The organism is Actinomadura physcomitrii, from assembly GCF_008923205.2.
GTDB lineage: Bacteria > Actinomycetota > Actinomycetes > Streptosporangiales > Streptosporangiaceae > Spirillospora > Spirillospora physcomitrii.
Genome location: NZ_WBMS02000037.1, coordinates 57,672 through 104,153 on the forward strand (window position 1 = coordinate 57,672; position 46,482 = coordinate 104,153).

The window sequence follows — 46,482 nt, forward strand, 5'->3', positions numbered from 1 at the left end:
GGGGCTTGCGGCTGGTGAGGTGGGCGATCATCATGCGCGCGGTGCGTCCGCCGGGTTCGGTGGAGGTCTCGCAGGGCAGCGGGTTGGCGCCGCCGCAGGCGGGCGGGACGGCGAGGGCTTGCCAGTAGACGATGCTGGTCCCGTCGGGCGACCAGCGGGGGTCGGCCATGCCGTTCCAGTTTGGGTCGTTGATCGCGCCGGGTCCGCCGTTCCCTGCGGCGTTGATCCGCTGGCCCTGGTAGGCGCCGCGGTCGCCGTACCGGTCGATGAGATAGGGCTGGAAGAAGCGCCGCTCCCCGTTGTTGCGGGTGGACGACACGGCGCTGGTGGTGATCAGGTCCGTGACGGGCGGGACGGCGCGCATCGCGGCGAGGAACATCTGCCGGTTCGAGCCGCGGGTGTCCATGGCAACGGTCCAGCCGTCGTCGGGTGAGATGGCGATCGGGTCGGTGTACTCGGGGTTGCTGGTGAGGCGGCGGACCTTGCCGGTCCTCAGGTTCGCGGCGAAGACGTCGATGTTGGACGACTCGTCGGGGTAGCCGACATAGGAGACCTCGTCCCCGGTGCCCGAGAAGCCGCGCAGTTCACCGACCGAGACGGCCTGCGGGTTGATCCTCAGGCGGCCGGGGTGGCGCGGGTCGACGGTGACGGGCTGCTTGCCGGGGTCGGGGTCGAACAGGCGGGTCACCTTGACCAGGTCGTAGCGGGGCGCCAGCGGTGTTCCCGTCTTCGGCGCGGGGTCGAACTTCAGTCGCGCGAAGTAGCCGTACTGGTTGAACTTGCCATTGGTGACAGTGGCGGCGTTGAACCCCAGGTGCACGTTGTCGGGGTGCAGCCGCAGCTCGCGGATGCCGCCGCCCGCGCCGGATCCGTCGGCGGCGACGTTCCAGCGGATCGGATAGATGTGGACGCGGTTCGGAGTGCAGGCGGAACTGGTGAGCCGGTACGGGCCGCAGTCGATGATGTTGGTGCCGGCCAGCGCGCGCCTGCCGTCCTTGAACGCCTGCGGATAGTCCATCGCCGAACTGCGGCCGACCGCGTTGGCGTCGGGGACGCCGCAGGTGACGCATTTCCAGGCGTCGCCGTTCGGGAAGGTGCGCCCGTCGGTCTTGACGATGATGAGCTGCTCGCCTGTGTAGGCGGCGGCGGGGTCGGGCGCGGCGGGGGCGCCGGTGAAGCCGACCGTGGCGAGGACGTGGTGCCCGTCGGGCAGGAAGTCTCCCGACTGCAGGTCGGTCGCCTTGCCGATGCACCCGGTGCGGTGCGGGTTGATCGCCGGAGTGCACGAGCCCGCCGAGGCGGACGGTGCGACGGGCGGGAGCGGCAGCTCCTCGATCTTGATCGGTTCGGGCTTGGGCGCCGGTGGGACGGCCCGGCCGGGAGCCGCCGTCGCCGCCGCGCCGCCGATCGCCATGGCACCGGCGGCGAGAACGGCCAGGAGCATTCGCGACACGGTGCTGCGTCGAACGGTTCTCATTGAGTACGGCCTCCAAAGAGGATGGGTGGCAAGTAATACTTGCGAAAAACAAGAACTCCATTCTCAGTAGAGATGGGTGCTCCCAGAGCCACGGCCAGGCCGTGCCCCAGGGAGGCAGGAGGGGTCAGCCGGAGGTCATGCCTCCGTGGTGGAGCGGTTCGAGGGCGAGGACCGGTCGGCCGGCGCGGCCGGACCGTCGAGCAGAAGGTGCAGGGCGTGTTCCAGTGCCTTGCCGATGTCGAGCCGCGGGTTCAGCAGCCACTGCACCTGCAGCCCGTACAGCACGGCGTGAAAGATCATCGCCGCCGTGTCGGGGTCGTCGTCCCCGTCCGGCGGGTCGGACGGCCGGCGCTCGCTCATCATCTGCGCGGTGCGGGCGCGCGCCCGTTCGTAGCGGTCGACGAAATAGGCGTGGGCGGGGTGATCGGGCCGCGAGGCCGCGACGGTGAGCTCCGCCCACAGGCGCATCAGTTCGGGTGCCCGTTGATGCTCCTTGAGCAGCTCGCCGAGGTACTCTCCGACGGCCTCGGCGTCCGGAACCTCCGCCGAGCCGCGCTCCCATTCCTCGGCGTCGCGCTGGGCGAGCACGGCGGCGAGCAACTCGTCCTTCGTGCGGAAATGATGCAGCAGGCCGGTGTGGGTGATGCCCGCCCGCTCGGCGATGTCGCGCAGCGACGACTGGGCGAAACCGCGCTCGGCGAAGCTGTCGCGCGCGGCACGGACGATGTCGGCGCGCCGGGCGGCCGTCTTGGCGTACGGGCCGCGCGACTTCGCTGGACTCACACCGCACTCCCTCGCGCACCCGGGTCAATACCGACCAGATGTTAACTTTTCAGTGATGCAGTGTCCAGCCCCCGTGACCGCCCAGGCGTCCCGCACCCTCGGGACCTCGCCGATCCACGTGCAGGCAGGTGCCGGGCCGATGAGATCGGCGTGGGTCGGCCGGCCGAGGCCGGAGTTTCGGAGCCACGGCCGGCCGGGGCCGGAGGTCGGTTCGCGGGTCAGGGGCGGATCGCCGGGGGTCGCACCCATTGGCCGCCGGCGGTGTCGGTCCAGGTCCCGTGGCCCTTGTAGGCGTAGAAGCGGGAGCCGAACGAGCCGATGGCGGGCAGGGCCGGATTCTGGCCGAAGGCGATTTTCGGTTCCCCCATGAAGACCGGGCCGGTGAACTCTTTGAGTGCTTTGCCGACGGTGGCGGCGGTCAGGTCGTCCGCGCCCGCCTTGGTGAGGATCCGGCTGAGCACGAGCACCATCTGGAAGCCCGACACTCCGGCCGGTGATTCGTCCATTCGTGAGGCGACCTGCCGGAACCAGTCGTTGTAGGCGTCGACGTCGGCCTTGGCCTCGCCGGTGGCGGGTGCCTTCTCGTTGACGGTGGTCGACAGGTACGTCCATTCAGGAAAGTCGCCCAGCGCCTTTTTCACCGAGCCGCCCAGGCAGTCGTTGAAGGTGACGGTCTCGGCCCGCAGTTTCGTCTGCTTGAGCGCCTTGGCCAGAGCGATGCACTGGGGCTGGACGACCACCAGCGGCAGGAACAGGTCGGCTTTCTGTGCCCCGCTGGCGACGATGGACGGGACGAAGTCGGTGGTGGCCGGGTTGTAGGTGGCCTGGGTGACCTTGATACCGGCGGCTTCGAAGCCCTTCTTCATCGCGGCTGCGGCCTGGACGGCGACGGGCAGGCCGGCGGCGCTGAGCATCGCCACGGACTTGGCCTTGCGGTAGTCCTTGGCGTAGGTGACGAAGCCCGCCGCGCCGAACTGCCCGCCGGAGATGTAGTAGGTGTTGGGGGCGGTCGCGCCCGCCGGGGTGGGCTGGACGCCGAGCACGGGGAGTTTCCCGGCCAGGGTGGCGTGGAAGGATTGCGCCCCGGTGTCGGTGGCCGCCTGCATGACGGCGACGACGGACTTGTCGCCGAGGAACTGCTGGGCGCAGACCTGGCCCTGTTCCTCCTTGTCGGGGATAAAGCACGTCTTGAGCTTGATCGGGTGGCCGTCGATCCCGCCGAGCCGTTCGTTGACCAGCTTGACCGCGCCTTCCACGGCCACGGTGTACTGCGGGAACGCGTTGGCGCCGCCCTGGCTGTTGATGAAGCCGATGGTGATCGGGTCCTTGGTGGCGGCGCCGGGCTCGCCGCCGGTGTAGCGCGCCAGGGTGTCGACGGTCGTCTGGCTGACGGGGCCGGTGGGCGTCGCCGATCCTTCGGGCGCGGACGCGTCGCCGTCGTCGCCGCATCCGGCCAGTGCCGCGGCGAGCAGGACTCCCGCCGCAATGACGGACAATCCTCGCTTGTTCATGTGTCTCTCCTTGTGGAGTGCCGCTCTGCATCGGTCTGGCGAGGGGCGGATGGTTCCGGGGCGGCGCCGAGGTAGCTGCCGACCAGGAGTTCGGGGTCGCGGCGCATGGCGTCGGCGGGCCCGTGGTTCACGACGCGTCCGTGGACGAGGACGTAGGCGCGGTCGGCCATCTCCAGTGCGAGGTGCGGGTTCTGCTCGACCAGCAGCACCCCGGCGCCGATGTCGGCGGCGTACCGCCGGACGACCGGCAGCAGCCGCTGCACGATGGCGGGGGCCAGCCCGAGGCTGAGTTCGTCGATGAGCAGCAGGCGGGGGCGGCGGGCGAGGGCGAGGGCCAGCGCGAGCATCTGCTGCTCGCCGCCCGACAGCAGCCCGGCGCGGCGCTCCCACAGCGGGACGAGCGCGGGGAAGTGCTCGCGGGCGCGTTCGGTGTCGAGGCGCTGTCCGCGGCGTCCGAGCCGGAAGTGCTCGCCGGTGGTCAGCCCGGAGAACACGCCGTGCCCTTCCAGCGCGTGCGAGATGCCGGCGCGGGCCAGGCGGTGTGGGGCGGTTCCGCGGGTGTCCCGGTCGTCGAGACCGACCCGTCCGCCCATCGGCCGGATGAATCCGGAGATGGTGCGCAGCGTGGTGGTCTTCCCTGCTCCGTTGGGGCCGAGCAGGGCGACCGTTTCGCCGGTCTCGACGGTCAGGTCGAGGTCGCGGATCGCGGGGGCGCCGTCGTAGCCGGCGGTGACCCGTTCCAGCCGAAGCAGCGTCATGACCTGGCCTCCTGCTGGTCGTCGGGGGTCGCGGCGGCGCCGCCCAGGTAGGCGGCGACCACGCGCGGGTCGCGGCGTACGTCGTCCGGGGCGCCGGAGGCGATGACCTCTCCGAACTCCAGGACGACCACGCTGTCGCAGGCCGACAGCACCAGGTCCATGTCGTGGTCGACCAGCAGCACACCCGTCCCGGTGCCGGCCACCGAGCGGAGCCGTTCACCCAGTTCCCGGCTCTCCCCGGCGTCCAGCCCGGCGGCCGGTTCGTCCAGGCAGAGCACGTGCGGACGGGACGCCACGGCGCGGGCGACGCCGACGAGCTTGCGGGTTCCGTGGCTGAGTTCGTCGGGCATGGTGCCGGCGTGTTCGCGCAGCCCGAGCAGGTCGAGGGCCTCCTCGGCGGCGGCCGGATCGGGCGCGGACCGGCCCAGGAACTCGGTGATCGCCTGCCGCCATGACCGGTGGCCGGCGGCGACCAGCAGGTTCTCCCGGACGGTGAGGTCGCCGAACAGCTCGCCCGCCTGCCAGGTGCGGGCCAGGCCGCGGCGGGCGCGGACGTCGGGCCGCAGGCCGGTCAGATCGTCCCCGCCCAGCCGCACCCGCCCGGTGGCGGAGGCGAAGCCGGTGAGGGCGTCGATGCAGGTGGTCTTGCCCGCGCCGTTCGGGCCGATCAGGCCGACCAGGGTGCCCGGCTCGACGGTGAGGTCGACCCCGGACAGGGCCCGCACCCCGCCGTACCGGACGGTGAGCCCGGCGGCGGTCAGCGTCGCGCTCATCGGGCCGCCCCCGTCGCACCGGCCGGGCGGTCCGCGCGGTGCCCGCGAAGCCGCGCTTCCAGGCGCCCGGTGCGTGCGCGGAGGTCGGCGGCGATCCCGCCGGGCTGGTAGGCGATGGTGAGGACGAGCGCGATGCCGCCCAGCAGCAGTTGCCACTGCGCCGGGACGCCCACCCATGCGTCGAGGACGTGGCTGAGGAGCCCGCCGGTCACGCCCAGCCCGGCGATCACCGCTCCGCCGACGGTGGTGATCCCGCCGACGTAGGCGAAGGCGATGAACGCCAGCGCGAGCACGAGGTCGAAGCGTCCGGAGCTGACCGTGCCGAAGTCGTAGGCGTACATCGCGCCGCCGAGACCGGCGATCGCCGAGGAGATCGCGAACGCGGCGAGTTTGACGTTGCGGACGTTGACGCCCGCCGCCGCGGCGGCCCGCTCGTTGGACCGCACGGCCAGCATCCGCCGGCCGAGCGGGTCTCGCCGCAGGCGCGCCACCAGCAGCGCGACGGCGATGAGCACGGCGGCGCAGCCGAGCCCGAACAGGGGGCTCGGGACGCTGTCCCGGTTGACCGGGAACGGCGCGCTGGGCCCGAGGTCGATGCCGAGCAGCCGCGGCTCGGGGACCCGGAGGTCGGTGGTGCCCGCTCCCCAGACCGGGTTCTGGAACCCGAACGTCTGCAGGGCCACGGCCCCGGCGATGGTGACCATCGCCAGGTTGACCCCGCGTACGCGCAGCGCCGAGAAGGCCACCAGCACGCCCAGGACCGTGGCCGCCAGGATGCCGGCGAGCGGCCCGAGCGGAAAGCCGATGCCGGCCTGCCCCGCCAGCCGGGACACCACGAACCCGGACACGCCCGCCAGCGCGACCTGGATCAGCGACAGCTGGCCGACGAACCCGGTGATGACCACCAGCGACAGGCACAGCACCATGGCGATCAGCGAGTTGGTGAGCGCCTGCCGGGTGCCGAACGGCAGCGTCAGGAACAGCACGGCCAGGACGACCGCGGCGACCAGCGCCATCCGGCCGGGCCTGCGGGGAGCCACGGCGGCCGGCAGCCTCCGCTCGGCGACCGCGCCGCGCTGCGGCAGCGCGGCGCCCCGCCACAGCACGGCCCCGACGATGACCAGGAAGAACAGCAGGTCGGCGAGGCCCGGAACCGGCTGCCCGCCGGAGGTCGGGAACCAGGTCTGGGCTTGCAGGCCGACCAGCATCGACTGCACGACGCCCATCACCAGGCCGGCGGCCGCGGCGACGCCGAAGGAGGTGAAGCGGCCCAGCAGCGCCGCGCCCAGCGCCGGGACGACGGCCAGCGGGATGGTCATCGGGTCCAGTTGGGTCTGCGCGGCCGCCAGGATGCCGAGCGCGCCGGCCACCACGCAGGCGGCGACCGTGTTGGCCATCGAGAGCCGGTCGGCCGACAGCCCGTTGGCCATCGCCAGCGTCTCGTTCTCGGCGGCGGCGCGGGTGGCCAGCCCGAACCGGCTGTACCGGTAGAGCAGCGACAGCGCCACCGCGGCGAGCACCACCACCCCGGCGAGGAGGAACCGGTCGGTCGGCACGGCGGCGCCGAAGATCTCGACGACGGCGCCGGGTCCGGCGGGGAAGACCTCGGGCGCGGCCTGGCCGTCGCTCCCGTAGCGCAGCACGATCAGCGACTGGATGATCACCAGGACGCCCAGCGAGGCCAGCAGCCGCGCCAGCGGGGCGGCGGCGCGCAGCGGACGCAGCGCCACCGCGTCGATCAGCACACCGGCCAGCGCGCACACCAGCAGCGCGACGACCAGCGCGGGCAGGGTGCGCCAAGGCCCGCCCAAGGGGAGGCCGAACAGGGCTCCCTCCGCCTTGAGACCGTAGAAGGCGTAGGCGCCGAGCACCGCCACGGCTCCGGTGCCGAGGTTGATCGTGCCCGATCCCCGATGGGTCAGGACGAGCGCCAGGGCCAGGCCGGCGATCAGCGCGCCCTGACCGAGCCCGAGCAGGGCGAACAGCAGGTACTGGCTCATCGCCGAGAGCCTTCGGAGCTGGGTCCGGCGGCGGCCGCCGCGGGTCCGGCGAGGAATTGGATCATGCGTTTTCTCCCGGCGAGCGAGGAACGACGACGTGCGACAGGCGGCCCGCGGTGCGCCGTGATGGGGACCACACCTGGCGTGGACGCAACATACTGACCCGTCAGTCGGTTGTAAATACCGGACCCTCCGCCCGCACGGCCGCCGGTACCATCCCGGATGTGAATCAACCAACTCGCGAGTCGGCCGGTCGGCCGGACGACACCTCCGCCAAGCCCGCCCGCAAGCCCCGCAACCGCTCCTGGCGGCAGGTCGAGGAGAGCGCCGAGATCAAGGCGGGCATCGTCCGGGCGGCCACCGAGGTCTTCGCCGAGCGCGGTTACCAGCAGACGACGCTGTCCGAGATCGCCAGGCTTCGCGGCCTGTCCCGCTCCGGCGTGCTGCACCACTTCGCCTCCAAGGAGGCGCTTTTCCAGGCCGTCCTGGACGAGTTGCAGACGGAGGCGGGACGCAGGTTCGCGCCGGTCAACGAGGCCGGCCCGCTCCTGGACCACATCCGCGACCTGGCGGTGTTCCTCGGCACGTCCGAGGAGGTCCGGTTGTCGCTGCGGCTGGTCCACGTCCTGGAAGGCGAGGGCATCGCCGGAAACGAGGCGGCCCGCGCATTCGCCGAGCGCCGCGCCCAGGGCATCCGCGAGATGATCATTTCGCTTCTGGAGTCCGCCCGGCGGGGCGGCGAGATCGCCGCCGACACCGACCTGGACGCCGCGGCCGCGCTGATCTCCGGCACCATCAACGGCCTGCAGAAACTCTCGCTGATCGACGCATCGCTGGACGTCGGAGCCTCGTTCGAGCTGTTCGCGGACATGCTCGCCGCACGGCTCGCCGCACGGCGCGGCTGACCCCGCACCCGACCACCCGGCTCGGCCGCCGAGCCGGCTGGGGCGCCGGCGCGGCTATTGACTGACTGACGAGTCGGTCGGTACGTTCCTCGCACAGTGCCGCCGCGGACGAGACCGGTGGCCGCCCGAGCCGGGAGTCTCGGATGACCATGACGCAGTACGAACCAGTGACGGAGGACCGCTTCCGCCGCGTCCTGTCCCATTTCTGCACGGGCGTCGTCGTCGTGACCGGAGGGGGCGAGTCGGGACCGGCGGGATTCACCTGCCAGTCGTTCTCCGCCCTGTCGCTCGACCCGCCGCTGGTGCTGTTCACCGCGGGCCGCCGCTCGACGAGCTGGCCGCGGATCAGGCCGACCGGCCACTTCGCGGTCAACATCCTGGCCGCCGGGCAGAGCGCGCTCAGCACCGCCTTCGCCAGGAGCGACACCGACAAGTTCGCCGATGTCGCCTGGCGCCCCGGGACGGCCGGGCCGCTGCTGAACGGAGCCATCGCCCACATCGAATGCGCCGTCGAGGACGTCCACGAGGCGGGCGACCACCAGATCGTCATCGGCCGGGTGCTCGCGCTCAACGAAGGGCACGGCGGCGAACCGCTTCTCTACTTCCGCAGCGGCTACCGGTCGCTGCACCGGCAGGAGCCCGCATGAAGATCGTTCTTTTCGGCGCCACCGGCTCCATCGGCCAGGCCATCGCCGCTGAGCTGAGCGGGCGCGGCCACCGGGTCACCGGCGTGTCCCGGACGGCCGGCGGACCGGCCGGCGACCTGGCGAGCGCCCGCAGGGGCGACGCGGCGGACCCGGACTCGGTCGCGCGGCTGGCCGCGGGCCATGACGCGGTCGTCTCCGCGGTCGCGGCCGGCGACCCCGCCTCGCTCGCCGACGCCGCGTCCGGGCTGGTGCGCGGGCTGCGCCGGGCGGGCGTCCGGCGGCTGCTGGCCGTCGGCGGCGCGGGAACCCTGGAGACCGAACCGGGCGTCAGGCTCGTCGACACCCCCGGTTTCCCCGAGCCGTACAAGCCCGCCTCCTACGCCCAGGCGGCGGCACTCGCGGTGTTCCGCACGGTCGAGGACCTGGACTGGACGTACCTGTCCCCCGCGATCGTCATCAAGCCCGGCGAGCGCACCGGCCGCTACCGGCTGGGCGGCGACCGGGTCCTCACCGACTCCGCCGGCGCCAGCGCCATCTCCATCCCCGACTTCGCGCTCGCACTGGCCGACGAGCTCGAACGCCGAACCGCGATCCGCCGGCGCATCACCGTCGCCTACTGAGCGTCGCCCCGGAACCTCTCCGATACCTCACCGCGAGATCGCCGAACAGGAGCACAACGATGTATCTGTCCGTCTTCATGGGACCGTTCTCCAGGTCCGGTGCCGACGATCTGCCGCTGATCGACCTGTGCCTGCGGCAGGCCCAGGCGGCGGCCGCCGCCGGGTTCGCCATGGTCACCTTCGGCGAGCAGCATTTCAACAACTACGAGCCCTACTGCAACCCGTTCCTGATGGCGGCGCGGTTGTCGCCCGACCTCGGCGACGCCTACTTCGGCACCACGATCGTGCCGCTGCCGCTGCAGCAGACGCTCCGGCTGGCCGAGAACGCCAACATCATCGACCTGCTCACCCGGGGCCGGTTCATCATGGGGCTGTCGGCGGGCCGCGTCGGCTTCTCCCCCGACTTCCGCAACTTCGGCATCGACCCGGACAAGCGCCATGAGATCTTCGACGCCAAGTTCGACCTGCTGCTCCGCGCGCAGGAGCACCGGCCGGACGATCCGCCGCTGATCCCCGGCATCCCCGGAGACGCCGGGGAGCTGAACGGGCGGCTGATGCCGATCTCCTACCGCGCGGGCGGCCCGCTGCTGGCCATCGGCAGCAACACCGACGCCGTCATCGAGAAGGCGGGCACCCGCGGACGCCCCGTCTTCCTCGGCCCCTGCCTCCCGTCCGACGCGGCACGCAAGTTCGCCCTCCACCGGACCGCCATGACCGCCGCCGGCTTCGCCGACGAGCACGTCGCACTGCAGTCCACCCGATCGCTGGTCACCCGGCATGTCATCGTCGGCCGCAGCGAGGACGAGGCCTGGGACATGGCCGAGCGCATGGCCGGCGCCAACCCGATGATGGACCGGAGCGGTGACCCCCGCACGCTGCGCGAGATGGCGGCCATGGACCTGTCGGACCTGCCGGCCGGACCGGCGGCCATGGCCGACCCGCTCGTCCGCAACGCCGTGCACGTCCAGTCGTGGATCATCGCGGGCGACCCCGGCGGCGTCGCCGAGCAGATCCGCGAATACCCCGAACGCGGCATCCCGCACCTCAACGTCCGGTTCACCGTCGGCCCCTACGACCCCGACCTCTTCGACCGGTCATTCCAGTTGTTCGCCAAGGAGGTCATGCCCGGACTCGCCCCGCAGACCTTCGCAGCACCGGCCGGCGAGGAGATCCGCCCCGAGCACCGAGGAGAGGCCCGATGAGGATCGACGTCCACGCGCACTACTGGCCCGCCGCCTACATCGACCTGCTCGTCGAACTGGGCCGCGAGGACCTGAAGTTCGCCGGCCGCCAGCGCGACGACCTGGACGAGCGGGTCGCGCTACTGGACGAGACGGGGGTCGACCTGCAGATCCTGAGCGCGATCGGCCTCAACACCGAGGTCGAGGGCGCCGAGGCGTCCGCCCGCGCCGCCGCCTGCATCAACGACATCTACCACCAGGCCAAGCAGAAGCACCCGGGCCGCCTGCAGGCGTTCGGCAGCGTCCCGTTGCCCCACGTGGACGCCGCGATCGCCGAGACCGAACGGTGCCTGGGCGAACTCGGCTTCACCGGAATCGCGCTGCCCTGCTCGTTCTCCGGGAAGCCCATCGACCACCCCGACTTCGAACCGTTCTGGGCCAACCTCGCCCGCCACGACGCCGTCGTGTACGTCCACCCGGCCGGCACCGACTCCTCCCCCCATCCCGGGCTGGCCGACTGGGGCCTGCACACCGCGTTCGGCAGCCCCACGCAGATCGCCGTGGCACCCGTCCGGATCATGTACTCCGGTGTGAGCACCCGGCACCCCTCGCTGCGCTTCGTCTTCGCCATGTGCGCGGGCAACCTGCCGTTCCTGTGGCCGAGGCTGGAGCGCAACCTCCGCCGAGGACTGGAGCAGAGCGCGGTCAAGGCCGTCGGCAGCGGCTACTTCACATGGATGAACGACCTGCCCCTGGAACCCGGCGACCCCATGGCCGGCCTGCGCCGCTTCTGGTACGACGTGGCCATCCAGGACGTCCCGCTCGCACTGGCCGCCGCCAAGGAGACCTACGGCGCCGACCGGCTCCTGCTGGGCAGCGATGAGATCTTCGCGTCCCTCCCGGAGGCCATCGCCTACGTGCAGGACTCCCCCTACCTCACCGCCGAGGAGAAGACCGCCGTCCTCGACCGCAACGCCGCCCAGATGCTCGGCCTGACGGACACCACACCGACGACCTGAGCAACCGACCCGACTCCGTTCACGCGGCCGGGGCCGATCCGTGATCGGCCCCGGCCGGTCCGTCAGAGCGGGATGCCCAGGTGCGGGGTTCCGACGGGCATCGGAGGCGCCCACCGGGTGGTGATGACCGTCCCGTTCTGGCCGCTGACGAACACGTCGAGGCGGTCGGCGTCACGCCAGAGCGCGGCGACCTCCTTCCAGGGCTGCCAGCCGGTCGCCGGCCGTCTCGTCAGCGGGGCCGCTCGTCCGCTGGTGTTCGCTCGGCAGGTGTGCCACTGCCTGCTGCTCGAGACCGACGACGGCCTCGTCCTGGTCGACACGGGTTTCGGGCTCGGCGACACCGCTCGTCCGGAAAGGCTGAGCCGAACGTTCCGGTTCTACTCCCGGCCGGCGCTGGACCCCGACGAGACCGCGGCCCGCCACGTCGAACGGCTCGGCTACGCGGTCGGCGACGTGCGCCACATCGTGCTCACCCACCTGGACGTCGACCACGCGGGAGGACTCTTGGACTTCCCGAACGCCAAGGTCCACCTGTCGGCCGCCGAACTCGAGGCCGCCCGCCGTCCGCTCACCGCGCAGGAACGCTTCCGCTACCACGCCGCGCAATGGGCGCACGGCCCGGACTGGGTGCCGCACTCCACGGCAGGAGACACCTGGTTCGGGTTCTCGGCCGTCCGGGACCTGCCCGGGCTCCCGCCCTCGATCCTGCTCGTCCCGCTGGCCGGACACACCCGCGGGCACCTCGGCGTCGCCATCGACACCGGCCGCGAGGACGGATCACGACGCTGGCTCGTCCACGCCGGCGACGCCTACTTCAACCACCGCCATATGGAGCGCGAACCCTCCAGTCCGCCGTTCCTCACGGTGTTCCAATCGCTGCTGCAAGCGGACCGGACCACACGCGTGCACAACCTGAAGCGGCTCAACGAATTGGCCCTCAACAGCGAAGCCGACATCTTCTGCGCCCACGACGAGTTCGAACTCGACCGCGCCCAGGCCTAGCACCGATTCCGCGTTTCCGAGCGGCTCCTACCACCCGAGGACGCAGCGGCCCCCGCCGCACGCCGCGACGGGGGCCCGCGAGGGGCTACAAAACGCGGCGGAGAGCACGCCGCTAGCCCTTGGGAGTGGTGGACCCGAGATCAGCGGCCGTCCGACAGCCTTGTTGCCGTCTCAGATGATCGCGGTTGGCCTTGGCCGTGGCGGACGTCTCCGCGCTGGCCGGCGGGGCGGTATCCGCATCCGGGCACGGCTGGTCCAGCGCGTCACCCGCGCCGTACGCGCTGGACCCGGTCGGCCGCGTCCGGCGACGTCGGGCTCGACGGCGGCACTGCGAAGAGGCTGGGCCCGGCGCCGGGTGCGCGACTGGAGGCCTCGCGTCACTCCCGACACACCAAAATTAGGGTAGGCAAACCTAACTTTTCCCGGTGACTTCTGGTTACTATCGGACCCCATCGAAGACTCCGCGAGTCCGGCCGCCGCGCGGGGGCGGCATCGGCATGCGTACGGACGCGTGCCGATGGCGTGGAGTCTCGAGTTCCTGACCCGACCCGAAAGGCCGGTGAGGCGAAAGTGACGAACAAGCTAGCCCCAACGCCCCTGGATTCGCGGGCATCGGCCGTCGTCGAGCGCCTGCATGCGCGAAGCAGACGGCAGACCCGCAGAGCGCTGGCCCCGCTGCTCGTCCACTCGGTCAAAAGCCGGATACGCACGGGCACATGGGACCCGACGCAGAACGCCGACACCAAGGCCTGGCTCGCCGACAAGCTGGTCGCGCTCGATCCGCACAAGGCGGAGCTGTGCTACCTGTTGTGCCGCTCACTGGGTGCCCGCCGGGTCGTCGAGGCGGGAACGTCCTTCGGGGTGTCCACGATCTATCTCGCCTCGGCGATCCGCGACAACGTCGCCGGCGGCCCGGGCGACGGCCTGGTCATCGGCACGGAGCACGAGCCGGGCAAGGCGGCGGCAGCCCGGCGCAACCTGGACGACGCGGGAGTCGGAGAGTACGCCGAGATACGCGAAGGGGACCTGCGGGACACGCTCAAGGATCTCGACGCCCCGGTGGACTTCATGCTGGTCGACATCTGGATTCCCCTTGCGCTGCCGGCGCTGGAACTGGTCGTTCCGAAATTGCGCCCCGGCGCTATCGTCATGTGCGACAACGTCGTCAGCGGGCACAAGCAGTACGCTTCCTACCTTGAATATGTCCGCTCTCCCACTGGACCCTTCACGTCCGTGACGCTCCCTGGGCACGGCGGCGTAGAGCTGTCGATGAAGAAGTGACGAAAATCCGCACCGACGGCCGCGGTCGGGTCCGTATAGCGGGGCACCCACCCTCCTTGCGCAGGTAGAGCGTTGCGGTCTGCTGCGAGGGGCGCGTCACCCGGACCCGGGCTTGATGTCGGAGGTCTTCAGCGGACGCTCGCGGCGGGAGCCGCGGTCGGTCGTTGACGCCCCGGCATCGACCGCGCTCCATTTCTCCTCGGCGCCGTCCATGCGGAGGAAGGCCGCGATGTCGCGGGCGCCCGCGCGCCAGTCGATGACCATTCCCGCACGCCTCGTATGCCGTGGTCGGCCGGTTCCATGACGGCACGTCGGTGTTGCGGTCGACCAGGTAGGCGGGGGCATCGCTGATCGAGGCCGGCGACCGCCAGTCCGAGGCCATGGGGTCAACCCCCGAATGTCGACGGGGGGTGGCCGGATTTTTTTTTGAATCGCTCATCGACGACGCTCTGTCCGTCACCCCGGACAACACCAGGCAGAGGTCGCGATGGACGTTGACACGCTGATCGGCGGTGCGTTCGCCGTCGTGCTCGGAGGCGGCGCGGCCACGGCCCTTTTCGCCCGCTGGAAACGCGGCGCGCCTTTAGGGCTGGGTATCCGGAACGGATGCGCTCGCGAGATCGCCGGCGGCCTGGTCATCGGCGGAGCCGCAATGGGAGCAACGGTCGCCGCGATACTCGTCTGCACCGACTCGCACCTTCAGGACGTCCGGCTGGACGCATCGCGCCTGGGATACGCGACCACCGTGCTCGTCGCCGCCGCGGTCGGCGAAGAAGTGGTGTACCGCGCGCTGATGCTCAACAGCCTGGCCAGGCTCACCCGCCGCCCGCTGATCGGCCTCGCGCTCTCCGCCGCGATCTTCGGCGTGGTGCACCTGACCGGCAGCCCGAACGCCACCGCCATCTCCGTCCTCAGCAACTCCATGGGCGGGCTCATGTACGGCGTGGCCTATCTGCGGACCGGACGGATCTGGCTGCCCGTCGGCATCCATTTCGCTTGGAATTACCTCCAGGGCACCGTCATAGGCTTTCCCATCAGCGACGAGACCGCCTACAGCGGCGCGCTCGTCCACCCGGCGATCCAAGGCCCCACGTGGCTGACCGGAGGCGGTTACGGTCCGGAGGGCAGTGTCTTCTCGCTCCTTTTCCGGACCGCCGTCATCGCCGCGGTCCTGGCGTTTTACCAGCAGAGCAGCGATGAGTCCCGTGAAGAACCGCAGCCGATCGAACGCTTGCGTCCGTCCGAGGGTTGAAGAGCGGTCTCGGTCAGAGGTTGTGGCGGAGGAGGAGGTCGTCGGGGAAGGGGGCCAGGTAGGTCTGCTCGGCTATGTAGGCGAGATGTTCGCCTTGGGCGTGGTGGCGCAGCAGGGCGATGGGGACGCTCAATGGCGCCTGCCCGTTCCGGTAGGACTCGATCGCGGTGAGGATGTCGTGGCGGCGCGCGGGATCGAGGTCGTCGGTGAGGTAGCCGAAGATGTGCTGGAGGGCGTTGGTGTGGCGGCCGCGTCCTGCGCGGACGGCGAGGGTGGCGGTGAACGCGTGGCGGTAGTCGCGTTCCAGCTCGTCCGGCGGGCGCTCGCCCGCGCGGGCGACGATGCGTCCGGTCTCCCGGTATCCGTCGGGGGCGTGGGCGAGGAGCTGGTACTTGTGCCGGCTGTGGAAGGCGACCAGGTCGCGTGGGCGCCAGTCGCCGGCGAAGAGCTCCCGCAGCCGGGCCTGGGCGAAGACCTGCTCGATGAAATGCTCGCGCAGCACGGGATCGTTGAGCCGGCCGTCCTCCTCGGCGGGCAGGTCGGGGTAGGCGTCCAGGAGCAGCGCGGCGAACACCCCGCGGCCCTTGCGGTCGACCGGCTGCCCGTCGGTGCGCTCGTCCGGCTCCCCGGCGGCGTACCGGGGCAGGTTGGACAGGCCGCAGCTGGGAGAGCGGGACTTCAGGACGTATCCGTCGATGCCGTCCAGGTCGGGGAGCCGGCGCTCGGCCAGGGCGGTCATGGCCGCGGTGTGGTCGGACGCGCCGTCCTTGGTGACGATGTGCCCGTCGGTCCGCAGCCGCATCGCGGGCCGGGGCGCCGCGAGCCCGATCTCCATCTCCGGGCAGACCGGCACCCAGTCGACGTGCCGTGACAGCATGTCGGTGAGGAACCGGCTCCGGCTGTGGCCGCCGTTGTAGCGGACGGGCGCGCCGAGCAGGCAGCTGGACACCGCCAGCCGGGGCCGGGGGTGCCTGGTCGGTATGGTCACGCGAAATGAGATGCCCCCGATGCGCTGGGACAATCGCTCGACGGGGCCCCGCCGGGCCGGGCGGTCACCGGCACCGTTCATCCAGGTCACGCTGGGTAAGCACGCTCGTATGAAGCGGGGACGGGGCGGGGCCGAGTCGATGGTGCGGCTCGAGGATCGGACGGTGCGGGAAGGCGCGCGGCGCAGAGCGGACGGGTACGCGGTCGCCGGAGCCGGTTTCCTGGCGTCCATGGTGGCCGCGCAGGTGGCGTCCGGGGTCGGCGCGGAGCCGGTGCGCTGGATCAACCCGGTGGTGGGTGCGCTCGCGGCGGCGGCCGGTTGCTTCGCCGCGTCGCGGCGGGGCTCCGCGCGGGCGGCCGGCGCGGTGGCGACCGCGATGGCGCTGGGGCACACCGCGGAACGGATCGGAGTGCGGACCGGGCTGCCGTTCGGGCGGTACACCTACACACCGGTGCTGCGACCGCAGGTGGGCGGTGTCCCCGTGACGGTCGCGGTGGCGTGGTCCGGGATGGGGCTGGCGGCGCACGCGGTCGCGGCCGTTCTGGTTCCGGGCCGGCGGCCGGTGCGCCGGGCGGCGGTCGGAGCGCTGGCGCTGACCGCGTGGGACGCGTTCCTGGACCCGCAGATGCTCCGGCACGACCTGTGGAGATGGGCGCGCCGCGGCGCCTACCGGGGGGTGCCGGCGAGCAACTTCGCCGGCTGGCTGGGCGTGTCCGCGCTGCTCATGGCCGTGACCGAGGCGTGGGTCGGCGGGCCGGACGCCCCGGCGGGGCTCGTGGCGACGTACGGGCTCATGGCGGTGATGGAGACGCTGGCGTTCGCGGTGGTGTTCGAGCCGAGGGATCCCGTCGTGGCGGTGGCGGGCGGGGTGGCGATGGGCGCGTTCGCGGTGCCCGCCGCGGTGCTGACCGGGCGGCGACGGACGAGCTGAACGGGCGCTGGGAGCGGCGGCCATCGGGACGGTGCATGGCGGGCAAAATTCGCTTCAGGCGTGCGTGTGCAGGTCAGAGGGGGGGTACGGGCGGACAATCAAGGAGGGGACATGATCGGCGCACTGCACATGACGGGCATTGAGCGCGACTTCGTGTCCACGGTGCGCCGTGGCGGGCGCTGATGGCGCAGAGCGGTCCGGTCGTCGTCATCGGGGCGGGTCTGGCCGGGTTGTCGGCGGCGATCCACCTCGCCGCCGGAGGCCGCGAGGTCGTGGTGGTCGAGGTCCGGGACGAACCGGGCGGATGCTGCGGAACGGCGCACGCGGGACGCTACCGGTTCGACACGGGCCCTTCGGTGCTGACCATGCCGCAGGTACTGGCGGAGACGTTCGGCGCGGCGGGCGAGGACATGGAGAACCTCCTGCCGCTCCGGCGCCTCGATCCGTTCTACCGGCTGTCCTTCCACGACGGCTCGCGGCTGGACGTGGTGGCGGGCGCGGAGCGGATGGCCGAGAACGTCCGCGAGCTGTGCGGGCCGGACGAGGCGGCCCGCTACCTGCGGTTCCGGCGGCGGCTCGCAGCGATGTTCGAGGCCGAATGGCCGGCGTTCATCGACGCGGACATGACCCGGCTGCGGAGCATGGCCCGTCCCGTCGCGCTGCTCAGGCTCGCGGCGGCGGGCGGTTTCCGGCGGCTGGACCGGTTCGTGGCAAGCCAGTTGACCGACGAACGGCTCATCAGGGCGCACACGTTCCAGTCGCTGTACGTCGGGCTCCCTCCCGGCAAGGCGCTGGCGGTGTACGCGGTCGTCGCGTACATGGACACCATCGGCGGGGTGTACTTCCCGGCGGCGGGCGGCATGCACGCCGTCCCGCAGGCCCTCGCCGCCGTGGCCGAGAAGGCGGGCGCCGTGCTGAGGTACGGCGTGCGCGCCGAGCGGGTCGAGACGGACGCGTCCGGGGTGGCGGCAGTGCGGCTGGAGGGCGGCGAACGGCTCGCCGCCGGGTCGGTCGTGGTCGCGTGCGACCTGGCGCGGGCCCGCCGCGGGCTGCTGCCGGACGCGGCGGGCGACTGGCGGCTGCACCGCCCCCGGTATTCGCCGTCCTGCCTGGTGATGCACTTCGGGCTCGACGGCCGGCCGCCCGGCCGCGCGCACCACACGCTGCACTTCGGCCGGGAGTGGGCCGGAACCTTCTCCGCCCTGGCCGCCGGACGCCCGCAACCCGACCCGAGCCTCCTGGTCACCTGCCCCGAGCCGGACGCCGCCGCGGCGCCGCCCGGCCACGGCACGCTGAGCGTCCTGGAACCCGCACCGAACACCGCGAGCGGAGCCGACTGGGACCGTCTCGCGCCGCGGCTGGAGCAGCGCCTGCTCGCCCGCCTGTCCGACCTCGGGTACGGCGACCTGTCCGGCGCCCCGAGGCGGACGTTCGATCCGCGCGACTGGGCCCGCCTCGGCCATTCGGCGGGCACGCCCTTCGCGCTCGACCACCGGTTCTCCCAGACGGCCTGGTTCCGGCCCGCCGGCCGCAGCCGCCGCGTCCCCGGCCTGCACTTCGCAGGGATGTACACCGCGCCCGGTGTGGGCGTCCCACCGGCTCTGATCTCCGGACGGCTCGCCGCCGCCCGCATCCTGGAAGGCCGCCGATGACGCTGACCGCGAGCTATGAGCACTGCCGCCGGCTCAACGCCCGGCACGGCCGCTCATTCTACCTGGCCACGATACTGCTGCCGGCGTGGAAGCGCCGCCACGTGCACGCGCTGTACGGGTTCACCCGCCATGTGGACGACATCGTCGACGCGCGCGGCGGGACGGCCGCCGACGCCGGTGACCGGGCGCGCGCGCTCGACGAGGTGACCGGGCGGCTGAGCGCGAGCCTGGCGGGCGAGACGATCGAGGACCCGGTGCTGCCCGCCTTCGTGCACACCGTCCGGTCCTTCGGCATCGAGCGCGCCGATCTCGACGCCTTCCTGCGGTCCATGCGCGCCGACCTCACCGTCACCCGGTACGGCACCTACGACGACCTGCTCGTCTACATGGAGGGTTCGGGTGCCGCGATCGGGCTGATGATGCTTCCCGTCCTGGAGACGGTGCCCGGTGCCGGGCGGCGGGCCCGCGAGGCGGCCCGCGAGCTGGGACGGGCGTTCCAGCTGACGAACTTCCTGCGGGACGTCGCCGAGGACCTGGCCCGTGGCCGCGTCTACCTGCCGCAGGAGGACCTCGCCAAGTTCGGGGTCACCGAGGACGACCTCCATCGCGGCGTCCCGGCACGAGCCCTGCGCGACCTGGTCGCCTTCGAGTCGGGCCGCGCCCGCGACCACTACCGCCGCGCCCTCGCCGGCGTGGAGCTGCTCGCGCCGTCCTCCCGTCCCTGCATCCGCGCAGCGTACGAGCTGTACAGCGGCATCCTGGACGAGATCGCCGCGGCCGGGCACGACGTGCTGACCGCGCGGGCGCGGGTGCCGCGCCGCCGCCGGGCCGCGATCTTCGCTCGGCACATGCTGGCCGCCTCCGCCGCCGGCCGCGCCGAACGGCGGCGGCCGGTCGAGGCGGTCTGAGATGGCCGGGACGGCGCGTCCGGTGGTGCTGGACGCGATGAGCGGCGACCACGGACCGGCCGAGACGGTGCCGGGGGCTCTGGCGGCGCGCCGCGAGCACGGCGTTCCGGTCGTCCTCGTCGGCCGGGCGGACGACCTGCACCGCGAACTGCGGCGGCACGGCGGGACCGGGGAGGTGGAGGTCGAGCACGCCGGCGAGGTCGTGCCGATGGCCGAGCGCGGCGCGCGGGCCGCCGCCCGGCCGGAGTCGAGCCTCGCGGTCGGGTGCGCGCTCGCCCGCCGGCGAGGTGCCGCGTTCGTCTCGGCCGGGTCCACCGGAGCCGTGGTGACGTGCGCGGTCCGCGCGTTCGGACGGCGGGAGGGGGTGCTGCGCCCGGCGCTGGCGGTGGCGCTGCCCACGCCGTCCGGTTCCACCGTGCTGGTCGACGCGGGCGGGACCGCCGATCCGACCCCGAAGATGCTCAGGCAGTTCGCTCTGCTCGGCGCCGCGTACGCACGGAATGTCCTCGGCGTGCCCGATCCGTCGGTGGGCCTGCTGTCGATCGGTGCCGAGCCGGGGAAGGGCAACCGGCTCGCCCGGGAGGCCGCCGCGCTGCTGCCGGGCCTGCCCGCCCGCTTCCACGGCAACGTCGAAGGGCACGACGTGCTCGCCGGAACGGTCGACGTGGTCGTGACGGACGGCTTCACCGGCAACGTCGTGCTGAAGAACATCGAGGGCTGCGTCCGGACGGTCTTGGGAATGGTCGCCGAAGCCGGTATCGCCCCGCCCGACCGGCTCGCGGAGGTCGCACGCCTCTACACCGCGGACACGCACGGCGGTGCCGCCCTGCTGGGGCTCGCAGGCACGGTCGTCGTGGGCCACGGCTCGTCGCGATCGACCGCCATCGCGCGCGCCTGCGTGGTCGCGTCAGAGCTGGCCGCCGGGGGCGGGCCCGTGCCCGTGGACGGCCGCTCCTCCCCGAGAACGGCCGCTCCCGTGGGACCGGTCGCGTGAGGCGCTCACTCCGTACGGCGAGCCCGCAGCGGGTCGTGGCCGTCCCAGGTGCCCCGGCTCGCGTAAGGGATGAAACGGGCGAACAGCTCCTCGGCGTACCAGCGTTCCGTGCGCACGCGTCCGATGACGGTGCGGTGCGCGCCCGTGCGGTAGGCGAACCGCGCGATGGCGGGGTCGCCGTCCCACAGCGAGAAGGTCGCCTGCCGGGCGAGCGGCCACTCCCCCACCCCGATCGACGCCAGGCAGCCGTCCTCCCGGCGCAGCTCCCGGTCCACGTCCGGAACCGACCGGTAGAACGCCACCAGCCGGCTCGGGCGGATCGAAGCCCTGGTCAGCACGGCCACCGGCCCGGTCCTGGGCTTGCTGACAGGAATCCCGGCCGCGAAGGGATCGCGCCCGCCCCACCGGCCGCGAGACCCGAGCGGTACGAGCCGGACATGCCAGGACTCCTCGGCCTCCTCCCACCGTGCGGCCACCGGCGACCGTGCGAGGAACTCCTCCAGCGCGGGCTCCCCGTCCCACACCGCGAACAGGGCCCAGCGGCGCAGGTCCGCGCCCAGGCTCATGGACCGGCCTCGGCCCGTGCCCAGCAGCCGCCAGAACTGAAGCCCGGCAGTGCGGCGCAGCAGCGGCCGGTCGAACGCCATGTACCGCATGGCGTTTACACCCGCGTACCTGATGAGGTGGAACGAGGCGATGACCCTGGTATCGGCGGCTCCCGTGCTCGGCGCGTCCATCGGCGGCTACCTGCTCGGCTCGGTGCCGGTCGCGGTGCTCGTCGGACGCGCGCACGGCTTCGACCCGCGCGACGTCGGCGACCGCAACCCCGGCTTCTGGAACATGATGGAGCAGCTCGGCTGGAGGGCCGCCGCCCCCGTGTTCGCCGGCGACCTGCTCAAGGGCACGGCCGCGGGCCTGGTCGGGCTCGCCGCGGGCGGCGGCGCGACGGGCGCGCTCGGGACGGTCGCCGGGGCGAGCGTCCTCCCCGTGTACGCGGCGGTGGCCGCCGCGATGGCCGGGCACGCCTGGCCGGCGTTCGCGGGCCGGCGCGGCGGCCGCTCGATCCTCACCTTCGCGGGCGGTTTCGCGGTGATCTGCCCGCCCGCGTTCACACTCGGTGTCGCGCTGCTGGCCGGGGTGGGCCTGGCGTCGCGCTCGTTCGCCTTGGGCACGCGCGCCGCGGTCTTCTCCCTGCCCGCGCTGCAGCTCCTGTTCGCGCCCGCCGAGCACGTCGCGGGGACCGGTGCGCTCATGAGCCTCATCGGGCTGCGCTTCGGTCAGGCCGCCGTGGCCGGGCGCCGCGCGTGACCGCCGGACGGGCGTAGGTCCGTCCCCGCCAGGTGCGCGACGGCCGCAGCGCCGACCACGTCAGCCGCACCGCCGTCAGGACGTCGAGGAACGGCGAGACCGCCAGCCCCGGGCCCGGCCTGGCGTAGCTGCCGCGCAGCGCCGTGGCCAGCAGGAACCGCTGGGCGAGCAGGCCGAGGTCCAGCGCCGTCGGACGTCCCCTCGCCAGCCGCATCACCGGCAGGGCGAGGGTCAGCCAGACGACCGCGAGGTCCGCCGCCAGCGCGCCGGGCGCGGTCACGTCCCGCAGGGAGATCGACCGTCCCCACTCGTGCCACACGCCGGCGGCCGACTCGTGCATGTCGACCTCCAGCAGGGCGCCGGCGTCCCGGAAGGCGACCCGCCAGCCGTCCCGGGCGAGCAGCCGGCCGAGGGCGACGTCGTCGGTGAGGTGGCCGCGGACCCGGGCGAACCCGCCGGCCCGCAGCATCGGCGCCTTGCGGAAGGCCAGGCACTGGCCGTTGAGCAGGAGCCGGCCGGGCGACGCGGCGGCCGGGCCGATGGGACCGAACCGGTAGACCAGGCCGGCCAGGAACGAGGCGTGCAGCGCCTGCTCGGCGACGCCGCCGCAGACGAACCTCGGCCCGGCCGACACCAGGTCGAAGGCGTCGAGCAGCGACACCAGCTCCGCGCACAGGCCCGGCTTCGGGCGCGTGTCGGCGTCCAGCAGGACCACGATCGGGCCCGCGGCGGCGCGCACGCCCTGGTCCAGCGCCCACTGCTTGCCGACCCAGCCGTCCGGCAGCGGCTCCCCTGACACGACCTTCGCGCCGAGCCGCGCCGCGAGCCGGGCGGTGCCGTCGCGCGACTCGTCGTCCACGACGATCACCTCGGACACGTCGGGATCGGCGAGCAGGGGCCGGAGGCACGCCGCGAGCCGGGCCTCCTCGTCACGCGCCGGGATCACCACGGAGACCGGCTGCGGCGGCGGGCCGGCGTGACCGGGCACGAAGGGCGCGGGACGGTTCCGGCCGCGCGCCAGCCGGGCGGCCACCACCGCGGCGGCCCATGCCTGGAGCGGAGTCAGCGTCCTCATCCCACCCGCACGTCCTTCCGCACCGGAAGGTCCTGCTCGACGAGGGAGGCGACGATCCGGCCGCCCATCGCGACCAGCGGTAGCCCGCCGCCCGGATGCGCCGACCCTCCCACCAGGTACAGCCCGCGCCGCGGCCCCCGGTTGCCCGGCCTGCGGAACGGCGCGAACGCGCCCCGGTAGGCGGTCCCGTAGATCGCCCCGCCCCACGCGCCGTACCGGTCGCGCAGGTCGGCGGGGCTGAACGTCTCCGCGAACCGCAGCCGACCCGACAGGTCGTGCCCGCGCAGCGCCAGCCGTTCCAGCACCAGGTCGCGGTAGGCGTCCACGGACATCGGCCAGCGGCCCGGATCACCGGCCGGGACGTTGACCAGCAGCACAAGGTTCTCGGCCCCGGCCGGCGCCTGGGACGGGTCGTCCACCGCCGAGCAGCCGATGTAGACCGTCGGGTCCTCCGGCGGTATCCGCCGCTCGAAGATGTCGCCGAACTCGCGCCGGTAGTCGGCCGAGAAGACGACGGAGTGGTGCGGCAGCCCCTCGGTGCGTCCCTCCACACCGGCGAGCACCAGAAACGCCGACGAGGACGGGCCGAGCCGCTCGATCCGCCGCGACCTGCGCCGGTCCGGCAGCAGCCGGCCGTACAGCGCGGCGGCGTCGGCGTTCACCACCACCGCGTCCGCGCTCGCCCGCTCTCCCGACGCCAGCACCACGCCCGACACCGCCGACCGGTCGGCGACCACCTCCACCACCTCGCTGCCGGTGTGGACGTCGACGCCCGCCTCGACCAGCAGGCGGGTCAGGTCGTCGGCGAGCCGGGGCAGCCCGCCCGGGACGTACCAGCCCCCGTCGCCGTGCTCGATCGCCGGGACGCAGCCGAGCGCGGCCGGCGCCCGGTACGGGCTCGACCCCGCGTACGTCGCGTACCGGCCGACGTACTGCCGCAGCCGCGGGTCGCGGAAGAACCGGCGGGCCAGACCGTCCAGCGTCCGGCCCGGCGCGACCGCGAACAGGTCGCCGATCCGGGCCTGCTCGGGCCGGCGGCCCAGCGGCCCGGCGAAGAACGTCCGCCGCGACGCCTCCAGGCAGCGCGCCGCCCACCGGTGGAAGGCGCGCCACGCCTCCCCCTCGCCGGGGGCCAGCCGCTCGACCTGCGCCGCCATCCGGTCGGGGTCGCGGTAGGCGCGCAGCTGCGACCCGTCGGCGAAGCGGTGGCGGCACAGCTCGTCCAGCTCCACCATCTCGCGCGCGACGCCCAGCTCGCGGAAGATCCCCGGGAGGGTCAGCAGCGACGGCCCCAGGGAGAAGACGAACCCGTCTCGCTCGCGTTCGGCGAGCTTCCCGCCGAGCCGGTCCAGCCGCTCATGCACCGTGACCCGGTGGCCGCCCCGCGCCAGCAGCAGCGCGGCGACCATCCCGCCGACACCTCCGCCGACGACGATCACCTCGGCCATCGACGCCTCCCCGCCAGTCCGGCGACCGCGCCCTCCACCCGGTCGATCGGCTCGTGCGCCACCGTGAACGCCGATGTCTTCCCCACCCGTCATCCCCCCGTGGATCGCGGCGCTCTCCGGACACGGCCGTGCCCGTCCGCCGCGCGATCATCTCGATCATGCCCAGAAGGAGCGGATGCACCACCGGCGATCCCGGGATATAGTTGATTTACTAAACCAACTATCAGTAGGGTACGGCCATGCCACCACGCGAAGAGGGAGTCCAGCGCCTGACCGAGGCGCTGTTCGCGGTCCTGGAGAACATGCGGCGCGCGCGCAGGGCGATCCCCGACGCCGCCGCGCTCGCCGTCCTGCAGGTCGTCGGCGCCGCCCAGCGGGACGACCCCTCCGGGGGCGTCCGCCCCTCGCAGATCGCCGACCGGCTCGAGGTGCACCGCTCGGCCGTCACCCACCAGCTGCGGACGCTGACCAAGGCCGGGTACATCACCGCGAGCCCCGATCCGGCCGACCGGCGGGCGTCGATCCTCACCCTCACCGATGCCGGGCGCGAGACGGTCGACCGGCTCACCCGGCAGGGCAAGACCCGGTTCGCCTCCTTCGTCGCGGACTGGACCGACGAGGAGGTCACGGAACTGGCCCGCCTGCTGGAGAAGTTCCGCGCCTCCGCACAGGCCGTCAACGAGAAAGAGCCGCCTCCCAGCGCCCCCGGCTGGAAAGGCCGCTAAGGAGCACCCGTTGAAGCGTCTCGCCACCCTCCTCCCCCTGCTGCTCGATCTGGTGGTCCCGACCGCCGGCTACTTCCTGCTGCACGCCCTGGGCATGGACGACGTCCGGGCGCTCACCGTCGCGGGCTCGGCCGCCGCCGTCACCACGGCCGTCAACAGCGTCCGCAGGCGCCGCGCCGACCTGCTCGGCGCCCTGGTCTGCGCGGAACTGGTCCTGTCGGTCGGGCTCGCCCTGGCCACCGACAGCCCGCGGCTCGTCCTGGCCCGCGGCGCGCTCTACCTCGCCATCGGCGGAGGGGCGCTGCTGGCCTCGGGCGCGGCCGGGCGCCCGATCACCTACCCCGCGGCCGAGCCGATGGCCACCAAGGGCGACCCCGTGCGCGCCCGCGCGTACGCGGCGGTGTGGGACCGCTCGGCCGAGTTCCGGCGCATCCACATCCGCCTCAGCTCGTCCGTGGGGATCGGGATGCTGGCCTACGCCGTCCTGCGCCTGGTCATCATCTTCACCGCCGCCTCGGTCGCCGACGCGGTCTGGGCCCAGGAGGTGCCCGGGATCGTCCTGCTCGCCGGAGCGCTGGGCCTGATCCGCCTCCAGGTGCCCAAGCTGAGGCGGATCGTCGACGCCGAAGAGGCGGCCCTGCCCTCCGGCGGCCGAACCCCGCACGCGGCCGGAACCGGCGACCGGGCGCAGCTCAGCGGGAACAGGGACAGCAGATGACCGGGCCGCGGGCCGCCTCACCGGACGCCTTCGGACGCGGTCACGAGGAGGGTGCGGGCTTTCTCGCGGTGAAGCGGAATTGGTGGGCGTTCGACCGGTGCACGGTGACGTCCGCGAATCCGGCAGCGTGCAGGCGCGCTTCGAGAGTGTCGGGGTCGACGGGGACATAGGTGTCGCCGCGATGCCCTTGCCGGATCATTTCGGTGTCGAGCGAGTCGACGCCGATCAGTGCGGCACCGGGCCTCAGAAGACGGCTGAGCCGGGCGAACAACTCGTCCTGAGCCTGCGGCGACTCCATGTGGTGCAGCATCGAGAAACACGTCCCGGCGGTGAACCGGCCCTCTTCGAGTTCGACGGTCCGGGCGTCGCCCTGAATGATCTCCGCGTTGCTTCCGCGAAGGCGTTCGCGCAGTCCGGCGGCGAGGTCGGGATCCACCTCGACCGCCGTTACCCGGCCGGTCGTTTCCAGGAGCAGGTCGGTCGTGAGACCGGGCCCCGGACCGATCTCCAGCACGTCGTCACCGAGGTCGGCGACGCGCCGCAGCCAGGGAAGCAGATCGGTGCGCAACGTCTCGGCCCACGCGGGGCTCGCCAGGTAGGACAGGTGGGATTCGTTCATGCGACATTGGTACCGTTCGGGCATGGCAGCCGGCTCTGCAGAAACGGCCGTTCTCGCGCCTTCGGCGGCCAATGTCAGGCGGGTGGTGCCCGGGCGGTACGGCGGGATGGCCGCCGGGTCCTACGCCTTCGAAGGCGATCTGCGCGATCTTCCGCCGGATATGCCGTGGCACTCGCACGATCTTCACCAATTGGAATACGCCTTCGAAGGCGTCGTGCTGCTGGAGACCGCCGTGGCGCGCTACCGCCTCCCGCCGCGCCAGGCCGTGTGGATTCCCGCGGGGCTGGCGCACAAGAGCACCTTCGCGGCGGCCAAGACCGTGTCGGTGTTCTTCGAGCCGTCCCTCGTGCACGACCGGGCGGGCCGCGCCCGCGTCCTGCCGGTGGAGCCGGTGCTCCGCGAAATGATGATCTATGCGCTGCGCTGGCGCATCGACCGGACGTCCAGCGACCCGGTCGCCGACAGCTACTTCGAGACCCTGGCCCATCTGGTGTCGGACGGGCTGCGGTACGAACTGCCCTTCTACCTTCCCACCAGCACCGATCCGCTCGTCGCCGCCGTGATGCGCCATACCGACGACCATCTGGACACCGTCGACCTCCGCCAGGTCTGCGAAGCGGTCCGCGTCTCGGAACGGACCCTGCGCCGCCGGTTCCACGCGTCCACCGGGATGACCTGGCGGCAGTACGCCCTGCACAGCAGGATCCTGCACGCGATGACGCTGCTCGTCGATCAGGAGGCCACGATCACGAGCGTCGCCACCGCCGTCGGTTTCGACAGCGCCAGTGCCTTCAGCCGGGCCTTCCAGAGCTACACGGGACGCACGCCCACCGCGTTCCGGCAGAACAGAGACCCTGCGACGAGCACCTGAACCCGTGTGGTCGGCCCAGGACGAGGCGGGGGCTGCTGGAGCGGGACACGCACACGAACATGCAGTTGCCGGCCGCCTGCTTCACCGGCCGCTGAACCTGCGCCTGGTGAAGAGCACGGCCTTCCCGTCCGGGGTCCTCGAGCTGGTGTACGCGCCGGCCGCCGAGTAGGGCCGGTGGTCCAAGGCGCGATGAGCACTGTCGGTGGGGTCGCGTTTAATCGGAGCGTGGACGTTGAAGAGCGCATCGCGGAGCTGGCCGCCGAGGTCAGGCGGCTGAACGACCTGTACTACGGCGCCGGCGACAGCCCCCTGCCGGACGCGGACTACGACGCGCTGAAGGACGAGCTGGCGGCGCTCGTCGCCGAGCATCCCGAGCTGGAGCCGGCCGACAGCCCGCTCGGCAAGGTCAACGCGCCGGCCGAGCTGACCGGCCCGACCGTGCGCCATGCGCGGCCGATGCTGTCGCTGGGGAAGGCGACGAGCGAGGAGCAGATCCGCGCGTTCTGCGAGCGCTTCGGCGGCCAGGTGTTCCGCGTGTCGGAGAAGCTCGACGGGCTCTCGCTCAGCGTCGTCTACACCGATGGCCGGCTCGACTATGTCGCCACCCGCGGCACCGGGGCGGTCGGCGAGCTGGTGACCGAGAAGGTGCGCCACGTGATCCCGGGGCTGCCCGCCGCGATCCGGGCGCCCGGACGTGTCGAGGTCCGCGGCGAGGCGGTGATGCTGCGGTCGGTGTGGGCCGCCTACAACGAGGCGCACCCGGACAAGACGCTGACCAACCCGCGCTCGGGCGCCGCAGGGACGCTGGTGCTGAAGGACCCGGAGGCGGCCGCGCAGGCCAGGCGGGTGCTGCGGTTCTACGCGTTCGGCGCCGACCGCGACGGCGACGCCATCGAGATCCCGGACGGTTTCGAGCCGGTCGCGCAGTACGTGTGCGGCACCGCCGACGAGGTGGTGGCCGCGATCGAGGAGATCGGCGGCCGCCGCGACGGGCTGGACTACGACATCGACGGCGCGGTCGTGCGGCTGCACGAGCCCGCGGCGTTCGACGCGGCGGGCTTCAACAGCGCCGAGCCGCGCGGCGCGATCGCGTTCAAGTACCCGCCGGAGGAGAAGCTGACGACGCTGCTGTCGGTCGAGTGGCCGGTCGGCAAGATCGGCCGGGTCCCGCCGCGCGCGAAGGTCGCGCCGGTGTTCGTCGGCGGCGTGACGGTGGAGAACATCACCCTGCACAACCCGCGCCTGATCCGCGAGCGCGACCTGCGGATCGGCGACACGGTGGCGGTGGTGCGGCGCGGCGACGTGATCCCGTTCGCGGGCCGCTCGCTGCCGGAGCGGCGCGACGGGAGCGAGGTCGAGATCGTCCCGCCGGCGCACTGCCCGTCGTGCGGTTCGGAGCTGGAGGTCCGCGGCACCGGCGAGGAGCGCTGGTGCCTGAACCTGCAGTGCCCGGCGCAGGCGACGCGGCGGCTGATGCACTGGGCGTCGCGGCAGGCGGCCGACATGGAGGGCGTCGGCGACGTCTGGATCGAGAAGCTCGCCGAGGAGGGCGTGCTCAGGCGCCGCAGCGACCTGTACGACCTGACGGCCGGGCAGCTGCTCGGCTACGAGCGGATGGGCGAGGTCAGCGCCCGGAACATGGTCGAGTCGATCGCGTCGTCCAAGGGCATGGGGCTGCGCCGGGCGCTGATCGGGCTGGCGATCCCGATGGCGTCCGAGGGCACGGCCAAGCGGCTGTGCCTGGCCGGGTACGAGCGCATCGAGGACGTCGCGGCGGCCACCGTCGAGGACCTGGTGGCGATCCGCGACATCGGGCCGAAGGTCGCCGAGAGCATCGTGGCGTTCTTCGCCCGCCCGGACGTCCGGGAGGAGATCGCGGCGCTGCGCGAACGCGGCGTGAACCTCGACGTCCTGGACGAGGACCGGCCGGTCGACGCGGCGGCCGCGGGCGACTCGCCGCTCAAGGGGAGGTCCGTCGTGATCACCGGCGCGTTCACCGACCCGCGCTCGGGCGCCAAGATCAGCCGGCCGGACGTGACGCGCCTGGTCGAGCAGGCGGCGGCGACGACCGCCTCGTCGGTGTCGGCGAGCACCGACTACCTGCTGGCGGGCGCCAACGTGGGCGCCGCGAAGACCGGCAAGGCCGAGAAGCTCGGCGTCACGGTCGTCCGGCAGGACGAGCTGTGGCGCTGGCTCGCCGAGGCCGGGGTCGTCTGACGCAGCCGCGCCCGTCACGCCTAGGTGGGCAATGGGCCGGGCATGCCGCGGTCAAGAATCCCGTGGCCGCGCTGTCCGTGCCGGCGTTGCGGGTAGCCGCCCTTCAGGGGGTGGCGGCTATGCGCATCGGTGGGCCTGTCGTCCCGATGGCGGCGACGGCGATCGACCGCGTTCCGGACGAGGCGGCCTGTCCCGGCGGGTGCCGGTACGAGCCCAAGTGGGACGGGTTCCGCGCGCTGGCGGTCGTGAACGACAAGGGCGGCGTGCGGCTGTGGTCGCGGCGGCTGAAGAGCCTCAACGACGCGTTCCCCGAGGTCGTGCTCGCCGTCTTCGACGCGCTGCCGCCGGGGACCGTGGTCGACGGCGAGATCGTCCGCTGGGGACGTGACGGGCGCCTGGACTTCGCGGCGTTGCAGCGGCGGCATGTCGCCGGACGCCGCCGCCGCGAGCTCGCGCTGACCGAACCGTGCCATTACGTGGTGTTCGACGTGCTGGAGACCGGTGGGACCGACCACCGGCCCAGGCCGCTGTCCGAGCGCCGCAACATCCTCGAACACCTCCTGTCCGGCGTGCCGGACACCTCCCCGATCGTGCTGTGCCCGCAGCTGCGCGACGCGGGCGAGGCCCGGGTGTGGTTCGAGATCCTGCCCGCGCAGGGCATCGAGGGCCTCGTCGTCAAGGCCGCGTCGGGCCGCTACCAGGAGGGCAGGCGCGGCTGGTGGAAGGTCAAGCACCGCACCACCACCGAAGCCGTCGTCGGCGGCGTCACGGGCGGCGCCGCCGCCCCGGAGACGCTGATCCTCGGCCGTCACCGGCCCGACGGGCGGCTGCGCGTCGTCGGGCGCTCCGGTCCGCTGCCGCCGGCCGCGCGCCGCGAACTCGCCGGCCTGCTGACGCCCGCCGGGGACGACCACCCGTGGCCAGCGGTCCTGCCGCCCGGCTGGGCCGGCGGACTGCCCGGGACGGAGGCGCCGACCCCGTACGTCCGGGTCGTCCCGGACCTCGTCGTCGAGATCAGCGTGGACGCCGCGGCGGAGCACGGCCGGTGGCGCCACTCGGTGCGGTACGTCCGGACGCGCACCGACCTGCACCCGATGCAGATCCCCAAGGACCTCCACCTGGAGTGACCCGCGGCGCCACCGGGATCGGAGGCCGGTGGCCCTACGGCCGGGCGCGGGCCAGCAGGAGGGTGACGTCGTCTTCGGCGGCGCTCGTCACCATGGCGCCGATCACGCTGGTGCAGAGGCGGTCCAGCGGGACGCCGGTCCGGGCCAGGGCGGCGCCGAGGCGCCGCATGCCGTCGTCGAGGTCGGCGTCGCGGCGCTCGATGAGGCCGTCGGTGTACAGGGCCAGCAGGGCCCCGTCGCCGAGGTCGAACTCGGCGGACTCGTGCGCGCCGAGGCCGAGCCCGATCGGGGTGCCCGCCGGGAGGTCGGGGAAGAACACGCCGCCGCCGGGACGGACGATCGCGGGCGGGAGGTGCCCGGCCGACGCCATGGCGCAGCGCCGGGTGGCCGGGTCGTAGACGGCGTAAAGGCAGGTCGCGGCGATGGGCGACAGCGCGCCCTGCTCCTCCTCGTCCTGGCGGGCGTACAGCTCGTCGAGGCGGGCGAGCAGTTCGGCCGGGGGGAGGCCGAGGTAGGCCAGCGTCCGCATGGCGGTGCGCAGGCGCCCCATGCTCGCGGCGGCGTCGATCCCGTGTCCGGTCACGTCCCCCACCACCAGGGCGAGGCGGGAGTCGGGCAGCGGGATCGTGTCGTACCAGTCGCCGCCGACGCCCTGGTGGACGTCGGACGGCAGGTAGCGCGAGGCCAGGTCCATCACGTCCCCGCCGCACAGCCTGCGTGGCAGGAGCCGGCGTTGCAGGGCGAGGGACGCGTCGTGCTCGCGGGTGTACTGGCGCGCGTTGTCCAGGCTCAGCGCGGCGCGGGCCGCCAGCTCCTCGGCGAGCACGAGGTCGTCCCGGGTGAACTGGGCCTTGTTGTCGGTGCGGACGAACACGGCGATGCCGAGGAGGCTGCCGCGGGCCCGCAGCGGGACGATGATCAGCGTGTGCATGCCCATGGCGCTGATGACCCGGGCGCGGTGCGGGTCCTCGTCGAGCCAGCTGCCGGGCGCGGTGTTCATCTCCGGCTCGAAGTACGAGCGGCCCGTGGCGAGGACCTTGGTGAACGGGGATCCGGGCGGCACGTAGACCGGCTGCCCCAGCGGCCACAGCGCCTCGGGGACGCCCTCATGGATCGAGGTGAGGCCCGCGCGGCGGAACACCGGGATCCCGTTCTGGTTGGCCGCGAGCCGCTCGAGCGGCTCGGTCCCGGGCAGGACGGCCTCGGTGAGGTCGACGGTGGCGTAGTCGGCGAACGCCGGGACGGCGAGGTCGGTGAGCTCCTGCGCGGTCCGCTGGACGTCGAGGGTGGTGCCGATCTGGACGCTGGCCCGGCGGAGCAGGGCCAGCCGCTCGCGCGCCCTGCTGTTGGTGATGTCGATGGCCATCAGGCAGACCCCGAGCGGACGCGAGTCGAGGGCCTCCACGCGGAACAGGAAGGTCGAGAACGTGCGTTCCCGGCCCGTCCCGCCCCACCGGGATTCGCGGTCCAGGACCGGGTCTCCGCCGTCGAGCACCTCGCGGATGAGTTCCGGCGGGACGAGGGGGTCGTCCTCGCCGCGCGCCTCGGGCAGCGGCCGGCCGGCCTCGAAGCAGGGGAAGAAGCCCTCCAGCCGCTGCGCCTGCTCGTTCCGCCAGACCGAGCGCAGGTCGGTGTCCCAGACGACCATCACGACGGGGGCCGCGCTGAGCAGCGGTTCCAGCACGGACGTGCCGAGGGTGAGGGCGGAGGCGGGGATCGCCGCGATCACCCAGGCGGGCGCCCCGTCCGGGGTGGTGATCCGGATCCGCTCGAGGTGCGTGACGATCTGGTCACCGTCGTGGTGGCGCAGGTCGACCATGCCGATCCGGTAGTCGTCGTCGCCGTGCCCGCCGTGCCACGTCCAGATCCGGGTCGCGCGGTCGCGCTCCATGCGCAGGTCCGTGCCCGGCCGGCCGAGGATCTCCGCGGCCGGGTAGCCGAGGATCTCTTCAGCGGCCTTGGACCATCCGACCACGTCGCCGCGGGCGTCGAGCACGGCGACCGCGGGGACGGGCGAGTCGCTGCCGTGCTCCCAGATGTCGCTGCGGGCCATGTGCCCCATACAACCACGCGCCCTCTTCGGCCATGGCACCTGACCTGCGGTGATCCGCTTCGCAGGGTCCGCGGCCGCGGGCTCACGCGGGTGCGTGCGGGACGAGCCGCCGGACGACGGACACCGCCCGGGCGAGGTGGGGTTCGGTCCGGCCGGTCCGGTGGGCGATGGCCAGGTCGACGGTGACGGCGGGACGCGCGAGGGGGCGGAAGACGACGCCGTCGAGGTCCAGGGCCGTCACCGGCTCCGGGACGACCGCCGCGCCGAGCCCGCCCGCGACGAGGGTGACCAGGGTGGAGGTCTCGCCGACCTCGTGCCGGATCCGGGGTTCGACGGCGGCGTCGCGGAAGAGGCCGAGCACGACGTCGTACATGACGGAGCGGCGGTCCGCGGAGTGCACGATGAGGTCGGCGCCCGCGAGGTCGGCGACCTCCACCCGGCGGAGCGCGGCGAGCGGGTGGTCGGCGGGGACGGCGACGACGAGCCGGTCGCGGCGCAGCGGCAGGACGGTGAGGGACAGGTCGGCGATCGGGGGGCGCAGCAGCGCGAGGTCGATCTCTCCGGCGCGCAGCGCGGCGGCCTGGTCGGGCACGAGCATCTCGCCGCGGAAGGAGAAGTCGACGCCGGGCAGCTCGCGGGACAGGCCGCGGGAGATGGCGGGCAGCAGGCTGTAGGTGGCGGAGCCGACGCAGCCGATCGTGAGGTGGCCGACGGTTCCGGCCGCGATGCGGCGGGCCTCGTGCGCGGCCTCGTCGACCTCGGCGAGGATCGCGCGGGCGCGGGCGAGGTAGCCGCGGCCCGCGTCGGTGAGGTCGACCCGGCGGGTGCTGCGGTGCAGGAGCTCGACACCGAGGTCGCTCTCCAGGCGGCGGATCGCCTGTGACAGCGGCGGCTGGGCCATGCTGAGCCGGTCGGCGGCGCGGCCGAAGTGGAGTTCCTCGGCGACGGCGACGAAGTACCGCAGGTGGCGGAGATCCATATTGTCTGCATATCAATCAGAGCGAATATTGATACTTCACTGTATCAAGGGAGGCCACCTAGCCTCGAGGGCATGAGCACCTACCTGTACTCGGCCGTCCGGACGCCGTTCGGGCGGTTCAACGGCGCCCTGGCGGGCGTCCGGCCCGACGACCTGGCGGCGGGCGTGATCACCGCGCTGCTGGAGCGGGCGCCCGGGCTCGACCCCGCGCAGATCGGCGAGGTCGTGTGGGGCAACGCGAACGGCGCGGGCGAGGAGAACCGCAACGTCGGCCGGATGGCCGCGCTGCTCGCCGGGCTGCCGACGAGCGTGCCCGGCACGACCGTCAACCGGCTGTGCGGCTCCAGCCTGGACGCGGCGATGATCGGGTCCCGGACGATCGAGACCGGCGACGCCGATGTGGTGCTGGCCGGCGGGGTCGAGTCGATGACGCGGGCGCCGTGGGTGCTGCCGAAGCCGGCCAGGGGCTTCCCGGCCGGGAACGTCACCGCCGTGTCGACGACGCTCGGCTGGCGGCTGGTGAACGAGCGCATGCCGGAGGAGTGGACGGTCTCGCTGGGCGAGGCCAACGAGCTGCTCCAGGAGAAGTACGGCGTCGAGCGCGAACGGCAGGACGCGTTCGCCCTGCGCTCGCACCGGCTCGCGGCGGCGGCCTGGGACGACGGCTTCTACGACGACCTGGTCGTGCCGGTCGAGGGGCTGAAGCGCGACGAGGGCATCCGCGCCGACACCTCGCCGGAGAAGCTGGCGGCGCTGAAGCCGAGTTTCCGCCCGGACGGCACCATCACCGCCGGCAACGCCTCGCCGCTGAGCGACGGCGCCTCGGCGCTGCTGCTCGGCTCCGCCGCGGCCGCCGGCCGGATCGGCCTGGAGCCGATCGCGCGCATCGCCGGGCGGGGCGCGTTCGCGCTCGACCCGCAGGACTTCGGCTACGCCCCCGTCGAGGCGGCGAACCGCGCCCTCGCGCGCGCCGGGATCGGCTGGGACGCGGTGGGCGCCGTCGAGCTGAACGAGGCGTTCGCCGTCCAGTCGCTGGTCTGCGTCGACGCCTGGGGCGTCGACCCGGAGATCGTCAACACCCGCGGCGGCGCGATCGCGATCGGTCACCCGCTCGGCGCCAGCGGCGCGCGCGTCCTCGGCACGCTCGCGAAGGTGCTCCGCGAGCGCGGTGAGCGCTGGGGCGTCGCCGCCATCTGCATCGGCGTGGGGCAGGGCCTCGCCGTCGTCCTGGAAAATGCGGGGGCGGGCGCGTGAGCCGCACGGAGATCGCCGAGAGCGTCGACGAGGCCGTCCGCGGCATCGCGGACGGCAGCACCGTCCTGGTCGGCGGCTTCGGCTTCGCCGGCATGCCGTTCGACCTGATCGACGGGCTGATCCGGCAGGGCGCGAAGGACCTCACCATCGTGTCCAACAACGCCGGCAACGGCGACGTCGGGCTGGCCGCGCTGCTCAAGGCCGGACGCGTCCGCAAGGTGATCTGCTCGTTCCCCCGGCAGAGCGACTCCTACGTCTTCGACGAGCTGTACCGGGCCGGGCGGATCGAGCTGGAGGTCGTGCCGCAGGGCAACCTCGCCGAGCGGATGCGCGCGGCGGGCGCGGGCATCGGCGCCTTCTACTGCCCGACCGCCGCCGGCACCCCGCTGGCCGAGGGCAAGGAGACCCGGACCATCGACGGGCGCGTCCACCTCCTGGAGTACCCGATCAAGGGCGACGTGGCGCTGATCAGCGCCCACCGCGCCGACACGATGGGCAACCTCGTCTACCGCAGGACCGCCCGCAACTTCGGGCCGGTCATGGCGACGGCCGCGGCCACCACGATCGTGCAGGTGGGCGGCGTCGTCGCGGCCGGGGAGCTCGACCCGGAGGCGGTCGTCACGCCCGGCATCTTCGTCGACCGCGTGGTGCGGGTCGAGGAACGCCACTACACCGTCCAAGGAGCGCGCTGACATGGCCCTCACCCCGGACGAGCTGGCCGCGGTCGTCGCCCGCGACATCCCGGCGGGCTCGTACGTCAACCTCGGCATCGGCCGCCCCACCAAGGTCGCCGACCACCTCCCGGACGGCTCGGGCGTCGTCCTGCACACCGAGAACGGCATGCTCAACATGGGCCCCGCCGCGACCGGCGACGAGATCGACCCGGACCTCACCAACGCCGGCAAGGTCCCGGTGACCGAGCTTCCCGGCGCGTCGTACTTCCACCACGCGGACTCGTTCGCGATGATGCGCGGCGGCCATCTCGACGTGTGCGTGCTCGGCGCGTTCCAGGTGTCGGCCACCGGCGACCTCGCGAACTGGAGCACCGGCGAGCCCGGCGCCATCCCGGCCGTCGGCGGCGCGATGGACCTGGCCATCGGCGCCAAGCAGGTCTTCGTGATGATGACGCTGTTCGACAAGCAGGGCGAGTCGAAGCTGGTGCCCGCGTGCACCTACCCGCTGACCGGCGTCGGCTGCGTCAGCCGGATCTACACCGACGTCGCCGTCATCGACGTCGGCCCGGACGGCGCGTCGGTCCGCGAGACCTTCGGGATCACGATCGACGAGCTCCGCGACCGCGTTCCCGTCCCCCTCAAGGCCGGCTGAGACCGGAGCGGCGGTCCGGCAAGGGGCGCGGAGCCCGTCGTCAGGGGCTCCGGCCCGTCGGCTGGACGGCACGGGTTCCCTTTCGTCATGATTCGCGAATGTGGCGTGAGCTGATCGACGAACACACCCGCGAGGCCCGCTTCGCCCCGCCCGCCGCGGAGCGGGAGCTGCAGCGCGTCGAGGAGAGCCTGGGGCACCTGCTCCCCGACGATCTGGCCGAGCTGCTCGGCGAGACCGACGGCGTGGTCGACGCCAACGGCTACAACCTCATCTTCTCCGCCGAGCAGCTCCTGCAGGGCAACCTGGAGATGCGCACCTACCCCGCCCTGAAGCGGCTCTACATGGCGTTCGACCAGCTGCTGTTCTTCTCCGACGCCCCCGGCGACGGCAACCTGTTCGCCTACGCCCTCGTCCCGGAGGGACGGCCCGACATCTTCGTCTGGGACCACCGGACCGACAACCGGCGCTGCGTCGCACCGTCCCTGGAGCACTTCGTCAAGGCCTGGCTCACCGGCCGCGTCCAGCTCTGACCCCGCCCCCGGCATGGGGACTGCCGCCCGATAAGGGTGTTTCACCCGATTCTCAAGTTCCTCCGGAAGCCGGTGAGAGCCGCCGGAAGCGGGGTAGGACGCCCCGCTGACGGCATGACACAGAAGTCTCAAGGTCAGGCCGGCACGGGTCCAGGACCCGCCGGCCCCGGCAGTTAGGACGTCTTCCATGCTCTCCTGCCTGCGCATGCTCACGGCCGCCTCGCTGGCCGCCGCGACGACCGGGCCGATCACCGCGACCGCCGCGTCCGCCGCCGCGCGGCCGGGCCGGCCCGCCGCCGACTTCAGCTGCTCGAAGCTGGTCCTGTCCACCAGCGGGCTCGCCCGCGGGGTGCGCGGCTGCCGGCCGGAGAAGGCCGGCTCCCGCGCCCCCGGCGACATCCACGGCACCTTCACCATCCGCGGCTACGTCCCGGAGAAGGCGAAGCCCGTGACGGTCACCTGCCGGCCGGACCCCGACCTGCCCCACGACCCGTCCGGCGCGTACGTCCGCGAGCTCTTCGGCTTCCACTGCAGATGACCGGCCGCACCGCGCCACCCGCCCGCCGGGTCAGGCGTCGGGCGACGCCAGGGGCAGGCGCAGCACGAACCGCGCGCCGCGCGGGGAGTCCTCGACGTGGAGGGCGCCGTTGTGGGTCTCGGCGACGGCGCGGCAGATCGCCAGGCCGAGGCCGCTGCCGCCGGGATCGCGGCGGCGGCCCTCGGACAGCCGGGTGAACGGCTGGAAGACGCGCTCCCGGTCGGCCCGCGCGATCCCGCCGCCGTCGTCCTCGACGGTGACCATCGCGTCGTCGTCCGCGCGCCGCACCGTGACCCGCACGTCAGTGCGGGTGTGTCGCTGGGCGTTGACCAGCAGGTTGGCCAGCACGCCGGCGAGCTGGACCCGGTTGCCGGTGACGGCGAGCTCCTCATCGGCGCTGACCCGCACGGGCGGCCCGCCGCCGCGCCTGGCGGCCTCCTCGCGGGCCAGGGCGGCCAGCCCGACCCGCTCCACCGCCCGGGGCCCGGTGCTGACGCGGGTGAGCATCAGCATCTCGTCGATGATCGCCTGGAGCCGCTCGGCGGAGGCGAGCGCGTCCTCGACGCCGCGGCGCGCGTCGGCCTCGGGGAACAGCAGCACCTCCTCCAGCTGCGTCCGCAGGCCCGTGAGCGGGCGGCGCAGCTCGTGGGAGACCATCGAGCCGAACCGGCGCTGGCGCTCCATCGCGTCCTGGAGCCGGGCGAGGGTCTGGTTCGCGGTGCGCGCGAGCCGGGCGATCTCGTCGTCGCCGGACGGCTGCGGCACGCGCAGGCTGAGGTCGCTGATGGTGATCTCGGCGATCCGCGTCCGCATCGCCTCGACGGGCCGCAGCGTGCGACCGACCAGCGCCCACGTCGCCCATCCCGTGAGCAGGGCGGCGGCGAGGACGCCCGCGGCGACGAGAGCCTCCAGCCGGTGCGTGCCGAGCAGCGGGGACCGCGGCAACGCCGCGTAGACGATGTGGGTCTGGCCGTTCCACAGCCGGGCGGCCTTCTCCGGGGAGACGCGGCTTGCGGTGATCACCAGGCACCGCCCGTTCCCGCACTGGACGCGGCTCTGGATCTGGTCGCCGGAGGGCGGCTTCAGCGTGCTCAGCGCGGGCAGCCCGCTCGCCGCCCGGCTCGCCGACACCACGCTCCCGGAGGCGTCGACGAGCTGCAGGTAGGGGACGCGCACACCGGTGAGCGGCGGCGGCGGGGTGGGCGAGCGGATCGTGCCGATCCACAGGGTGGCGGCCCGCCGGGTGTCGCGGAAGGCGTCCCGCTCGATCCGGTCGCGGACGGCGGTGTCCACGCCGATCCCGATGACCGCGTAGACCAGCAGCGAGACGCCCGTCATGGCCAGGGCGGTGCGCGCCCGGATCGAGGCCGGCGCGAAACGCGGACGCACCCTGCCGTCACCCCCCGGTCGCCGTCGGCCCTTCCCTTCCCCCTCTATTAGGCGGCACCGTGGCGCGGCGCTCGGTCGGCGCGCTGCAAAAGGGGCGTAACGCCTCCCCTACGAACCCGGAAACCGCGCGGTTCGGGGCGGGCACCGGCTCAGCGCGGCGGGCGGCCCTTCAGGGCTTCGCCGGCGGTGCCGGACGCGCCGGTCCCGATCCGCCGGACGCGGCGCTCCACATCCCTGCGGGCGCCGTCGGTGCCGGGCGCCTTGCCCGTTTCGAGGGTCCCGGCGTCCGCGGTCGAGCCCGTCCCGACGTGCTGGACGCGGCGCCGCACGTCCGCCTGGGCGTCCTTGATCCGGGGGGCCGTGTCCGGCGCCACGTCGCCGGCGTCCGCGCGCCCGCCGGTCCCCATGTGCTTGAGGCGGCGCGCCACGTCCTTGCGGGCGCCGCCGGTCTCGGTGCGGTCGCCGAGCGTCCCGCGCTCGCCGCTCGCGCCGGTGCCGACACGCCTGACGCGGCGCGCCATGTCCGCCTCGGCGTCGTTCCCGCCGGATCCCCTGCCCATCGCGCGCTCCCCCGTAGCCGGCGTGTGTCCAGGCTGTATCCGGCGCGCGCACTTCGGGCTCACGTCCCCGGCACGCGCGCCGGCACATTCCAGCTGGTACCCCGCTGACCTGGGGACAAGCCTCCGGCGAGGCGCCCCCGGCTCAGCTCCGGGCGAGCCCGGCCTCGATCGCCTCGATGATCCGGGGGCGCAGCTCCGCGGCGCCGATGACGGCGTCGACGGACCCGACCTCGACCGCGCGGCGGATGTCGTGCACGCGGTCGAACTCCGCCGCGACCTCGCCGAGCTTCTCGGCGCGGACCGCCGAGCGCAGCTCGTCGAGCTCCGCGGTCACCGTGGCGCGGCCGGGGCCGGTGGCGGCCGCCACGCGGGCCTCCAGCTCCCGGACGCGGGGGTCGGCGGCCGTGCGCGCGTCGACGTCGCGGGCGAACACCGCCGCGGCGGCGGGCGCGCCGCCGAGCACCGAGGCGAACGAGCCCTCCAGCGCGAACACGGTCATGTTCGGGTTCAGCGCTTTGGAGAACACCACGAACGCGCCGCCGTGGTACCGCGAGATCACGCAGAACACGATGGGCCCGCGGAAGTTGACGATCGCGCGGCCGATCTCCGCGCCGTACTCCAGCTGCAGCTTGCGCATCGACTCCGGCGAGCCGTCGAAGCCGGACAGGTTCGCCAGCACCACCAGCGGCCGGTTGCCACTGGCCGCGTTGATCGCCCGCGCGGCCTTCTTCGACGACCGCGGGAACAGCGTGCCCGCGGTGTAGGCGTCCGGGCCGTCGGTGGGCGGGAAGCCGTGCCGCGGCACCGGCCGCGACTCGATGCCGAGCAGGCACACCGGGACGCCGCCGAGGTGGACGTCCTGCACGACCGCGGTGTCCGCGTCGGCCATGCCCGCCCAGCGCTCCAGCACCGGGTGGTCCTGGTCGGACAGCGCCCGCATGACGGTGCGGATGTCGAACGGCTTCTTGCGGTCCGGGTTGGCCTCGGCGGAGAAGATCTCGCCGACGGTGGTGAAGTCGCTGCCCTCCACGACGTGCGGGAAGCCGGAGACGTCGCGGCCCGCCGGATCGGCCGTCGGGACGCGGCGCGGGGACCGCTCGCCGGGCGCGACGTAGGTGTGCGCGTAGTGCGCCATGAGGATGTCGCGCGCGGCGGTCAGGTTCGGCGCCCAGTACTGCGCCTGCCCGTTCGGGCCCATCACCCGGTCGTAGCCGCCGATGCCGAAGTTGTCCTCGGCCGACACGCCGCCGGAGAAGTCGAGCGCCTGCTTGCCGGTCAGCACCATCGCCGAGTCCGGCGTCATCACGAGGACGCCCCTGGTGTGCATCAGCATCGTCGCCTCGGCGTTCCAGTACGGCTGGGCGCCGACGTTGATGCCCGCGACCACGATGTTGATCTCGCCGCCGTCCTGGGTGAACTCGACGATCCGCTTGAGCGCGGCGGCCACCCAGTCCATGTTCTCGGTGCCGGACTCCATGGAGATCCGGGCGCCCGCGGACAGCGCGTACCACTCCAGCGGCACCCGCATCCGCTCGGCGAGGTCCAGCGCGGCGATCACGCGGCGGCACTCCGGCTCCGACAGCGCGCCGAGCGCCTTCGTCGGGTCGCCGAGCAGCACGACGCGGGTGACGCCCTCCGGGTGCCGGTCGGTCGGCGTGGTGACGACGCCCGCGACCATCGCCGCGGTGTTGCGGCCCTTCGGCCGGTCGACCGGCACCAGGGCGTTGTCCTCGTCGAGGTCGTGCTCGACGAAGTCGCCCAGCATGGCGGTCAGCTCGTAGGGGTAGACGGTGTTGCGGGCGCTCGCGCGCAGCACCTTCTGCCGGTAGCCGTCGACCGGCTCGATCGGGTCGCCGGACGGCTCGCCGACGGTCAGCTCGACGCCGCCCGCGGCGTCGAAGGCCAGCCGCACCGCGATCTTGGTCAGCTCGCCGGTGCTCCGGTCCCGCTGCCGGCCGATGAGCAGGATCTCCTCCAGCCCGGCGCCCGCGGTCGTCGGCAGCACCCGCCCGACGATCATCTCCAGCTCGGCGCGGGTGAGGTCGATCGGCGGCCACACGTACAGCACGATCCGGTTGGTGTCGAACCGGTTCTTGGACGGCCGCCGCGACCGGGCGCGCCGGATCGAGTCGACGCAGGTCGCGATGGAGTACTCCGCCATCGGCAGCGTCGCGAGCCGGCCCTCGTTGTCGCGCAGCTCGGTCAGGTCGCGGACCTGCGCGAACGCGACGAGGCGGTCGTCGGACGGGTTGTCGCGCGCCACGCACTGGAACAGGTAGACCTCCTCGTCCGCCGACGGGAGCCGGGTGAGGTCGAACCTGTTCAGCCGCTCCAGCTGCATCCGCTGCGCGATGTAGGGGTGCAGGCCGCGGATGAGCCGCTCCTCCGCCATCCCGGTGGCGGACGGGCGGAACGTGAAGTGGTGGTGCATCACCGCGCCGGCGCTGCCCGCGACGGTGGCGGTGAGCCGGCGGACCCGCGGCGGCAGCGGATGCGCGGCGATGACCTCCTGCAGCGCGGCGGCCATGGCGTCGAAGTCCTCGGGCTGGTTCTCCCAGGCGAGGTAGATGTCGGCGTCGATGGCGTCCGCGCCGCCGGCGAGCGCCGCGAGCCCGCGCAGCGCGCCGCCCAGCTCCTCGAACCGGACCGCGGCCGACGCCACCGACGAGTCCGCGCGCTCGGCGACCACGAACGCGCAGCCCGCGCCGTCGCCGGCCTCCGGGGTGACGGGAGGTCGGTCGGGGTTGTGTTGGTCGGGGGTAAGCACGGTGCGGACGCCGGTGAGGCCCTTGTTGCCGTAGTAGCGGCGGGTCAGCACCTCCAGCATGACCGAGTTGTCGAGGTCGTGGCGGACGAGCCGCTGCCCGAGCAGCCGCACGAGCGGTTCGGTGCTGCGCACCATCTCGGCGATGCGCTCGGCGCGGTCCGGGGCGTCCGGGTGCGCGTCCAGGTGGCGCAGGTGCCGGCGGACGGAGGCGTAGACGCGGGCGCGGTTGCGGCGCAGCAGCGGCTGCGCGAACCACGCGAACACCACGCCGCACGCGAGGTCGTAGACGACCGGGAAGCGCATCTGCGTCGCGGCGACGAGGCGTTCCAGCGCGAGGCCGACGGGCTCGCGCAGCGCCTCCTCCGGCGGCGGCTCCTGCAGCCACTCGCGCAGCAGCGCCGTGACGACGGCGGCGTCGGTGGACGCGCGCTGCTGGGCGAGGAAGATCCGGAACACCGCGGCCTCGAGCTCCGGCGAGCGCTCCAGGTCGGTGACGCCGTAGTGGCCGAGCGCCTTGGCGAGCCGGGCGCGGTACTCCGCCGGCAGGCCGGCCCGCTCGACGTCGAGGCTCTGCAGGTAGGTGTGGAAGTACTCGCGGGCGCTGTGCACGTGGCCGCCGCCCGTCCCGTCGCCGCCCTCGGCGCCCGGGGCCGGGGTGTCGCGGGTCAGCTCGGCGAGGTCGGCGAACACGTCGATGAGCGCGAGCTCCTCCTCCGCGGCCCGGTGGCCGTCCGCGGCGGCGGCCCCGCGCGCGGCGAGGTAGCCGTCGAGCGCCCGGCGCTCGTCGTGCGGGTCGGCGTCGAAGCCGAGCAGCAGGCTGCGCAGCTCCTCCAGGCCGCGCGCGGCGCGCTCGCGCGCCGGGACCGCGGCGGGCTCGGCGGGCAGGTCGAGCTCGACGGCCCCGGCGGCGACGTCCTCGGCCTCGGTGCCGTCGGACAGCGGCTCCAGCCGCAGCAGCGGCGCGCCGGTCTCCACCTGGCCGCCGACGGAGACCACGCACTCCTTCAGCCGCGCCTTGAACGGCGCGCGCAGCACCGTCTCCATCTTCATGCTCTCCAGCACCAGCACCGGCGCGCCCGCCTCGACCTCGGCGCCGACCTCCAGCGGCGTCGCGACGACCAGCGCGGGCGCGGGCGAGCGGACGACGCCGCCCTCGTCCCGGCTGACCCGGTGCGTGACGCCGTCGACCTCGACCAGGTGGACCGGCCCGTGCGTGCCGGTGACCAGGCGGTACCGGGCGCCGTTGACGGAGATCTGGCCGGTGTGCCGGTCGAAGCGGTCGAGCTCGACGGTGGCGGTGCGGACGCCGTCGCCGCCCGCCTCGATGCCGACGCGGAACCGCTGCGCGCCGATCCGCGCGACGCACACCCGGTAGCCGGCGCCGCGCAGCTTCAGGTCGAGGGGCCGGCCGCTCTCGTGCCGGACCTGGGGGCGCCCGCCGGACGCCGTGGACAGCAGCCGGCGCTGCCCGGCGGCCTCCTCCGCCTCGTACGCCTCGATGGCCGCGGCGGCCAGCGCGACGCCGGAGTGCCGGTGCGTGACGAGGCCGCCCTCGCCGCGGACGCGGTCGATCCAGCCGGTGTCGGCGCTGCCGTCGAGCACCTCGGGCCGGTCGAGCAGGTCGAGCACGAAGCTCTTGTTCGTGGCGCCGCCCTCGATGATGACGGTGGTCTGCGCCATCGCCCGGCGCAGCCGGCCGAGCGCCTCGTCGCGGTCCCGGCCGTAGGCGATGATCTTGGCGATCATCGAGTCGAAGTCGGCGGGGATGGTGTCGCCCGCGGCGACGCCGGTGTCCACCCGGACGCCGGGCCCGGCGGGCAGGTCCAGCCGGGCGATGCGGCCCGGGGACGGCGCGAAGTCGCGGTCGGGGTCCTCGGCGTTCAGCCGGGCCTCGACGGCGTGCCCGCGCTCCACCGGCGGCGCGCCCTCCAGCCGTCCGCCGGACGCCACGTGCAGCTGCGCCTTGACCAGGTCGAACCCGGTGGTGGACTCGGTGATCGGGTGCTCGACCTGCAGCCGGGTGTTGACCTCCAGGAACGCGAGCAGATCCTCGCCCGGGTGGTAGAGGAACTCGACGGTCGCGGCGCCGCGGTAGCCGACCGCGACCGCGAGCCGCTCGGCGGACGCCTTCAGCTCGGCGGCCCGCGCGGGCGGCAGCACCGGCGACGCCGACTCCTCGATGACCTTCTGGTTGCGGCGCTGCACCGAGCAGTCGCGCACGCCGAGCGCCCACGCGGTCTCGCCGTCGGCGATCACCTGCACCTCGACGTGCCGGGCGCCGGTGACCAGGCGCTCCAGGAAGACGACGCCGCTGCCGAACGCGCGCGCGGCCTCCTGGCTGGTGCGCTCGTAGGCGCCGTCGAGCTCGGCCTCGCTGGTGATCACGCGGATGCCGCGCCCGCCGCCGCCGGCGGTCGCCTTGAGCATCAGCGGGTAGCCGATCTCGGCCGCGGCGGCGCGGGCGGCGTCCAGGGTCTCGACGGCGCCGCGGCTCCACGGCGCGACCGGGACGCCGACCTCCTCGGCGATCAGCTTCGCGCCGATCTTGTCGCCGAGCCGGCGCATCGCCTCCGGGCTCGGCCCGACGAACGTGACGCCGGCCTTCTCGCACACCTCGGCGAACGCCGGGTCCTCGGCGACGAAGCCCCAGCCGACCCAGGCGGCGTCGGCGCCGGTCTCGACCAGCGCGCGTTCGAGCGCCTTCAGGTCGAGGTACGGGCGCGCGGACGCGGGGCCGAGGTCGTAGGACAGGTCCGCCTCGCGCACGAAGGTGGCGGTCCGGTCGACGTCGGTGTACAGGGCGACGGTCTCGATGCGGTTCCCGGTCTCCGCGGCGATGTCCCGCACGGCGTGGATGAGCCGCATGGCGGCCTCACCGCGATTGACGATGGCGACACGTCTGAACACCCGTCCGAGCCCTCCTGTAGACCACGCTGTCCGCCGGGAACGACGGCTCTCGGCTGTGCCCACCCTTCCGGTTACCCGCGAGTAGCTCCATGTCGCTGACATCGCACACTGCGCGGCCCGAGTTGTGGGAAACGTGCAAAACCCGGCGGACCTCGAGCGCCGGCTCCGCGAGGAGCCCGGCGACCTCGCCTCGTGTGTGGTGGTGGCACTTGGCGTACAGCCAGGACGCCACCGCGCTCTCGCTCACCCCGAAGTCCAGCAGCGCGGCCTCCCTGCGCCGCCGGGCCTCCTCGACCGCCTCCGGGTCGGCGTGCTCCTCGGCGAGCAGGCGGCGCAGGTCCGCCAGGACGGGCCCGTCCGGCGGGCCGCTCCCCCATGATCGTTCCCCTGTCATCGCGAGGCACGATAGCGACCCGGTGTGACAGAGCGGTACCGATCCGGCGCCGTCGTCAGCGGTCCGGCCTCGCCGCGGGTCCGTCCCGGGGGTCGCGCAGGCCGAGGGCGGGCGCGATCACGTGGTCGATGTAGCCGTGCAGGAAGGCGATGTCGACGTCCTCGTCGAGGACGGCCCCGCCGTGCAGCGTGCCCAGCAGCATGTACTTGACGTACGGGAGGGCCTTGCAGCCGGCGGGGACCTCGCCGCGGGCGACGGCGCGGGACAGGACGGTGTCGAGCGCGGCGAGCCCGGGTTCGACGACGGCCTGCCGGACGGCGTCCATCAGCCGGGGGTCGCGGTGGATGGCGTGGGCGACGGCCCGGTTCATGCCGCGGTCGAGGGCGGCCAGCTGGTGGTACCGCCCGATGTAGGCCTTCAGGTCGTCGCGCAGGTTCCCGGTGTCGGCGGCGTCGATCTCCGGCGGGCCGAGCGAACGCAGGGCCGCGATGACGAGTTCGGGCTTGCCGCCCCACTGGCGGTAGATGGTGGCCTTGCTCATGCGGGCGCGCGCGGCGACGTCCTCCACGCTGAGGGCGTCGTAGCCGACCTCGCGGAGCCGGTCGAGGACGAGCGCGTACAGCTCGGCCGCGCGGTCGGGGGAGATGCGGCTGCGCCTGCGGGCCGCGGGTCTTGTCTCCGAACCCACATTCTCTCCCGGGAAATCGTCAGATCCGTGAGTGACCGCGGCGCCGCCGTGTCCTTACAGTGGGCGCACCTTAAAGAAACGCTGCCGTTTCGCTAAGGATGGCGTGACCGCTCCCCTCCCGACGCCGTGACGAGGCGTGCGTCGCGCCGCCCGGCGCCCTGGCCGCAGTGAGCGTACGGCACGGCGGCCCGCGGGCGAAGCCGCCCGCGCCGGGGCGCGCGCAGACCACCCCGATGGAGGAGCCATGTCCGAGATCAGCCGCCGTTCCCTGCTCACCGGCGCCGCGGCCGCCGCGGGGCTGGCCGTC

Annotated in this window: 42 protein-coding genes (1 of these 42 cut by a window edge); 23 read left to right on the top strand and 19 right to left on the bottom strand. The window is 73.4% G+C overall.

Features of this window, described 5'->3' with window-relative positions:
* The 6 genes from F8568_RS34610 to F8568_RS34635 all read right to left on the bottom strand — a co-directional run.
* Window positions 1–1,444, bottom strand: partial view of a TolB family protein gene (locus F8568_RS34610; protein ID WP_202125689.1) — the 5' portion only. 455 nt of this gene lie to the left of the window's left edge; 1,444 of the gene's 1,899 nt are visible here — the first part of the coding sequence; the start codon lies at window positions 1,442–1,444; its stop codon lies off the left edge, out of view.
* A 168-nt stretch (window positions 1,445–1,612) separates the two neighbouring features.
* A complete protein-coding gene (locus F8568_RS34615; protein WP_151597880.1) occupies window positions 1,613–2,260 on the bottom strand; it encodes a TetR/AcrR family transcriptional regulator in 648 nt (215 codons plus the stop codon).
* A gap of 218 nt (window positions 2,261–2,478) precedes the next feature.
* Window positions 2,479–3,771: an ABC transporter substrate-binding protein gene (locus F8568_RS34620; protein WP_151597881.1), complete on the bottom strand. Its 1,293-nt coding sequence runs from the start codon at window positions 3,769–3,771 to the stop codon at window positions 2,479–2,481.
* Window positions 3,768–4,529, bottom strand: a complete 762-nt coding sequence (locus F8568_RS34625; protein WP_151597882.1) for an ABC transporter ATP-binding protein — start codon at window positions 4,527–4,529, stop codon at window positions 3,768–3,770. The genes F8568_RS34620 and F8568_RS34625 overlap by 4 nt, the downstream gene beginning before the upstream one ends.
* The gene (locus tag F8568_RS34630; protein WP_151597883.1) at window positions 4,526–5,302 is read right to left on the bottom strand and encodes an ABC transporter ATP-binding protein; all 777 of its coding nucleotides are present in this window, start codon (window positions 5,300–5,302) and stop codon (window positions 4,526–4,528) included. Before F8568_RS34630 ends, F8568_RS34625 begins: the two co-directional genes overlap by 4 nt.
* Window positions 5,299–7,302 (bottom strand): ABC transporter permease, encoded by a 2,004-nt coding sequence (locus F8568_RS34635; protein ID WP_151597884.1) that lies wholly within the window; start codon window positions 7,300–7,302, stop codon window positions 5,299–5,301. Before F8568_RS34635 ends, F8568_RS34630 begins: the two co-directional genes overlap by 4 nt.
* A gap of 224 nt (window positions 7,303–7,526) precedes the next feature.
* Here F8568_RS34635 and F8568_RS34640 point away from each other — a divergent pair, with 224 nt between their 5' ends.
* The 7 genes from F8568_RS34640 to F8568_RS34670 all read left to right on the top strand — a co-directional run bounded on the left by F8568_RS34640 (window position 7,527) and on the right by F8568_RS34670 (window position 13,957).
* The gene (locus F8568_RS34640) at window positions 7,527–8,207 is read left to right on the top strand and encodes a TetR/AcrR family transcriptional regulator (protein WP_160573875.1); all 681 of its coding nucleotides are present in this window, start codon (window positions 7,527–7,529) and stop codon (window positions 8,205–8,207) included.
* Between the two features lie 143 nt (window positions 8,208–8,350).
* Complete coding sequence (locus F8568_RS34645; RefSeq protein WP_151597886.1) at window positions 8,351–8,854, top strand: flavin reductase family protein; 504 nt, start codon at window positions 8,351–8,353, stop codon at window positions 8,852–8,854.
* A complete protein-coding gene (locus F8568_RS34650; RefSeq protein ID WP_151597887.1) occupies window positions 8,851–9,474 on the top strand; it encodes an NAD(P)-dependent oxidoreductase in 624 nt (207 codons plus the stop codon). Before F8568_RS34645 ends, F8568_RS34650 begins: the two co-directional genes overlap by 4 nt.
* Window positions 9,475–9,533: 59 nt before the next feature.
* Complete coding sequence (locus tag F8568_RS34655; RefSeq protein WP_151597888.1) at window positions 9,534–10,676, top strand: LLM class flavin-dependent oxidoreductase; 1,143 nt, start codon at window positions 9,534–9,536, stop codon at window positions 10,674–10,676.
* On the top strand, window positions 10,673–11,674 hold the full coding sequence (locus F8568_RS34660; protein WP_151597889.1) for an amidohydrolase family protein: 1,002 nt from the start codon (window positions 10,673–10,675) through the stop codon (window positions 11,672–11,674). The genes F8568_RS34655 and F8568_RS34660 overlap by 4 nt, the downstream gene beginning before the upstream one ends.
* 123 nt (window positions 11,675–11,797) lie before the next feature.
* Window positions 11,798–12,676: an MBL fold metallo-hydrolase gene (locus F8568_RS34665; RefSeq protein ID WP_151597917.1), complete on the top strand. Its 879-nt coding sequence runs from the start codon at window positions 11,798–11,800 to the stop codon at window positions 12,674–12,676.
* A gap of 570 nt (window positions 12,677–13,246) precedes the next feature.
* Window positions 13,247–13,957, top strand: coding sequence for an O-methyltransferase (locus F8568_RS34670; RefSeq protein WP_151597890.1), 711 nt, complete (start codon window positions 13,247–13,249; stop codon window positions 13,955–13,957).
* 96 nt (window positions 13,958–14,053) lie between these two features.
* On the opposite strand, the gene F8568_RS34675 is transcribed toward F8568_RS34670, so the two are convergent.
* Window positions 14,054–14,221, bottom strand: a complete 168-nt coding sequence (locus F8568_RS34675; protein ID WP_160573876.1) for a hypothetical protein — start codon at window positions 14,219–14,221, stop codon at window positions 14,054–14,056.
* Window positions 14,222–14,444: 223 nt separating this feature from the next.
* On the opposite strand from F8568_RS34675, the gene F8568_RS34680 reads away from it, so the two are divergent.
* Entirely contained in the window at window positions 14,445–15,209 is a 765-nt protein-coding gene (locus tag F8568_RS34680; protein WP_151597891.1) for a CPBP family intramembrane glutamic endopeptidase, read from the top strand.
* Window positions 15,210–15,222: 13 nt separating this feature from the next.
* On the opposite strand, the gene F8568_RS34685 is transcribed toward F8568_RS34680, so the two are convergent.
* Window positions 15,223–16,191 carry a YbgA family protein gene (locus F8568_RS34685; RefSeq protein WP_328601157.1) on the bottom strand — a complete coding sequence of 323 codons (969 nt, stop codon included), beginning with the start codon at window positions 16,189–16,191 and terminating at the stop codon, window positions 15,223–15,225.
* A gap of 115 nt (window positions 16,192–16,306) precedes the next feature.
* Here F8568_RS34685 and F8568_RS34690 point away from each other — a divergent pair, with 115 nt between their 5' ends.
* The 4 genes from F8568_RS34690 (at window position 16,307) to F8568_RS34705 (ending at window position 20,682) form a co-directional block, all read left to right on the top strand.
* The gene (locus F8568_RS34690) at window positions 16,307–17,128 is read left to right on the top strand and encodes a carotenoid biosynthesis protein (RefSeq protein ID WP_236009792.1); all 822 of its coding nucleotides are present in this window, start codon (window positions 16,307–16,309) and stop codon (window positions 17,126–17,128) included.
* Window positions 17,129–17,310: 182 nt separating this feature from the next.
* Window positions 17,311–18,780 (top strand): phytoene desaturase family protein, encoded by a 1,470-nt coding sequence (locus F8568_RS34695; protein ID WP_151597893.1) that lies wholly within the window; start codon window positions 17,311–17,313, stop codon window positions 18,778–18,780.
* Entirely contained in the window at window positions 18,777–19,688 is a 912-nt protein-coding gene (locus F8568_RS34700; protein WP_151597894.1) for a phytoene/squalene synthase family protein, read from the top strand. Before F8568_RS34695 ends, F8568_RS34700 begins: the two co-directional genes overlap by 4 nt.
* A 1-nt stretch (window position 19,689) precedes the next feature.
* On the top strand, window positions 19,690–20,682 hold the full coding sequence (locus F8568_RS34705) for a phosphate acyltransferase (protein WP_151597895.1): 993 nt from the start codon (window positions 19,690–19,692) through the stop codon (window positions 20,680–20,682).
* 5 nt (window positions 20,683–20,687) lie between these two features.
* Here F8568_RS34705 and F8568_RS34710 read toward each other — a convergent pair whose 3' ends face one another.
* Window positions 20,688–21,338 (bottom strand): spheroidene monooxygenase, encoded by a 651-nt coding sequence (locus tag F8568_RS34710; RefSeq protein ID WP_202125690.1) that lies wholly within the window; start codon window positions 21,336–21,338, stop codon window positions 20,688–20,690.
* On the opposite strand from F8568_RS34710, the gene F8568_RS34715 reads away from it, so the two are divergent.
* Entirely contained in the window at window positions 21,337–21,990 is a 654-nt protein-coding gene (locus tag F8568_RS34715) for a glycerol-3-phosphate acyltransferase (RefSeq protein ID WP_236009793.1), read from the top strand. The two genes, F8568_RS34710 and F8568_RS34715, sit on opposite strands and share 2 nt — an antisense overlap.
* Here the strand turns inward: F8568_RS34715 and F8568_RS34720 are convergent.
* Together F8568_RS34720 and F8568_RS34725 are read right to left on the bottom strand one after the other, a co-directional pair.
* The gene (locus tag F8568_RS34720; RefSeq protein WP_151597897.1) at window positions 21,941–23,065 is read right to left on the bottom strand and encodes a glycosyltransferase; all 1,125 of its coding nucleotides are present in this window, start codon (window positions 23,063–23,065) and stop codon (window positions 21,941–21,943) included. The two genes, F8568_RS34715 and F8568_RS34720, sit on opposite strands and share 50 nt — an antisense overlap.
* The gene (locus F8568_RS34725; RefSeq protein WP_151597898.1) at window positions 23,062–24,513 is read right to left on the bottom strand and encodes a phytoene desaturase family protein; all 1,452 of its coding nucleotides are present in this window, start codon (window positions 24,511–24,513) and stop codon (window positions 23,062–23,064) included. Before F8568_RS34725 ends, F8568_RS34720 begins: the two co-directional genes overlap by 4 nt.
* A 239-nt stretch (window positions 24,514–24,752) precedes the next feature.
* Between F8568_RS34725 and F8568_RS34730 the strand changes: the two genes are divergently transcribed.
* Both F8568_RS34730 and F8568_RS34735 read left to right on the top strand, forming a co-directional pair.
* Complete coding sequence (locus tag F8568_RS34730; RefSeq protein WP_151597899.1) at window positions 24,753–25,238, top strand: MarR family winged helix-turn-helix transcriptional regulator; 486 nt, start codon at window positions 24,753–24,755, stop codon at window positions 25,236–25,238.
* A gap of 10 nt (window positions 25,239–25,248) precedes the next feature.
* Window positions 25,249–25,956 carry a VC0807 family protein gene (locus F8568_RS34735; protein WP_151597900.1) on the top strand — a complete coding sequence of 236 codons (708 nt, stop codon included), beginning with the start codon at window positions 25,249–25,251 and terminating at the stop codon, window positions 25,954–25,956.
* Window positions 25,957–25,996: 40 nt separating this feature from the next.
* Here F8568_RS34735 and F8568_RS34740 read toward each other — a convergent pair whose 3' ends face one another.
* Window positions 25,997–26,647 carry a class I SAM-dependent methyltransferase gene (locus F8568_RS34740; RefSeq protein ID WP_202125691.1) on the bottom strand — a complete coding sequence of 217 codons (651 nt, stop codon included), beginning with the start codon at window positions 26,645–26,647 and terminating at the stop codon, window positions 25,997–25,999.
* 118 nt (window positions 26,648–26,765) lie between these two features.
* Here F8568_RS34740 and F8568_RS34745 point away from each other — a divergent pair, with 118 nt between their 5' ends.
* From F8568_RS34745 to F8568_RS34755, 3 genes are all read left to right on the top strand, one after another.
* Window positions 26,766–27,446: a helix-turn-helix transcriptional regulator gene (locus tag F8568_RS34745; RefSeq protein WP_202125692.1), complete on the top strand. Its 681-nt coding sequence runs from the start codon at window positions 26,766–26,768 to the stop codon at window positions 27,444–27,446.
* Window positions 27,447–27,671: 225 nt separating this feature from the next.
* Window positions 27,672–29,663, top strand: a complete 1,992-nt coding sequence (gene ligA, locus F8568_RS34750; RefSeq protein ID WP_151597903.1) for an NAD-dependent DNA ligase LigA — start codon at window positions 27,672–27,674, stop codon at window positions 29,661–29,663.
* A 119-nt stretch (window positions 29,664–29,782) separates the two neighbouring features.
* Window positions 29,783–30,790 carry an ATP-dependent DNA ligase gene (locus F8568_RS34755; RefSeq protein ID WP_236009794.1) on the top strand — a complete coding sequence of 336 codons (1,008 nt, stop codon included), beginning with the start codon at window positions 29,783–29,785 and terminating at the stop codon, window positions 30,788–30,790.
* A 34-nt stretch (window positions 30,791–30,824) separates the two neighbouring features.
* Here the strand turns inward: F8568_RS34755 and F8568_RS34760 are convergent, their stop codons facing one another.
* Window positions 30,825–32,843, bottom strand: coding sequence for a SpoIIE family protein phosphatase (locus F8568_RS34760; protein WP_202125694.1), 2,019 nt, complete (start codon window positions 32,841–32,843; stop codon window positions 30,825–30,827).
* An 82-nt stretch (window positions 32,844–32,925) separates the two neighbouring features.
* Window positions 32,926–33,822, bottom strand: coding sequence for a LysR substrate-binding domain-containing protein (locus tag F8568_RS34765; RefSeq protein WP_151597904.1), 897 nt, complete (start codon window positions 33,820–33,822; stop codon window positions 32,926–32,928).
* Between the two features lie 72 nt (window positions 33,823–33,894).
* Here F8568_RS34765 and F8568_RS34770 point away from each other — a divergent pair, with 72 nt between their 5' ends.
* The 5 genes from F8568_RS34770 (at window position 33,895) to F8568_RS34790 (ending at window position 37,470) form a co-directional block, all read left to right on the top strand.
* On the top strand, window positions 33,895–35,076 hold the full coding sequence (locus F8568_RS34770) for a thiolase family protein (protein ID WP_151597905.1): 1,182 nt from the start codon (window positions 33,895–33,897) through the stop codon (window positions 35,074–35,076).
* On the top strand, window positions 35,073–35,768 hold the full coding sequence (locus F8568_RS34775; protein ID WP_151597906.1) for a 3-oxoacid CoA-transferase subunit A: 696 nt from the start codon (window positions 35,073–35,075) through the stop codon (window positions 35,766–35,768). Before F8568_RS34770 ends, F8568_RS34775 begins: the two co-directional genes overlap by 4 nt.
* Before the next feature lies 1 nt (window position 35,769).
* Window positions 35,770–36,402, top strand: a complete 633-nt coding sequence (locus F8568_RS34780; RefSeq protein ID WP_151597907.1) for a 3-oxoacid CoA-transferase subunit B — start codon at window positions 35,770–35,772, stop codon at window positions 36,400–36,402.
* Window positions 36,403–36,500: 98 nt separating this feature from the next.
* Complete coding sequence (locus F8568_RS34785) at window positions 36,501–36,932, top strand: SMI1/KNR4 family protein (RefSeq protein ID WP_151597908.1); 432 nt, start codon at window positions 36,501–36,503, stop codon at window positions 36,930–36,932.
* Window positions 36,933–37,119: 187 nt separating this feature from the next.
* Window positions 37,120–37,470, top strand: coding sequence for a hypothetical protein (locus tag F8568_RS34790; protein WP_151597909.1), 351 nt, complete (start codon window positions 37,120–37,122; stop codon window positions 37,468–37,470).
* Window positions 37,471–37,500: 30 nt separating this feature from the next.
* Here the strand turns inward: F8568_RS34790 and F8568_RS49945 are convergent, their stop codons facing one another.
* The 5 genes from F8568_RS49945 to F8568_RS34810 form a co-directional block, all read right to left on the bottom strand.
* Window positions 37,501–38,859 (bottom strand): HAMP domain-containing sensor histidine kinase, encoded by a 1,359-nt coding sequence (locus F8568_RS49945; RefSeq protein WP_151597910.1) that lies wholly within the window; start codon window positions 38,857–38,859, stop codon window positions 37,501–37,503.
* A 149-nt stretch (window positions 38,860–39,008) separates the two neighbouring features.
* Window positions 39,009–39,419, bottom strand: a complete 411-nt coding sequence (locus F8568_RS34800) for a hypothetical protein (RefSeq protein ID WP_151597911.1) — start codon at window positions 39,417–39,419, stop codon at window positions 39,009–39,011.
* A gap of 142 nt (window positions 39,420–39,561) precedes the next feature.
* A complete protein-coding gene (locus tag F8568_RS34805; RefSeq protein ID WP_151597912.1) occupies window positions 39,562–45,093 on the bottom strand; it encodes an ATP-binding protein in 5,532 nt (1,843 codons plus the stop codon).
* Window positions 45,059–45,487: a hypothetical protein gene (locus F8568_RS48910; RefSeq protein WP_151597913.1), complete on the bottom strand. Its 429-nt coding sequence runs from the start codon at window positions 45,485–45,487 to the stop codon at window positions 45,059–45,061. The genes F8568_RS34805 and F8568_RS48910 overlap by 35 nt, the downstream gene beginning before the upstream one ends.
* Window positions 45,488–45,542: 55 nt before the next feature.
* Window positions 45,543–46,175, bottom strand: a complete 633-nt coding sequence (locus F8568_RS34810) for a TetR/AcrR family transcriptional regulator (RefSeq protein ID WP_151597914.1) — start codon at window positions 46,173–46,175, stop codon at window positions 45,543–45,545.
* Between the last annotated feature and the right edge of the window lie 307 nt (window positions 46,176–46,482).

Excerpts from the sequence above, each read along its gene's own strand:
- F8568_RS34620 (WP_151597881.1), bottom strand. The coding sequence starts at position 3,771 with ATGAACAAGCGAGGATTGTCCGTCATTGCGGCGGGAGTCCTGCTCGCC.
- F8568_RS34625 (WP_151597882.1), bottom strand. The coding sequence starts at position 4,529 with ATGACGCTGCTTCGGCTGGAACGGGTCACCGCCGGCTACGACGGCGCC.
- F8568_RS34630 (WP_151597883.1), bottom strand. The coding sequence starts at position 5,302 with ATGAGCGCGACGCTGACCGCCGCCGGGCTCACCGTCCGGTACGGCGGG.
- F8568_RS34635 (WP_151597884.1), bottom strand. The coding sequence starts at position 7,302 with ATGAGCCAGTACCTGCTGTTCGCCCTGCTCGGGCTCGGTCAGGGCGCG.
- F8568_RS34645 (WP_151597886.1), top strand. The coding sequence starts at position 8,351 with ATGACCATGACGCAGTACGAACCAGTGACGGAGGACCGCTTCCGCCGC.
- F8568_RS34650 (WP_151597887.1), top strand. The coding sequence starts at position 8,851 with ATGAAGATCGTTCTTTTCGGCGCCACCGGCTCCATCGGCCAGGCCATC.
- F8568_RS34655 (WP_151597888.1), top strand. The coding sequence starts at position 9,534 with ATGTATCTGTCCGTCTTCATGGGACCGTTCTCCAGGTCCGGTGCCGAC.
- F8568_RS34660 (WP_151597889.1), top strand. The coding sequence starts at position 10,673 with ATGAGGATCGACGTCCACGCGCACTACTGGCCCGCCGCCTACATCGAC.
- F8568_RS34665 (WP_151597917.1), top strand. The coding sequence starts at position 11,798 with ATGACCGTCCCGTTCTGGCCGCTGACGAACACGTCGAGGCGGTCGGCG.
- F8568_RS34675 (WP_160573876.1), bottom strand. The coding sequence starts at position 14,221 with ATGGTCATCGACTGGCGCGCGGGCGCCCGCGACATCGCGGCCTTCCTC.
- F8568_RS34680 (WP_151597891.1), top strand. The coding sequence starts at position 14,445 with ATGGACGTTGACACGCTGATCGGCGGTGCGTTCGCCGTCGTGCTCGGA.
- F8568_RS34690 (WP_236009792.1), top strand. The coding sequence starts at position 16,307 with ATGAAGCGGGGACGGGGCGGGGCCGAGTCGATGGTGCGGCTCGAGGAT.
- F8568_RS34695 (WP_151597893.1), top strand. The coding sequence starts at position 17,311 with ATGGCGCAGAGCGGTCCGGTCGTCGTCATCGGGGCGGGTCTGGCCGGG.
- F8568_RS34700 (WP_151597894.1), top strand. The coding sequence starts at position 18,777 with ATGACGCTGACCGCGAGCTATGAGCACTGCCGCCGGCTCAACGCCCGG.
- F8568_RS34705 (WP_151597895.1), top strand. The coding sequence starts at position 19,690 with ATGGCCGGGACGGCGCGTCCGGTGGTGCTGGACGCGATGAGCGGCGAC.
- F8568_RS34715 (WP_236009793.1), top strand. The coding sequence starts at position 21,337 with ATGGCGTTTACACCCGCGTACCTGATGAGGTGGAACGAGGCGATGACC.
- F8568_RS34710 (WP_202125690.1), bottom strand. The coding sequence starts at position 21,338 with ATGCGGTACATGGCGTTCGACCGGCCGCTGCTGCGCCGCACTGCCGGG.
- F8568_RS34720 (WP_151597897.1), bottom strand. The coding sequence starts at position 23,065 with ATGAGGACGCTGACTCCGCTCCAGGCATGGGCCGCCGCGGTGGTGGCC.
- F8568_RS34725 (WP_151597898.1), bottom strand. The coding sequence starts at position 24,513 with ATGGCCGAGGTGATCGTCGTCGGCGGAGGTGTCGGCGGGATGGTCGCC.
- F8568_RS34730 (WP_151597899.1), top strand. The coding sequence starts at position 24,753 with ATGCCACCACGCGAAGAGGGAGTCCAGCGCCTGACCGAGGCGCTGTTC.
- F8568_RS34755 (WP_236009794.1), top strand. The coding sequence starts at position 29,783 with ATGCGCATCGGTGGGCCTGTCGTCCCGATGGCGGCGACGGCGATCGAC.
- F8568_RS34760 (WP_202125694.1), bottom strand. The coding sequence starts at position 32,843 with ATGGCCCGCAGCGACATCTGGGAGCACGGCAGCGACTCGCCCGTCCCC.
- F8568_RS34765 (WP_151597904.1), bottom strand. The coding sequence starts at position 33,822 with ATGGATCTCCGCCACCTGCGGTACTTCGTCGCCGTCGCCGAGGAACTC.
- F8568_RS34770 (WP_151597905.1), top strand. The coding sequence starts at position 33,895 with ATGAGCACCTACCTGTACTCGGCCGTCCGGACGCCGTTCGGGCGGTTC.
- F8568_RS34780 (WP_151597907.1), top strand. The coding sequence starts at position 35,770 with ATGGCCCTCACCCCGGACGAGCTGGCCGCGGTCGTCGCCCGCGACATC.
- F8568_RS34785 (WP_151597908.1), top strand. The coding sequence starts at position 36,501 with ATGTGGCGTGAGCTGATCGACGAACACACCCGCGAGGCCCGCTTCGCC.
- F8568_RS34790 (WP_151597909.1), top strand. The coding sequence starts at position 37,120 with ATGCTCTCCTGCCTGCGCATGCTCACGGCCGCCTCGCTGGCCGCCGCG.
- F8568_RS34800 (WP_151597911.1), bottom strand. The coding sequence starts at position 39,419 with ATGGGCAGGGGATCCGGCGGGAACGACGCCGAGGCGGACATGGCGCGC.
- F8568_RS48910 (WP_151597913.1), bottom strand. The coding sequence starts at position 45,487 with ATGACAGGGGAACGATCATGGGGGAGCGGCCCGCCGGACGGGCCCGTC.